This window comes from Formosa algae (genome assembly GCF_001439665.1).
In the GTDB taxonomy this organism is placed as follows: Bacteria; Bacteroidota; Bacteroidia; order Flavobacteriales; family Flavobacteriaceae; genus Formosa; species Formosa algae.
Genome location: NZ_LMAK01000009.1, coordinates 1 through 49,052, shown reverse-complemented (window position 1 = coordinate 49,052; position 49,052 = coordinate 1). Strand labels below are relative to the sequence as shown.

General features: G+C 32.9%; 45 protein-coding genes. 17 read left to right on the top strand and 28 right to left on the bottom strand.

Going from position 1 to position 49,052, the window contains the following annotated elements:
• The 3 genes from AST99_RS03330 to AST99_RS03320 all read left to right on the top strand — a co-directional run.
• Nucleotides 1-1,758: TonB-dependent receptor plug domain-containing protein (locus AST99_RS03330; protein ID WP_057779131.1), on the top strand; the 1,758-nt coding region annotated here is incomplete at its 5' end.
• An 18-nt stretch (nt 1,759-1,776) separates the two neighbouring features.
• On the top strand, nt 1,777-2,913 hold the full coding sequence (locus AST99_RS03325) for a YncE family protein (protein WP_103191227.1): 1,137 nt from the start codon (nt 1,777-1,779) through the stop codon (nt 2,911-2,913).
• Between the two features lie 20 nt (nt 2,914-2,933).
• Nucleotides 2,934-4,061: a hypothetical protein gene (locus AST99_RS03320; RefSeq protein WP_057779127.1), complete on the top strand. Its 1,128-nt coding sequence runs from the start codon at nt 2,934-2,936 to the stop codon at nt 4,059-4,061.
• An 89-nt stretch (nt 4,062-4,150) separates the two neighbouring features.
• On the opposite strand, the gene AST99_RS03315 is transcribed toward AST99_RS03320, so the two are convergent.
• Nucleotides 4,151-4,528 (bottom strand): PH domain-containing protein, encoded by a 378-nt coding sequence (locus AST99_RS03315; RefSeq protein ID WP_057779124.1) that lies wholly within the window; start codon nt 4,526-4,528, stop codon nt 4,151-4,153.
• A 371-nt stretch (nt 4,529-4,899) separates the two neighbouring features.
• On the opposite strand from AST99_RS03315, the gene AST99_RS03310 reads away from it, so the two are divergent.
• On the top strand, nt 4,900-5,262 hold the full coding sequence (locus AST99_RS03310; RefSeq protein ID WP_057779121.1) for a CidA/LrgA family protein: 363 nt from the start codon (nt 4,900-4,902) through the stop codon (nt 5,260-5,262).
• 9 nt (nt 5,263-5,271) lie between these two features.
• A complete protein-coding gene (locus AST99_RS03305) occupies nt 5,272-5,979 on the top strand; it encodes an LrgB family protein (RefSeq protein WP_057779119.1) in 708 nt (235 codons plus the stop codon).
• Nucleotides 5,980-6,068: 89 nt separating this feature from the next.
• On the opposite strand, the gene AST99_RS03300 is transcribed toward AST99_RS03305, so the two are convergent.
• The 5 genes from AST99_RS03300 to AST99_RS03280 all read right to left on the bottom strand — a co-directional run bounded on the left by AST99_RS03300 (nt 6,069) and on the right by AST99_RS03280 (nt 10,527).
• Nucleotides 6,069-6,758: a DUF4369 domain-containing protein gene (locus AST99_RS03300; protein ID WP_057779118.1), complete on the bottom strand. Its 690-nt coding sequence runs from the start codon at nt 6,756-6,758 to the stop codon at nt 6,069-6,071.
• Nucleotides 6,759-6,807: 49 nt separating this feature from the next.
• Nucleotides 6,808-8,073 carry a DUF819 family protein gene (locus AST99_RS03295; RefSeq protein WP_057779116.1) on the bottom strand — a complete coding sequence of 422 codons (1,266 nt, stop codon included), beginning with the start codon at nt 8,071-8,073 and terminating at the stop codon, nt 6,808-6,810.
• Nucleotides 8,074-8,281: 208 nt separating this feature from the next.
• A complete protein-coding gene (locus tag AST99_RS03290; protein WP_057779113.1) occupies nt 8,282-9,211 on the bottom strand; it encodes an alpha/beta hydrolase in 930 nt (309 codons plus the stop codon).
• A gap of 357 nt (nt 9,212-9,568) precedes the next feature.
• On the bottom strand, nt 9,569-10,165 hold the full coding sequence (locus AST99_RS03285) for an alpha-ketoglutarate-dependent dioxygenase AlkB family protein (RefSeq protein ID WP_057779112.1): 597 nt from the start codon (nt 10,163-10,165) through the stop codon (nt 9,569-9,571).
• A gap of 2 nt (nt 10,166-10,167) precedes the next feature.
• Entirely contained in the window at nt 10,168-10,527 is a 360-nt protein-coding gene (locus AST99_RS03280) for a DoxX family protein (RefSeq protein WP_057779110.1), read from the bottom strand.
• Between the two features lie 44 nt (nt 10,528-10,571).
• Between AST99_RS03280 and AST99_RS03275 the strand changes: the two genes are divergently transcribed.
• Nucleotides 10,572-11,237: a M15 family metallopeptidase gene (locus AST99_RS03275; RefSeq protein ID WP_057779108.1), complete on the top strand. Its 666-nt coding sequence runs from the start codon at nt 10,572-10,574 to the stop codon at nt 11,235-11,237.
• Between the two features lie 223 nt (nt 11,238-11,460).
• Here the strand turns inward: AST99_RS03275 and AST99_RS03270 are convergent, their stop codons facing one another.
• The 4 genes from AST99_RS03270 to AST99_RS03255 form a co-directional block, all read right to left on the bottom strand.
• Nucleotides 11,461-12,699: a DEAD/DEAH box helicase gene (locus AST99_RS03270; protein ID WP_057779106.1), complete on the bottom strand. Its 1,239-nt coding sequence runs from the start codon at nt 12,697-12,699 to the stop codon at nt 11,461-11,463.
• 88 nt (nt 12,700-12,787) lie between these two features.
• Entirely contained in the window at nt 12,788-15,037 is a 2,250-nt protein-coding gene (locus AST99_RS03265) for an FUSC family protein (RefSeq protein ID WP_057779104.1), read from the bottom strand.
• Nucleotides 15,038-15,093: 56 nt separating this feature from the next.
• Nucleotides 15,094-15,489 (bottom strand): hypothetical protein, encoded by a 396-nt coding sequence (locus tag AST99_RS03260; RefSeq protein WP_057779103.1) that lies wholly within the window; start codon nt 15,487-15,489, stop codon nt 15,094-15,096.
• Between the two features lie 90 nt (nt 15,490-15,579).
• Nucleotides 15,580-15,948, bottom strand: a complete 369-nt coding sequence (locus AST99_RS03255; protein ID WP_057779101.1) for a hypothetical protein — start codon at nt 15,946-15,948, stop codon at nt 15,580-15,582.
• A gap of 360 nt (nt 15,949-16,308) precedes the next feature.
• Here AST99_RS03255 and lpdA point away from each other — a divergent pair, with 360 nt between their 5' ends.
• Nucleotides 16,309-17,709 (top strand): dihydrolipoyl dehydrogenase, encoded by a 1,401-nt coding sequence (gene lpdA, locus AST99_RS03250; protein ID WP_057779099.1) that lies wholly within the window; start codon nt 16,309-16,311, stop codon nt 17,707-17,709.
• 126 nt (nt 17,710-17,835) lie between these two features.
• On the opposite strand, the gene AST99_RS03245 is transcribed toward lpdA, so the two are convergent.
• Nucleotides 17,836-18,552, bottom strand: coding sequence for a LytR/AlgR family response regulator transcription factor (locus tag AST99_RS03245; RefSeq protein ID WP_057779097.1), 717 nt, complete (start codon nt 18,550-18,552; stop codon nt 17,836-17,838).
• Complete coding sequence (locus tag AST99_RS03240) at nt 18,539-19,627, bottom strand: sensor histidine kinase (RefSeq protein ID WP_232301571.1); 1,089 nt, start codon at nt 19,625-19,627, stop codon at nt 18,539-18,541. The genes AST99_RS03245 and AST99_RS03240 overlap by 14 nt, the downstream gene beginning before the upstream one ends.
• Before the next feature lie 171 nt (nt 19,628-19,798).
• Here AST99_RS03240 and AST99_RS03235 point away from each other — a divergent pair, with 171 nt between their 5' ends.
• Nucleotides 19,799-20,197 carry a MotA/TolQ/ExbB proton channel family protein gene (locus AST99_RS03235; protein WP_057779092.1) on the top strand — a complete coding sequence of 133 codons (399 nt, stop codon included), beginning with the start codon at nt 19,799-19,801 and terminating at the stop codon, nt 20,195-20,197.
• 67 nt (nt 20,198-20,264) lie between these two features.
• Here AST99_RS03235 and AST99_RS03230 read toward each other — a convergent pair whose 3' ends face one another.
• The 6 genes from AST99_RS03230 to AST99_RS03205 form a co-directional block, all read right to left on the bottom strand.
• Nucleotides 20,265-20,747, bottom strand: coding sequence for a threonine/serine exporter family protein (locus AST99_RS03230; protein WP_083495578.1), 483 nt, complete (start codon nt 20,745-20,747; stop codon nt 20,265-20,267).
• A 7-nt stretch (nt 20,748-20,754) separates the two neighbouring features.
• Nucleotides 20,755-21,522 (bottom strand): threonine/serine exporter family protein, encoded by a 768-nt coding sequence (locus AST99_RS03225; RefSeq protein WP_057779091.1) that lies wholly within the window; start codon nt 21,520-21,522, stop codon nt 20,755-20,757.
• A 129-nt stretch (nt 21,523-21,651) separates the two neighbouring features.
• Nucleotides 21,652-22,047, bottom strand: coding sequence for a hypothetical protein (locus tag AST99_RS03220; RefSeq protein ID WP_057779089.1), 396 nt, complete (start codon nt 22,045-22,047; stop codon nt 21,652-21,654).
• Nucleotides 22,048-22,323: 276 nt separating this feature from the next.
• Nucleotides 22,324-23,115: a S1/P1 nuclease gene (locus AST99_RS03215; RefSeq protein ID WP_057779087.1), complete on the bottom strand. Its 792-nt coding sequence runs from the start codon at nt 23,113-23,115 to the stop codon at nt 22,324-22,326.
• 21 nt (nt 23,116-23,136) lie between these two features.
• Nucleotides 23,137-24,489, bottom strand: coding sequence for a DEAD/DEAH box helicase (locus AST99_RS03210; protein WP_057779085.1), 1,353 nt, complete (start codon nt 24,487-24,489; stop codon nt 23,137-23,139).
• 41 nt (nt 24,490-24,530) lie between these two features.
• Nucleotides 24,531-25,421 carry an aldose 1-epimerase family protein gene (locus AST99_RS03205; RefSeq protein ID WP_057779083.1) on the bottom strand — a complete coding sequence of 297 codons (891 nt, stop codon included), beginning with the start codon at nt 25,419-25,421 and terminating at the stop codon, nt 24,531-24,533.
• 219 nt (nt 25,422-25,640) lie between these two features.
• On the opposite strand from AST99_RS03205, the gene AST99_RS03200 reads away from it, so the two are divergent.
• The 9 genes from AST99_RS03200 (at nt 25,641) to AST99_RS03160 (ending at nt 34,542) form a co-directional block, all read left to right on the top strand.
• A complete protein-coding gene (locus tag AST99_RS03200) occupies nt 25,641-26,933 on the top strand; it encodes an anthranilate synthase component I family protein (protein ID WP_057779081.1) in 1,293 nt (430 codons plus the stop codon).
• Nucleotides 26,934-27,006: 73 nt separating this feature from the next.
• Nucleotides 27,007-28,329: a tRNA lysidine(34) synthetase TilS gene (tilS, locus tag AST99_RS03195; protein ID WP_057779079.1), complete on the top strand. Its 1,323-nt coding sequence runs from the start codon at nt 27,007-27,009 to the stop codon at nt 28,327-28,329.
• A gap of 81 nt (nt 28,330-28,410) precedes the next feature.
• Nucleotides 28,411-29,949, top strand: coding sequence for a YifB family Mg chelatase-like AAA ATPase (locus AST99_RS03190; RefSeq protein ID WP_057779077.1), 1,539 nt, complete (start codon nt 28,411-28,413; stop codon nt 29,947-29,949).
• A 154-nt stretch (nt 29,950-30,103) separates the two neighbouring features.
• Complete coding sequence (locus tag AST99_RS03185) at nt 30,104-30,529, top strand: hypothetical protein (RefSeq protein WP_057779075.1); 426 nt, start codon at nt 30,104-30,106, stop codon at nt 30,527-30,529.
• Between the two features lie 8 nt (nt 30,530-30,537).
• Entirely contained in the window at nt 30,538-31,239 is a 702-nt protein-coding gene (locus AST99_RS03180; protein ID WP_057779073.1) for a hypothetical protein, read from the top strand.
• Complete coding sequence (locus tag AST99_RS03175) at nt 31,215-32,027, top strand: sensor histidine kinase (RefSeq protein ID WP_057779070.1); 813 nt, start codon at nt 31,215-31,217, stop codon at nt 32,025-32,027. Before AST99_RS03180 ends, AST99_RS03175 begins: the two co-directional genes overlap by 25 nt.
• Nucleotides 32,028-32,404: 377 nt before the next feature.
• Nucleotides 32,405-32,974 carry a hypothetical protein gene (locus AST99_RS03170; RefSeq protein WP_057779068.1) on the top strand — a complete coding sequence of 190 codons (570 nt, stop codon included), beginning with the start codon at nt 32,405-32,407 and terminating at the stop codon, nt 32,972-32,974.
• Nucleotides 32,975-32,992: 18 nt separating this feature from the next.
• The gene (locus AST99_RS03165) at nt 32,993-33,718 is read left to right on the top strand and encodes a hypothetical protein (RefSeq protein WP_057779065.1); all 726 of its coding nucleotides are present in this window, start codon (nt 32,993-32,995) and stop codon (nt 33,716-33,718) included.
• Nucleotides 33,715-34,542 carry a sensor histidine kinase gene (locus tag AST99_RS03160; RefSeq protein ID WP_232301570.1) on the top strand — a complete coding sequence of 276 codons (828 nt, stop codon included), beginning with the start codon at nt 33,715-33,717 and terminating at the stop codon, nt 34,540-34,542. Before AST99_RS03165 ends, AST99_RS03160 begins: the two co-directional genes overlap by 4 nt.
• Nucleotide 34,543: 1 nt before the next feature.
• Here AST99_RS03160 and AST99_RS03155 read toward each other — a convergent pair whose 3' ends face one another.
• The 10 genes from AST99_RS03155 to AST99_RS03110 form a co-directional block, all read right to left on the bottom strand.
• Nucleotides 34,544-35,242 (bottom strand): RluA family pseudouridine synthase, encoded by a 699-nt coding sequence (locus tag AST99_RS03155; protein WP_232301569.1) that lies wholly within the window; start codon nt 35,240-35,242, stop codon nt 34,544-34,546.
• Between the two features lie 71 nt (nt 35,243-35,313).
• A complete protein-coding gene (gene panB, locus AST99_RS03150) occupies nt 35,314-36,132 on the bottom strand; it encodes a 3-methyl-2-oxobutanoate hydroxymethyltransferase (RefSeq protein WP_057779063.1) in 819 nt (272 codons plus the stop codon).
• A 121-nt stretch (nt 36,133-36,253) separates the two neighbouring features.
• Nucleotides 36,254-37,912 (bottom strand): MBOAT family O-acyltransferase, encoded by a 1,659-nt coding sequence (locus tag AST99_RS03145; RefSeq protein WP_057779061.1) that lies wholly within the window; start codon nt 37,910-37,912, stop codon nt 36,254-36,256.
• Nucleotides 37,905-39,200 carry a GDSL-type esterase/lipase family protein gene (locus AST99_RS03140; RefSeq protein WP_057779059.1) on the bottom strand — a complete coding sequence of 432 codons (1,296 nt, stop codon included), beginning with the start codon at nt 39,198-39,200 and terminating at the stop codon, nt 37,905-37,907. Before AST99_RS03140 ends, AST99_RS03145 begins: the two co-directional genes overlap by 8 nt.
• Nucleotides 39,200-40,642 carry an SGNH/GDSL hydrolase family protein gene (locus tag AST99_RS03135; RefSeq protein WP_057779056.1) on the bottom strand — a complete coding sequence of 481 codons (1,443 nt, stop codon included), beginning with the start codon at nt 40,640-40,642 and terminating at the stop codon, nt 39,200-39,202. Before AST99_RS03135 ends, AST99_RS03140 begins: the two co-directional genes overlap by 1 nt.
• Before the next feature lie 136 nt (nt 40,643-40,778).
• Nucleotides 40,779-42,203, bottom strand: coding sequence for an L-serine ammonia-lyase (locus AST99_RS03130; protein ID WP_057779054.1), 1,425 nt, complete (start codon nt 42,201-42,203; stop codon nt 40,779-40,781).
• Between the two features lie 156 nt (nt 42,204-42,359).
• The gene (locus AST99_RS03125; protein WP_057779053.1) at nt 42,360-44,981 is read right to left on the bottom strand and encodes an MGH1-like glycoside hydrolase domain-containing protein; all 2,622 of its coding nucleotides are present in this window, start codon (nt 44,979-44,981) and stop codon (nt 42,360-42,362) included.
• A 316-nt stretch (nt 44,982-45,297) separates the two neighbouring features.
• Nucleotides 45,298-46,377 (bottom strand): BamA/TamA family outer membrane protein, encoded by a 1,080-nt coding sequence (locus AST99_RS03120; RefSeq protein WP_057779051.1) that lies wholly within the window; start codon nt 46,375-46,377, stop codon nt 45,298-45,300.
• Nucleotides 46,378-46,486: 109 nt separating this feature from the next.
• Nucleotides 46,487-47,818, bottom strand: coding sequence for a TolC family protein (locus tag AST99_RS03115; protein WP_083495577.1), 1,332 nt, complete (start codon nt 47,816-47,818; stop codon nt 46,487-46,489).
• Between the two features lie 4 nt (nt 47,819-47,822).
• The coding region (locus AST99_RS03110) for an efflux RND transporter permease subunit (RefSeq protein ID WP_157486289.1) at nt 47,823-49,052 on the bottom strand (1,230 nt) is incomplete at its 5' end.

The following is a 49,052-nucleotide window of genomic DNA, read 5'->3' as shown; positions in this document are numbered from 1 at the left end:
CAGCTTAAAGATTATGGCGGTGTTGGCGGTTTAAAAACGGTTAACATTAGGAGTATGGGCTCGCAACATACTGCTGTGTTTTATGACGGTGTGCGCTTAGGAAATGCGCAAAACGGCCAAGTAGATTTAGGGAAATATTCCTTAAATAATATGGAGGAAATAAGTCTGTACCAAGGGCAACGTACAGATTTAGACCAGTCTGCTAACGGTTATGCTTCGGCCAATACAATGTATTTAAAGTCTAAAACACCAAAGTTTTCCAATCTTAAAAATTATGAAGCAGAAGCTACTGTTAAAACAGGATCTTTCGGCTTATTTAATCCGTCACTCGCTGTAGACTATAAACTTAACGATAATATTGCAGCCCGAGTAAGTGCAGAGATGGTATCTGCAGATGGTGAATATGAATTTCAATACACCAACGGAAGTTACGATACAACTGCGGTTCGCGAAAATGCAGACATTAAATCGTATCGCGTAGAGGCCGCTTTATATGGCAACCCATCAGGTAAAAGCAGTTGGCATATAAAATATTACCATTTCGATTCAGAACGCGGACTGCCCGGAGCTATAGTGGCTAATGTGTTTAGTAGACCACAACGGCTTTGGGATCAGAATAATTTTATACAAGGCGAGTTTAAACACAAAGTGAACGACTCCTATTTCTTTGTTATTCGAGGAAAATATGCTAGCGATCACTCACGTTATGTCGATCCCGAAATTGTGTCTTTAGATGGGATATTGGATAATAAATATTTTCAGAAGACGTATTATGCTTCTGTTGTAAATACCTTAAAAATAAAACCATTTTGGGAGATCTCATTAGCATCAGATTTTGAGGAAAATACATTAGATGCTAATTTGTATCGTTTTGCTTACCCTAAGCGTTTTTCTATGCTAAATGCCTTGGCGAGTAATCTTTATTTTAAAGGTTTAAACGTGCAGTTAAGTGTGTTAAGTACTACTGTAAATGAAACGGTAGAGGCTTACGATACAGCAGACGATCTCCAGGAATTTACACCTTCTGTAATGGTAAATGTACAACCTTTAAAAACTCCCGATCTAAGACTGCGTGCTTTTTATAAAAACAGTTTTAGAATGCCCACTTTTAATGATTTGTATTACACTTTTGTAGGAAATACGTATTTAAAACCAGAATATTCAGAGCAAATAAATTTTGGGTTTTCATACCAACATGCTAAACAACAGTCTTTTTTTGAAGTTCAAGCAGATGTGTATAAAATCTGGATTACAGATAAAATAGTCGCCGTACCAGGAACAAATTTGTTTAGGTGGACCATGCTAAATTTAGATACTGTTGAAACCACTGGGCTAGAAGTTGGTTTAAAATCGTCTTTCAAATTATCCAATCAATTCAACCTAACTTCAAAGGTAAACTACACTTACCAAGAAGCTATAGATGTTACGCCAGACAGTAATACGTACGGCGACCAAATTCCATACATTCCATTACATAGCGGAAGTGCCACGGTTATGGCCATGTTTAAAGATTTTAAATTCAACTATAGTTTTATTTATACAGGTGGACGCTATAGCCAGAAAGCCAATATAAATTCTAATTATTTAGAGCCTTGGTATACACACGATTTATCTGCAAACTATAACCTGCGTTTATTTAAAAAATCACTCCAATTTGGTCTAGAAGTTAATAATGTTTTAGATCAGCAATACGCTGTGATCAAGAATTTTCCCATGCCAGGTCGCTCATATCGATTTACACTCAATTATAAACTTTAAATTTTTTAATGCATACTTATGAAAAAACAAGTACTTATTCTAGCGTCACTTTTATTCTTTTTTTCCTGCAGGTCTGACGATCCAATTACAGTAGATGAGGATACACAACAACCTGCAGAACCCGATACAGAGAATGTTTTAAAAGGATTTTATCTTTTAAATGAAGGGAATATGTCTATGAACAAAGCATCCCTAGATTATATGGATTTTGAAACTGGAGAATATACTCACGATCGTTTTACATCAGCAAATCCTTTAGAAGTTGGTGGTTTAGGCGATGTCGGAAATGATATTGGTATATATGGATCCAAAATGTATGTGGTTGTAAATGCATCTAATAAAGTTGAGGTTTTAGATGCCGAAACCGGCGTTAAACTAAAGCAAATAGACGTTAATAATTGCCGCTATATTACGTTTTATAATGGCAAAGCGTATTTAAGTACTTACTTGGGAGAAATTGGAGATTATAGTGCAACCGAAGGTCAGGTACACGAAATAGATACCACAAGCTTAAGCATAACTCGTAGAGTAGATGTGGGACGCCAACCCGAAGAATTAGTGGCTTATAATAATAAAATATATGTGGCCAATTCAGGTGGTTATAGTCCGCCAGATTACGAATCTACCATCTCGGTTATCGATATCGAAAGTTTTACAGAAACCAATCGTATAGAGGTTGCCATAAATCTACACCGATTAAAGATTGATAGTGAAGGCGATTTATATGTGTCTTCTCGAGGAGATTATTTTGAAACACCTTCAAAACTATACGTTATAGATACAGCTACAGAAACAGTTAAAAAAGAATTCGATTTGGCTGTTAGTAATATGACTATTCATAATGATATCGCCTATATCTACAGTACCGCTTTTAATTATTTTACAGGAGAAAATGTAATCTCTTACAATAAGCTAGATACCACAACAGAAACTATTTTAGACGACTCTTTTATAGCCGAAGGGAACGAAGATCTTATTCAAATTCCTTATGGTATTGCCATAAATCCAGATACCGAAGATATTTATATCACCGATGCTAAAGATTACGTGTCGCCAGGCGATTTGTATTGTTTCGATTCAGACGGAGAGTTTAAGTGGAAGGTGGTAACAGGCGATATTCCTGCCAAAATTCAATTTGTATATCAACCAGAATAAATTAAAAATAGAAGAAGACAATGAAAACATTACATTACTTAACAACAAACAAAGTAGCTTTATTAATTGGCTGTAGCGTGCTATCTCTATCGTGTTCTAATGACGATGATGCATTACAAGCTCCAGAAATAGAACTTTCTGTAACTAATCAAGCGATAGAAATGACTATGGGAGACACCAAGTCTTTTGAATCTTATAATTTAAACGACGACGATTATATTACAGAATGGAGCCTTGGAGACAGCTTAGTGTCTTCAGAAACGATTTACAGTTTTGTTCCAGAAACTTCTGGAGCATATCAATTAACATATCACGCTTATAATGCAAGTGGCGATTTTACCTTCAATTACGATATTACTGTTGATGCTTACATTCGTCCAACCACTACTACTAGTACGGCATACATTTCAGAGTTAATAGATTATGTGCCAGGTCCTGGTCAATTTATTAATACAAATTTAGGAAATGATATTGGTGCAGCAACTGTAGTAGGAGGTAGTAGTGGTTTGGTGAGTTTAGGCGCTTGGGGTGGTTCTATAACTTTAAGTTTTGATCATACAGTTTTAAATGCTGCAGATGATACAGATTTTATAGTGTATGGAAATGCATTTTCTAGTGCCGCTGAACCAGGAATTATTTGGGTGATGCAAGATGAAAATGCGAATGGAATTGCCGACGACACTTGGTATGAAATTAAAGGAAGTGGTCACGATTTAGAAGGCACAAGTCGTAATTATAGTATAACATATTTTAAACCCGCAACAGATGACGATGATGTGTCTTGGGAAGATAGTGAAGGTGCTACTGGCATAGTAAAAAAGAATGCATTCCATAGTCAAGCTTATTTTCCAGCATGGATAACAGAAGATTCTTATAGCGTTTCAGGAACACTTTTATCTGACGAGAACGTAGATTTAAGTAATCCTTCTTTTGTAAAAAGTTTAGCATTTGATTATGGGTATGCCGACAATACTAGTGGCGGAGATGCTATAGATATTGCAGATGCTATTAATGAAGCAGGTGAAGCCGTTGATTTAAGCGGAATCGATTTTATTAAAATTCAAACTGGAGTGCAAGCAGATTTAGGTTGGTTAGGCGAATTATCAACTGAAATTAAAGGTGCAGCAGATATTAGTTTATTAGAATAATTAAAGTCTGAACAGTACAATAAAGGCATCAAAAAACTTAAGTTTTTGATGCCTTTGTTATTTCTTAATAAATTGAATTATTTAGATGTTTACATCACTTTCTGCGCTAAATATTTTTGAACTTCGTATACATTTATACTTTTGTTAAACTTTTTACTCACAGAAGGTAAGTTCTCGCTAGATATCCAAATTTTTAATTCGGCATCTAAATCAAATGTTCCTGCTGTTTCTAAGGAAAATCTGGAAATGCTCTTGTAAGGCATAGATCTGTACTCTTGTTTACTTCCAGTTAATCCTTGGACATCTATTAAAATTAATCGCTTATTTGTAAACATAAAAGTGTCTCGTAAGAGCTTAAATCCTAATTCTACATGTTCACCATCAATAAGTAATCTGCTGTATTTTTGGTTTAATTGTTCAGGAGATACCTCAGAAGCATTTCCTAATATTTTATTGAATATTCCCATAGCACTCGTTTCTGTTTAATTATCTATACTTGATAATGTATTGTTCTTACAAAGATATTTTTTTATCTAACAGAAACTATGAAAATTAAATACGATTACAGTACAAATTGTTTTAAAATTTAGAGAAAAATAAAATTGAAAGTCCTTTAAATTGAAGATAATTAAAATTTAGAATCATTTGTAAATGCATTGTAAAATCAAGGTAAATCAATTGGGTTTCTCTCTATTTTTAGTCAATTAATCGGTATTTTTGAGGTGTAAAATCATCACTCATAAATGATAATTTTAGGTGATGATAAAAGTTTAATTAAGAATGGTTAGCACGCTTATCTATTGATTATGCTTACTGCTTAATATAATTTAAATAATATATGAAACAAGTTGTAATAATAATGGGGTGTTTGCTTTTTGGCGAATTCGTGGTATATCTCACCGGAATTAAAATGCCTTCTAGTATAATTGGCATGTTACTTTTAACCTTGTCTTTAGAAATGGGCTGGATAAAATTAGAGTGGGTTAAAGGGATTAGTAACTTTTTAACTAAAAATATGGCTTTCTTCTTTGTACCTCCCGGTGTGGCTATTATGCTATATTTAGATCTTATTAAAGCTTCGTTTTGGCCAATAATTGTAGCCTCTACTTTAGGGACAGTTATTGTTTTTGCATGTACAGGTTGGACTCATCAATTGTTTATAAAGCATAAGAAAACCTTTAAAAAAAATAAGCCATCTTAATTTTAGATTATGAATGCTATATTACACTCAGAAATTTTTATTCTCAGCTTAACGTTTGCCGCTTATTTTGTCGCGCAAAGTTTACAACGAAAAACTAAGATGCTTTTTCTTAATCCCGTATTGGTTGCAATTGTTTTAATTATTGGTTTTCTAACCGTGTTTAAAATAGATTTTGAATCTTATAAACAAGGAAGTAAAATGATAGAATTTTTACTTAAACCAGCGATTATTGCATTGGGCGTACCATTATATCAGCAATTAGGAAAAATTAAAAAACAAGCTATTCCTATTATTGTATCGCAATTGGTAGGTTGTATTGCAGGTGTGGTGTCTGTTGTACTAATCGCAAAATTAATGGGAGCACCAAAAGAAATTATTTTTTCTATAGCCCCTAAATCTGTAACCACACCAATAGCTATGGAAGTCTCTAAAACTTTAGGTGGTATTCCACCATTAACAGCATCTGTTGTTGTTTTATTTGGTATTATAGGGTCTATCTTTGGCTATGAAATCATGAAAATATCACGCATAAAAAGTACTATAGCACAAGGTATTTCTATGGGAACGGCAGCTCACGTCTTGGGAGCATCAAAATCTATGGAAATTAGTGGGAATTTTGGAGCGTTATCTAGTATTGGATTAATTGTGAACGGTATTTTTACCGCCTTCTTAGCACCTTATATAATTTCCTTTTTAGGTATTTGGATCGATTTTTAGAATAGACCAGATTTGAATTTAAAATATACTTTCACAAAAAAAGCTTCACCAATTGGTGAAGCTTTTTTTATAATAGAAAAAGAATAGGTTTATTTCTTTATATCTTCAATATAAGATTGTAATTGTTTTCCGTATTTAGAGGCTTTAACTTCTGGAGTTAGTGAAACGTTTATAGTATCTAACCATTTAATGTTTGCATCATAAATTTCAGATAATGCTAAATATGGAGCAACTTCAGAGTCTTTATGGTTTATAGCATAATTTACAGTGAATAAATATTTACGTTTAATTAAGCTTTCATCTACTTTGTTTATACTATCTATTTTAATTGAATCTTTAGCTTTTGCAGCTTCAAAATTTTCTTTGATTAAATCTAAACGTGCATTTTTAATTCTTGTATTTAACACATTATATTCATCTAAAAGGGTCTGATTTTTAGACCCTGTAATGTCTGCATCGACTACGAAATGCTTCAGAGTGGTTTTAATATCAATCAATCCTGCTTCAGCAAAGAATGGAATACGTTCGTAAGATTTGTCATGTTTATTTAATACCAAGTAAAAAATTTCTGGTGAATCTACTTGTGCATGTAATTCAAAATTTTCATTTCCATTCACTTTTATAGAATCTAAAGACACTAAAAGTGAATCGTCTATTTTCTGAAGGTACACCATTCCTTTTTTTAAGCCTTTAACATGTGCATTTACTGTTAAGTTTCCTTGATCTGTTCCGCAAGACACTACGATTAATAAAAGGAATAAAATAGATAAGTTTTTCATTTATAATTAAATTTTGGAGGGCAAATATCTTATAATTATTTGTTAAATACTAGTCTACAGCTACGATTTTCATAAGCTCTGTACAAAGAATAGCGCCATAGGTTCCTACCACATAGCCAAACACTGCTAAAAGAGCTCCTACAGTGGCTAAAGACGGATGAAATGCTGCGGCGACAACAGGAGCAGAGGCTGCACCTCCTACATTGGCCTGACTTCCTACAGCTAAGAAAAAATAAGGAGCTTTAATAAGTTTAGCGACTAGAATAAGTAGTAAGGCATGAATAGTCATCCAAACTAACCCAATTAATATTAACCCTGGATTTTCGAATAGTTTTGTTAAGTCCATTTTCATACCAATAGTGGCTACTAATATGTAAATAAAAATGCTACCAATTTTACTTGCTCCAGCACCTTCATATGTTTTGGCTTTAGTAAAAGATAATAAGATACCTATAATAGTTGCTAAAGTAATTAACCAAAAGAAACCACTCCCGAAAGAAGATAGCGGACTTTTAGGATCACTCACAGCATCAAAATGAGACGTTAAAAACGATGAGATATATTCTGAACCCAGATGTGCGCATCCCACAGCTACAAAAGCAAATGTTAGAATCATCATATAATCCGTAAGTGTTGGAATTCTAGTGATCTTTTCGCTAAAGCTTTGTACTTTTTTCTGTAATTCTTCTATCGCAGTATTATCTGCCTTTAACCAATTATCTATGCTTTGGCGTCTACCTATACCTAGTAAAATTAAAGCCATCCATATATTGGCGACTACAATGTCTATTAAAACCATACCACCATATAATTCTTGATTGAATTGATAAATTTCTAACATGGCCGCCTGATTTGGTCCACCACCAATCCAACTTCCTGCAAGAGTAGACAGTCCACGCCACACAGCATCGAACCCAGCACCGCCAACTGTTTCTGGAGAAAACGTCGCGATAATTAATATGGCTAATGGTCCGCCAATTACTATTCCTATAGTTCCTGTAAAGAACATAATTAATGCTTTCCAACCCAAATTAAAAATGGCTTTTAAGTCTATACTAATAGTCATTAATACTAAAGCGGCTGGTAAAAAATAGCGACTCGCCACAAAATAGGTTTGAGAAGTGTCTGCAGAGATAATTCCTAAAGAATTAAAAATGGCAGGAATTAAATAACACATTAACAGTCCAGGAATGTATTTATAAAATGTTTTCCAAAACTTGTTTTTTAAAGCTTCTGTATAAAATACAAAGCCTAATGCAAGCATTAAAATACCAAATACAATGGCATCATTAGTAATCAGGGGTGTGTTTTCCATAAAAAATTGTTAAAGTCGCAAATTAGCAATTTTGAGCATTAAAAAAAAGGGTGCGAACTTAAAGTTTGGCACGATGATTGCTTTTTATAACTCAATTATTATAATGATAAATATTAGAGTGTGGTTACTTTAATATTTTAGTAATAATTTTTCATATTGGTTGGTTAGTTAGTGAAAAAGCATCCCTAGAGGATGCTTTTTTTTTGACTTAATTTGTCTGTATAAAATCTACAATACTTGTTGTTAGTTCTGGAGCAATCTCACGAGCAGATTCGTTGTAAGACTTGGTGTTTTCTAAGCGATCTCCGGTAATAGGTACAAAGATATGATTCATGTTTTCTATTAATTGTAACTTGGCTTTAGGCGCTATCGTTTTTAAAGTTTCTGCAGCTTTTACCGAAACTTGTAAATCTTTCGTACCGTTTATAATTAAAATAGGAATGTCTAGCTTTTTAAGTTCGTCTTGCGGATTGTAAGTCATCCAATTTGCGATAAAGGGTTGTACATCTAAATTGAAGATCGACTCTAAAGCAGCAGGATAATCTGTTGTTGTTTTTCCTGTTTTTAAAATTGCGAATACCGATTTAGAATCTTCTAAATAGATTGGAGCATTTGTAGTAAGTTGCTCTATAATTACGGTGTCTATTGTTTCTGCAGGACCAGCGATTGAAATGAAACCATCTGCTTTATCTTTAGAAATAATCATTCCTATTAAACTGCCTTGACTGTGGCCAATCACATAAATTTTATTGAAAGTGTTTTTGGCTTTAAAATAATCCAACACATCTTCAGCATCAGAAATAAAGTCGTCGAATTTAATCGATTTATCTACTTGTTTCATTTTTAATTGCTTCACAATACGCTTATCGTATCTAAAGGTTGCAATATTTTGTAAAGTTAGCTGTTCTGCTAGTTTTTTTAGTGAATTGTTCTTTAAGAAATTCTGATTACCGTTTCTGTCTGTTGGTCCAGATCCTCCAATAATAATTGCAAGATCGAGCTTTTCAATATTTAATGGCGTTAAAAGTGTGCCATCGATAAGTTGTGTAATAGCTAAATCTTCAGAATTAAATTTTTGTTCTTGTGCTTGTGTAATGCCTGTAAGCAGAAATAAAAGTAATATAATAATAGGTCTCATATTCGTTTTATAATTTGTGATGATTAGATGTCGCTATTAGAACCAAATTTAAACTAATAACTGTTCGCTAGATAGTATTCTATAAATTATATCTGTAAATTATTAGGTGTATAAACTGATCTTCTCAGGGAAATAATGTCGTTATGTGTTAAAAAAATATGTATTTCATCGATTAAATGAGTTGTTTGTCTGTGTTTTTAAAATTAAATTTTAAATTTGAGTGTACTAGAAATATTTAGTAAGGATTAATTAATTAATATTTGCATTATGTTGTTAATACTGGATTCCCAAATCTAACTACATTATATAGATTGCAAATAATAGAAAACCGAGGTTGAGGGACCTTGGTTTTCTTATTTAATAGATTATTCTAAATGTTAAATTTATTCGATTACCGATGTCTTTTTTAGTTTTTGGAAGCTGATGTAACCAATGTTTCTGTGTATCTCCTTTCATTATAAGTAGACTACCATGATTTAAAATTAATTTTTGTTTTAAACTTGAATCTCGTCTATGTTTAAAATGAAAAATGCGTTCTGCACCAAAAGACACAGATGCAATTATAGGGCGTTCTCCAAGTTCCTTTTCGTTATCTGAATGCCAACCATTGCTGTCTTGTCCGTTTCTATATAAATTACACAAGCAACTTGTAAAAGTATGTTCTGTTTCATCTTCAACCTTATTTTTAATTTTTAATAACGTTGGATTAAAATGTTTTGGATACATGTCTATTCCAGAGTACGAATAAGGCTTGTTATTATTGGCATATAATGCCGTTAGTCGAGGTTGAGGAACTGTTTTTCCAAATAGGGTAATGTCGTCCTGCTGCCAAGCTATAGTTTGTAACAGATCTTGGTATAATTGATCTGTTTCCAATTGCGAGAAGAATGAAGGATAGTATATAACCTCTGCATCTGGCATCTGTAAAGGAATGACTTCATTTTTAAATAACATACTTATACATTTAAATAACTATAAGCCCAGTACATTAAAACAAATTGCATAGGAATCCGTAAAATGAGAATCCATTTAGGAATTCCTGCTGCTGTTTTTTCATTTTTCAGCATATAAAAATGAACGAGTAAAAACACCAATAGCATGGCTATTATACCATAAATAGCAACCGTTTTTAATTTAGGAATACAGATGCAAATACCTAATGCCATTTCAAATAAACCACTTAATAGTACAAGTAGTTTGTGGTTAGGTAAGTAATCGGGCATGATTCTTAAGTATGTTTTTGGCTTTACAAAATGTAAAATTCCTGCCACTACATATAAAATAGCCATGAGATATAAATGCCAAGGATACAACATAAGGGAAAATAATTTTATCTAATTTAGCGCTAAATCCCGATGTCATGAAATTTAAAGTTGCCTTTTTATGTTTGCTAATTAGTAGTTCTATCTTTGCTCAATTACCAAAAGGCTTTGTATATATACAAGATGTTATACCAAGTATACAGTTAGAATTAAGATATTGTACAGATTATAATTTTGTTGGCGAATCTATTTATGGTTATCATAATGCCGTGGGCATTGCGACTTCTGAAACGGCAGAGGCTTTAAAAGCGGTACAAGAAGAGCTTGAAACAAAAAACTTATCTCTTAAAATTTACGATGCCTACAGACCGCAAGAAGCCGTAAATCATTTTATAACCTGGGCCAAAGACATAAATGATACTTTGATGAAAACAGATTTTTATCCGAATGTGGATAAACGTTATCTGTTTAGAGATGGTTATATTGCTTCAAAATCTAGACACAGCAGTGGTAGTACAGTCGATTTAACGATTGTAAACACAGAAACAGGTGAGAATTTAGATATGGGATCGCCATTCGATTATTTTGGAGAACCGTCATGGGTGGCTTATTCTAAATTAACCAATAAACAAAAAGAGAATAGAATGTTATTGCAACGTGTGATGCAAAAACACGGATTTAGAAGCTATAGCAAAGAGTGGTGGCATTTTACGCTAAGAAATGAACCTTTTAAAAATCAATATTTCAACTTTCCTGTTGAATAAATTATGACTTGGTGAAGGTGTAATCTTGTATCCAATAAATAGATGTTTTAGAAAATTATAGTGTTTCAGAAATAACGTCTGAGGTTGCATTTCTATACGATTTATATTCTAATCTCGCTTTAGAATGCGTTAAATTAGAATGACCGCAAATCGACTTCTGTTATCATTGTAAAAGAGCACATGCTCATTAAGAATAACAGATGTCGTTTTATTCTAATGGGGTTTAATACCAGCGTTTCTTTTTCTTTTTAGAAGCTTCAGATTTTCTGCCTTTTTTGTGTTTACTGCCACCTTGTTTTTTATGAACTTCTGGTTTTGCTTTAGGATCAAGAAGGTACGGGTGTTCTTCTTCAATAGCAATTTCTTTTTGAATTAATTGCTGAATAGATTTTATATACGTTTTCTCGTCTGCAGAGCAAAACGAATACGACATACCTGATTTTCCTGCACGACCTGTTCTTCCTATACGGTGCACATAAGTTTCCGGAATATTTGGGATATCGAAATTAATAACAGCATCTAAATCATCGATATCAATTCCGCGAGCAGCAACATCTGTAGCGATTAAAATGTTAGCTTCACCATTTTTAAATTGGTTTAAAGCTGCTTGTCTGTCGCTTTGAGTTTTATCGCCATGAAAGCTTTCTACTTTATAACCGTTTTTTAATAACGTCTGTTCTAACTTTTCTACGCCATATTTGGTACGTCTAAAAATTAGCATATTACCTTTAATAGTATTTCTTAAAAGGTGTAAACACAATTCTATCTTTTTAGGTTTTGGTACGTAAAATAATAATTGCGATACGCTTTTTGCTGCAGAAGAAGTCGGTGAAACCTCAATACGTTCAGGGTTTTTTAAAATGGTGTTTGCTAACTGTTCTACTTTAAAAGGCATGGTTGCCGAGAATAATAAGACTTGTTTTTCGTCTGGACAAAGACGTTCAATTTTTTTAACATCGTCTATAAATCCCATATCCAACATCAAGTCGGCTTCATCCAATACTAAAGTTTCAACAAAATCTAAGTTAACAATATCTTGTTTATGTAAATCTAATAAGCGTCCAGGAGTTGCTATTAAAATGTCTACCCCTTTTTTTAAGACTTCAATTTGAGGTTCTATAGACGCGCCACCAAATATAACTGTACTTCTTAAGTTCGTGTATTTACTATACTTTTTAAAATTATCTTCAATCTGAATGGCTAATTCTCTTGTCGGACTTATAATTAACGCTTTAATTTTTTTTCCACGTTTAGGCGCATCTTGATTATCAAAAAATAATTGAAGAATCGGTAACGCAAACGCAGCTGTTTTTCCAGTTCCTGTTTGTGCAGATGTAATTACATCTCTGCCTTCTAAAACAAAAGGAATCGTTTTTTCTTGAACTAAAGTAGGTTCATTATAACCAGATTCTGCAATTGCTCGTAATAGCGGTCTGTTAAGTTGTAAGTCTTTAAACGACATAGATTTAATAAATAAGATTGGGACAAAGATAGTGTAAAAGCCATGAGAAATGGAGACTTTGTACTAATTCCGTGAAAAGTGTACGCATTTAATTAAAAATGGTCACATATTTTTCGGTCGATTTTTTTAAATTTTCAGAGAGCCCTTTTAACCAAAGGAGTTGGTTATAAATTAAATGCGCTTCTTGTAAATCGTTAAGTAAAGATTTATCTATAGTGGTTATGCCTTTTTCAATTTCTTTATTTCGTTTTTTTGATAGCTTTTGAAAGTTGTATAACAATTGATCTTCGGCATCAGAAATGGTAGAATTCTTATCTAAGAGTGGTGGGTTTTGTTTAGTTAGAATAGCAAAAGTATAATCTAAATTTGTTTTAATGTGATTGATGAAGACATCAAATTGTTTTGATGCATCTCGTGTATCATGATGCTGAATAAAACTCCCTAATGAAGCTACGGCTGCTAAAAACGTATGATTTAAAGTGACGATATTGTAAATTAAATCTAACTCTATTTGTTTAGATTTCGGATCTTGAGTCATGCGCTGAAAGGCTGCATTTAAATTGGCTACTGCTAAAAAGGCTTCTTTTCTTGGAACTTTATAATTAATGTTATCTGTGTTTTTGCTGTGATACAGGTTTTTTGTTGCTAACAAATAAATGGTGTTGTTTTTTATGACCGATTCAATAACATCGTTTAATTTTTTATACTCCCAATTAGGCCATAAAAAATAGGTAGCACACAACGAAATTAACGCTCCAATTAGCGTATCCAATACTCTAAATTTAATAACGCTCATGGCGTTGGGGTCTAGTAAGGCATACACAAATATAATGTAGGTGGTAATAAACGTAGCGCCCACTCTGTAGTTTTGCTGGATTAGGGAAAAACCAAACATTAAAGATACCGCTGCTAAAACGGCGTAAACAGCCGGATTTGACGTTAGCATAATAATGGCAATAGCAAATATGGCACCAATAAGTGTCCCTAAAATTCTGTTTTTTGTACGTTCTTTAGTTAAACCATAATTAGGACGCATAATAACGATTACGGTTAAAATAATCCAATAGGCATTTCTAATTTCAAAAAACTGACCCAATAAAAAAGCTACTAAAATTGAAATTGTTAAACGCAGCGTATGTCTAAAAATAGGCGATTTTAAACTGATATTTTCAAAGAAAATATTAATCGAATACTCTTGATGCGTGATAAATTGTGCCGCTTCTGCCGATTTCAATTTTAAATTAGATGCGTTGTTTACATTGGCCATAACACGTCTTATAGAACGTATTTCGTATAACAATTTTTTCTGATAATCGTATAAGTTATGAAGCATCATAGCACCTTCACGGGCTTTTGGCAACTGTACATCATCTACATAATGTTTAATGCCTTTAGAAGCCTTGTTTAATGCTTTAAGTAATTTGTTTTTAGTTGGAATTTTTCCACCTTTTATAACCGATTCGGAAAGCATGATGAGATGATTTCCCATTACAAAATTTAAATTCTTAAAAGGTTTTAAATGCTGTTTGCGCTCGCTAAAATGGGCGTTTATTTTGGTGTAATCTAGATTGTTTGCTAATGCCAATTCAAAAATATCGACTAAAGAGATAAAAATAAGTAATCGCTTTTCATCAAAATGAGATCGTCCCGAACGCTTACGTTCTGTAAGCAACATTTCTCTTAGTGTTTCATGCTTTTCACTAATTTGAGTTTGAAGTGAAAATAATTTGTTTTGGAGCTCTGTTCGTTTCGATTTTTTAGTGATTAGTTTTGCTCTAATTTTAAGGTATTGCCCTGTTAAAAGTAAGGTTTGGGAAATAACTTGATCTTCATCTTTTTTAGGATTTATCCAATGTGAAAACAATGAAAATAGTAAATACCACAATCCTCCACAAGCTGTTAAAGCAGTATGAATCAAAATTTCTGAAGGTGTTTCTTTCTTTACCCCCAATGCAATAACTATAGCTAATAATCCAGAAAACGCAATTAAAGAGCCTCTAAAACCATAGGCAGATATTAACGAAATACATAAGGTTAATATGGTAAGCAGTATAATTAATACGGGTAAAAATGGCTTAGCGAAAAGTACAATCCCTGTAGTGATTGTAGTGATAATTACGCTTAATAAAATACCGTTTATTTTACGTCTTAAACTTCCAGGAATATCACTTGGTGCATTTAAAAACACACCAATAGCTACAGAAGGTGCATAAGCAAAAATGCCAATAGTGTAAAATAATAATAATGGGATAAGGATAGAAAACGTTAAAAGGAGACCTCTATAAAAATTAGATCCTTTAAAGAATAATTCGATTGATTTTAAATAGTCCTTTACCATGTGCGTATTTCATGAGTAAAGATAACTTACAAAACTATTATTTCAACATAATTATGTTAGTTTTTTAGGTATTCAATCTTTCTAAATCTCAGTGCATTCCAACGGTCTAAGAGTTCTATTTTACGAACGGGTTGTAAACTATAATCTTTAATTTCTTCCCAAGCTTCATGATTGTATAATTCTAAAATATAAGATTTGGAAGTTTGTTTAGGGTATGCAATCCAAAGTATAGAATCGTCTGTAAGCTTTGGAAAAAGAGTAATCATTTGATTAAATAAATCTTGTTTTGTCGTTACAAACAAGACAGCGCAAGACACGCTAGAGGTTTTTAAGAGCGATCCAATAATAGAGCAATTTAGATTATTAGTAAGCTCTGCGAATTGTTCTGGTTCGTTTAATACCAGAATTTCGTTTTGTGTATGAAGTTGTAATCTTTGAATAGTCGTTTCCATAACTTTTAAATATCTGATTGTTTTAAAGTTATGAAAAATAAAAGATAAAGCCTAAATTATATGGCGTAGGTTTAATAGACGTTATTTAGATTAACGTTTGTCTATGTGAGGTGATTTTTCAGGTACAACTTCAGTAACAAAATACTTGCTATCTCCCCATATAAAGAAGGTTTTGTAGCGTTCGGTGTATTTTAATTTAACGTATTGACCTTGTAATTCGTTTAGTTTTTCAATTACTTCTTTATCATCATCCATAATAGAAAACGAAAATATTTGTGCACCACTAATACCTTGACTAATTTCGCCTTCCCAAGTTTTAAAAAGCATACCTTTTTGACTGATTTTTATAAGTTCGCCAGCGCGTGTTCCTGTACTATAAGGTACGTAGTAAACAAATGCCATGTATGCAGAACCGATAATTGCTAAGCCTAGTAAGACTAAAAATAAAATTTTTTTCATCAATATATTATAAAGAAATAATGAGGTAAAACTACTATATTTTTTTCATTCAACATATTTTAATTTTTTCAAGCTAAATTTCGTTCATTTTCTACAACTATAATAATATAGGTCTAGTATTGGAGTTTCTTAAACCTAATGCTATTGATTTGATAGTCATTTAATTTAGGTATAAACACACTACCTATACAAACAAGATATGCAATGTTTGATTAAATTATACTTAGATATGATGCGGAAGTAAATATTTGCTAAACATTTAAGAAAAAAAACCTTAAAATTTTAATGATCTTAACTTACTAAAGCCTTCTAAATTTGTATTTTTGTTAACCATTTTAAAAAAGAATCAAAAAAAACTTTATGAATTCATACGATGTAGCCATTATCGGATCAGGACCTGGAGGATATGTAGCAGCGATTCGTTGCGCACAACTAGGCATGAAAACTGCAATTATAGAAAAATATTCAACACTTGGAGGAACTTGTTTAAATGTAGGTTGTATTCCAAGTAAAGCCTTACTAGATTCATCTCACCATTACGATGATGCAATTAAGCATTTTGAAACACATGGGATTGAAATTCCTGGTGAAGTAAAAGTGAACCTAGAAAAAATGATTGCACGTAAGCAATCTGTGGTCGATCAAACTACTGGTGGTATTGACTTCTTAATGAAGAAAAATAACATTGATGTTTATCAAGGGATTGGTGCTTTTAAAGATGCAACACACATTACTATCTCTGGAGAAGAAACTACCGAGATTGAAGCAAAAAATACCATTATCGCTACAGGAAGTAAACCGTCTAGTTTACCATTTATCGATATCGATAAAGAACGCATCATTACGTCTACAGAAGCGTTAAAGCTTAAAGAAGTTCCAAAACACTTAATCGTAATTGGTGGTGGTGTTATTGGTTTAGAATTAGGTCAGGTTTACAAACGTTTAGGAGCAGAAGTTTCTGTGGTAGAATTCATGGATCGCATTATCCCAACGATGGATGCTGGTTTATCTAAAGAATTAAACAAAGTCTTAAAGAAACAAAAATTCAAAATTAATGCCTCTCACAAAGTAAAATCTGTAGAGCGTGTTGGCGATGAAGTTATTGTAAAGGCTGATAATAAAAAAGGCGAAGAAGTAGAATTTAAAGGAGACTATTGTTTAGTGTCTGTGGGACGTCGTCCATATACAGATGGTTTAAATGCAGAAGCTGCTGGAGTGAAACTTACAGATCGCGGACAAATTGAAGTGAACGAGCATTTACAAACAAGTGCATCAAACATTTACGCTATTGGAGATGTTGTTAAAGGTGCTATGTTAGCTCATAAAGCAGAAGAAGAAGGTACATTTGTAGCTGAAACTATTGCTGGACAAAAACCACATATCGATTATAACTTAATCCCAGGTGTAGTTTACACATGGCCAGAAGTGGCAACTGTTGGTAAAACAGAAGAGCAATTAAAAGAAGCTGGAGTAGAATATAAAGTAGGATCTTTCCCTATGCGTGCTTTAGGTAGAAGTAGAGCAAGTATGGATTTAGATGGATTTGTAAAAGTTCTTGCAGATAAATCTACAGATGAGATTTTAGGTGTACATATGGTTGGTGCTCGTGCTGCCGATATGATTGCAGAAGCAGTTGTAGCAATGGAATACCGTGCTAGTGCAGAAGACGTGTCTAGAATGTCTCATGCACACCCAACATTTACAGAAGCGATTAAAGAAGCGGCTTTAGCAGCGACTGGAGATCGAGCTTTACATATTTAAGACTGTATTTTAAAATATATTAAAAAGGCTTTCCATAGTATTGGGAAGCCTTTTCTATTTTAATATCTAGTATAACGAGTCATTCAGTGAGGAGTGAAGCAGCTTTATAATGGAGCGATGAAAACTTTAATAATGCTCTAATTTCTCTAAAACCTCCTTTTTATAACTTCTGCTAATAGGCAACGCTTTATCTAAAATGGTAACGTGTTCATTAGTAAACGAGATGATGTTTTTTACAGAAATGATATAAGACCGGTGAATTCTTAAAAATTGTTTTGGAGGAAGTTTGACTTCTATAGCACTAATGGTTTCTCTAGTTACTATGGTAGAATCTTGCAAATGAATTTTTATATAGTCGCTATAACTTTCAATATACACAATAGCTTCAAAATCTACTTTTATCATTTTACGATCTGCACGAACAAACATGAAGTCTGAAATTTCTGAAGTTGTTAGGGTATCATGATGCGAATCGGTATAAACTTCAAAATAATTATTTACAGCTTTTAAAAGACGTTCAAAAGGGATGGGTTTTAGTAAATAGTCTACGGCTTGAAGTTCAAATCCTTCAACAGCATAATCGCGATAGGCGGTTGTGAAAATTATTTTTATGCTTGGGTTTATGGATTTAGCAAAAGAAATACCAGACATTTCGGGCATGTTAATATCTAAAAACACTAAATCTATATCGTGATTACTTATTTGGTTAAATGCTTCTATGGCCGAACCGCAGCTTGCAACCACTGTAATATTATTAATTTTAGATAAGTGTGTCGCAATAACCTCTCTTGCAATTAATTCATCGTCTACAATTAGACACGATATGTTTTTATTGGTTTGCAAAGGCTTCTTTTGTATTTAAAGTTAAATGGACTTTAAAAGTCTCTGAATTATTTAAAATAGACAGTGTATAGGCGTTAGGATATAAAATGTCTAAACGTTTTTTTATGTTTTCTAATCCAATTCCAGTTTGACTTTTACTGTTTGGTACACTTGAGTTTTCAATATCAAAATAAACAATATGGTCTTTAAAAGCTAGATTAATTTTAATAGTTAATTGTCCTTGTTTTAAAACGCCATGTTTAAAGCTATTTTCTATAAATGGCAGAAACAACATGGGAGCAACTTTAGTATGTTCAGAACTGTTTTCTGTATTAAAATCTATTTTTAAGGTGTTGTTAAATCGCAATGTTTCAAGAGCAATATAGTCTTCGATATGATTAATTTCATCTTTCAACAATACAAAAGGTTTGTCTATTTGATAGAGTAAATAATCCAATAAATTAGAAAGTTTTAAAATCATTTCGGGCGTTTCATCTGCTTTTTTTAATGAAAAACCATACATGGTATTTAAGGTGTTAAAAAGAAAATGCGGATGAATCTGCATCTTTAAATACTGTAATTCTTGTTCTTTTAACTTCAGTTGGGTCTCAAGAATTTTATGCTCTAATTTACTCGTGTTTTCAACCTGTTTTAAATTCAACTTTAATAATTTAAAAGCACTCACTATGGTGGTTACCAAATACACACCAATCATAACAAATAATAAATTCTGACTTACAGGCGCCATATTATTGTATTCAAAATGCGATAAATAAATCAGCCCGTAAAAAATGGAAAGTATAATAAGGTAAGACGAAATGATAAAGGTATACAGACTATACAAACCAAATAATGCATATTTTTTCAGCATTAAATAATCAGGTATGAGTTTGTAAATAAAAACGTAAGTTGTTGCAATGGTGATGGGCATTAAAAAGATGGAGAAGGAGAGAACGTAACTCATATTATCACTTCCAGATCCAAAAAAGTAAGTATAAAACAGTAAAACACCGCTCCAAAAAAGGAGATGTAAACCTAGTCGGCCTAACTGTTTTAAAATAGTATGTGGTGTCACCATAATTTCAATGCTATACAATAATACTATATTTTTGAACTGCTAAGGTGTTTTATAGACGAATTACAGATTTAGCAACCGATTTAACAGGTCGGTTAAAAAAAGACTTAAATTGGTAATCTGTCGCATTAAATATAATGATGCGCTATTTGAAAGTAGTTTTGAAGTCTACTAACAATAATACTATTTACTATGCATATTTTATTGATTCAACAACAAGGATTTTTTACACAATTGTCTAATCGTTTTAGTGAAGGCGGGACGTTTATGTCTTTAATCTTAATTTGTTTTATACTTTCTGTATTCTTTTTAATTAGTGGTTTCTACCTTGTCCATAAGAATGAGATAAAATCTAGAAAAATGATTAGCCTCGTGTCTGAGTCTAGCTTATTAGGACTTGTTATAGGTTTTTTAGGATCAATTATCGGATTAATAACAGCCTTTGATGCGATTGAAGGTATGAATTCTATTTCTTCAGGAATGTTAGCTGGCGGATTAAAAGTGTCTTTTTTAACGACCTTGTTTGGAACCTTAACTTTTGTAATCTCCAGAATAGGAATTTTAATTTATAAATGGATGTATAAATTTTAAAACTGTTGTTCTTGTCCAAACTAAAAAAAGATCTCAATATTAGCACTGAGATCTTTTTTTATAGATATTACACTTTTTTTACTGTGCTTTTCCGTAATAGTATTAAGGGTAATGAAATTCCAATGGCAATAGAAATTAATATAAAAACCATAGTGAAGCCGTTTGAAACCATATCGATTATTAGAGCGGCTTTTTTTGAAGCGTCTTCTTCTAGAATAAGAAAGTTCATTATCGCTAAAATGGTTTCGTAAGCAAAATATCCTGGAATCATGGGAATACATGGCGGAATGCAAAACACGACTGGCGGATGATGAATTCTATGAGCTATTGGGATACCCAAACACCCAACAAGAAGCACACCTAAAAAAGTGGCTAAAATAATACTGACTCCAAAATGAATTAAAGTAAACTTTATTATACCTGCTAGAAACCCTAATGCGAATACGGTAATAATTGTTGTTTTAGGGATGTTAAATAATATACCAAATCCTAGTGCTGCAATTCCAGACCAAATAGAGACTTCTAGTAGTTTTAATAGTATGTCGGTCATAATTAATTTATATTAAATTAAAGATTAACATTGAAATAAATAAACCTAGCGCAATTGCAAGTACCATCATAGATCCGGTAGTAAACCGAACTAATCCGTTTATAATATTATTATCGAGAAAATCTGTAAATGAATTGATTAGAGGCACCCCAGGAACCAAATATAATACAGAGGTTGCTAAGGCAGTTGCTGGTTTTTCTCCAATGTTTAATTTAACACCTATAGCTGCAAGAGACGAAGCAATTAACGACCCAATAAAAATTCTAAGATATACATTATAGTTTCTTCTATGCGACCATTGTACAACGAGTAAACCAATAAACGTACTGACAAAAGCGACAAGCATATTTAAATAATCACCTTTAAAAATATTACAAAATCCTGCGCCTGCTAGACTTACCGCAATGGTAACTAGTATTTGCGGATACCGCTTTACCTGTTTAATACGAGTTATTTCTTCAGAAATCTGATTGTAGTCCCAATTGTTGGCAAGAGCCTTCCAACTAGCTTTACTAATTGCTGAAATTATAGTAAAATTAAGTGCTAGTCCAGGTATATTTTTAACCCGCGTACAACTCACAGCCGAATCTTCTTTGTATAACGTCATAATTAAACTTTTCTGACTGATAAAAAAGGAAGCGTTGTAACCAATACTATCTGCGAAGCGTTTAATGCTGAGGTTTACGCGATTTGTGTTTGCTCCTGAAACCATTAAAAGTGAAGCAATGTCTAAAAGAAGGTTGGTTTCGTTTATTAATTCTTTTGAAGCATCCATATGCAGTTAGAATTCGAATATATCTGCGAATTTAACCATTTGTAGGAAGTAATTGAAAAATTATAATTATAAAATACAGAAGATAGATTTAGTCTAAATATATAAATTTTTTAGAAGATCTTAATGGTGTTAGATGGCATGCTTTTTTGCTTTTTTATATTTCTTTACGATAAAATTAGCCCAAATTTTAGCTTCAGAAATAACCTCAAAAGTCTTATGAAGTTTTTTAGAAAATAAGCGTTCAATCTTGGTGTTATTGATTGCAGTAGGAATATTTGTAACAATAGCAAATCCGATTAAGTTTTCTATTTTACTAGCTTCTATATAAACTGCAGGGTCTACTGCGTAAGAATATTTTCTGTAAGAGATATACGCAAAAGGTCTACCTTCATAATAATTTTCGGCAACATTAACTAAAATCGCATTATCTTTAACAGTAATTGTTGCGCCTTCATTTATCTCAGCTAAAACATAATTTCCGTATAGTTTTAAGGAGCCAAAATCGTATGTAAGTAAACGTTTCATCTTAATATATCTAAAGTAATATTTCCTGTTTTATTCGAAAAAATAGTCGGCAAAGATACTAAGTTTAAATTATAATTATATAGTGTAAAGTGTTAAGTATTAAATTTTTACATTATTACGAATTAAATTGTCTTTTTTATGTTCGCCTACGTTAAGTTAAGTAATTTATTTGTTAAATGCTTAATAAGAGGGGGTTATCTTTTGTAAATTGTCAAAAAAAACGTCGATGTAAGAATTACATCGACGTACTGTTAATTTTATAGGTTTTTATGGGATCTAAAAGATATCATTCAATAATTTTGCTAAACGAATTCCTCCTTTTTGCAGTTGAGAACGTGCTAAGGTAAGATTCTCGTAAGCGTATTTGTAACCCAAGTCATCTCCGGTTTTTACATCTTTATAAACAGTATTAGCTAGCGTATGTGTTTCGTTTACCCAATCTGTAATTGTTCCAGCTTCAATAACTTTAATTTGTGCTTTAGACAAGGCATCTGCATTATCTGCTAATTCTGTATAGCTCATGTCAAAACCATTAATCATGTCACTATCCCAAACACGGTGTAAATTGGTGCTTTTACCCATCCATTTTACTTTAATATCGTTTCCACCTTTATCTTCTGCTAAACCAGCATGCATAGGTTGGTGAATATCTCCTATAATATGAATTAATAATTTCAAATAAAATGCTTTATCCTCATCGCTTGCATTTTTGTCTTTTAGCACTTGAACGCAATATTCTGCTCCAGTTACTGCATCTCCTTTAGGATTTTTTTCCGAATCTTCATAAGATTGATTCGCTTCCATATTTACATAATGCCATGTCCCAAATTTTCTGTAACGGTCATCAGATTTTATCTCATCTCCATAAGTCGATACGAATGCTAATGAATGTCTTTTTAATAATTTTTGAATGGCACGTTTGGTACTTCCTTTTAAATAGGTGTCTGCAATTTTACCAACCGTACGGTGTCCTGTCGGGCCCCATTCTGGAGCAGGTACTGTAGAAGCTTGTGTAGGTTGTAAAAAAAATAGACTAAAACAAAAGAGTAATATGAATTTTAGTTTCATAGGGGGAATTAAAAATTTGAGTTATTTTTTCTTGTTTCGTTTATTGTAATTCTTATCGCCTCGAGTTTTTGGCTTTTTATATTTTTTTGCAATTTCTCTGCGGTAAGAACCTCCTAAATTTTCTTTAGTATTTTTTTCTTTCTTTTCGTGGAAAGCAGGTCCAGGAGCATCTTCATCACTACGTTTTAACGGATTGTAATGCTCTTTAATTTTATCGCGTTCTTCTTCTAATAATTCGGTAGAGATTTCAATATCTTCTGGAATTTCGGTTAACGGAATTTCCATCTTCATTAATGTTTCAATGCGTTCTAAAGCATCTAACTCTTTCTTTGTAGAAAATAAAATGGCATGACCTTCGCGTTCTGCACGTCCGGTTCTACCAATTCTATGCATGTAGTTTTCAGGATAATCTGGCGTATCAAAATTAATAACATGAGATATATTATCAATATCTAAACCACGAGCCATAACATCTGTAGCAATTAAAATACGGTTATCTCCATTTCTAAATTGCTCGATGCTTCGTAAACGATAGTTTTGTGTTTTATTAGAGTGAATCACACAACTTTCGTCGTTAAAGGTTTCGTCTAAGGCTTCAAAAAGTCTATCGGCCATTCTCTTAAAACCTACAAAAATAAGTACTTTATTATAGCGTTCTTTATCTTGAAGAATCGCATTTAGCAAGTTTACTTTAGTATGAAAATTGGGAACATTATAGCGTTCTTGTGCAATATTTTCTAAAGGCGTTCCAGAAATCGCTATAGAAACACGTTCTGGAGTAACAAAGAAATCATTAATTAATTCGTCTACATCTTGCGTCATGGTTGCCGAAAACATAATGTTTTGTCGGCGTTCAGGAAGTATATCAAAAATATTAATAAGCTGATGTCTGAATCCTAAATCTAACATCACATCTACTTCATCGATTACTAATTTCTGAATCGATTTTAATTGCAGTACGCGGCTCACGGCTAAATCGTATAAACGTCCTGGTGTGGCAACTAAAATGTCTACACCTTGAGCGATTTGCTGTTTCTGGGTATTAATGTTAGTTCCTCCATACACACCAAGTACTCGCGTGTTAATGTATTTTGAAAGCTTTTCAACTTCATCAACCACTTGTACAACCAGTTCTCTGGTAGGAACCAAAACTAGGATTCTAGGGTTTTCTTGATTAGAAAATTTAAGATTTTTAAGAATAGGAAGCATGTAGGCAAAGGTTTTTCCTGTACCTGTTTGTGCTATACCTACAACATCTTTTCCAGAGCTAACAACACTAAATGCTTCTGCTTGAATTGGAGTTGGTGTTGTAAAGCCTAGATCGTCTAGAGCGTTGTATAATGGGGTATTTAAATTTAAATCTTGAAAAGTCACGTATTGTAATTTAGTCTGCAAAGTTAGTGCTATTATTCCTTTTAAACTAAATGCTTTTTGTCTATTTCAATGGTATAAGTGGCTTTAAATGTTTGTTTTGCTGCTAAAGTTTGTATTCCTTCTTTGGTTTTAAAGTCTTGATTATGATTTTCATGATCTGCAATGCCTAACCAAGGTTCTATACATACATAATTTGCATGTGGTTTTGCCCAAATGCCTAAATAGGGAAAACCAGGATAGTCTACAGTTAAAATTGTCCCGTTGTTTTTACTTTTTAAAGCAACCTTTGTAGATTTTAAATCTTTAAAAATCAATGCGTCTTCATTAAATAAATCGTAATGTAACGGTATGGTACTGTCTTTGGTTATTACAGGAAAAGTATGGTCTGAAACTAATCCTAAATCCATATTTAAGGCGTAAGATTCTGAGGTTTCTTTTTGGTCGAATTCTAAATAATAATCGGTATACGCTTCGTCTTTATATACAGGACATTTAAACGCTGGATGACCACCAACAGAGAAATATAAGGTGTTATCATCTAAATTTTCTACAGTATGCGTTACTGCAATTTTATTTTCAATCAATTCATATTGAATAGTAAACTTAAATTTAAAAGGATATTTTTTTAAAGTTTCTTCACTATATAATAAGGAGAACGCTAATGTGTTAGCAGTTTGTTTCTCTAATTTTATATTGGTGTTATGACGGATAATTCCGTGCTTGGTCATCTTAAAATGTTCACCTTCAAAATGCATCGTATCATCTTTCAAAGCTCCAATGATAGGAAATAAATTAGGTGCAAAATTTTCCCATATATCTGGATTTGCATCCCACATAAACTGATTTGTATTGTTTATTGCATTTATAGCACAAAGTTCAGCTCCAGCTTGTTTTACGGCTATTTTTAATAATTCATTTTCTAAAGTGTACATGGAAAAAAGAGTATTGATAATATGGTTATGTCTAATTATTTTATTTGTATGGTATTGATATTAAAAACAAAACGACTTATAATATAAATTCTGAAATGTGGTTAAAGTAACAACTTCTTAAAACTAATTAGTATTATTGGTTAAAAGGTTCAAACAAAAATACAAATCTGATTCTATTTTAAAGAAACTAACTAACTTTACGCTGAAAATTTTTATAGTTTGCGCCATATAACCTCTACATATATTGAAAATTTAGTTGTGTTTAAACAACAACTATTACAATGGAGTCAGCAGTTTGATGATGTCGTTTGGATGGATTCAAACCAATATGATGCTCGTTATTCTAGCTACGATGCCATTTTAGCTGTAGATGCGTTTATGAGTATTAAAACCGATTATGTTCATGCTTTCGAGAAGTTACAAGAATTTCAAGAATCTACTAAAGATTGGATTTTTGGTTATCTAACTTACGATGTAAAGAATGGTTTAGAAAAATTAAAATCGTCAAATTTTGACGGCTTAGAGTTTTCTGATGTATGCTTCTTTCAACCCAAAAGGCTTTTTTTAATAAAAGGGAACCAGCTTGAAATTCAGTATTTAAAAATGGTTGATGATGAGGTTGAATCTGATTTGGCAGAGATTGCATCGCTTCAGCGTTTAGACTCAGTATCTAAAACTCATCCCGTTAAAATAAAACTACGCATTCATAAAGATGCCTATTTTGAAAAAGTGAATAGCATGCTCGCTCATATTCATAGAGGGGATATTTATGAGGCTAATTTTTGCCAAGAGTTCTATGCTGAAGATGCAGAAATTAATCCGCTAGACACGTTTGAAAATCTAAATTCAGTATCAAAACCGCCATTTGCTACGTTTTTAAAACACTACGATAAATTTTTAATGTCTGCTTCTCCAGAACGGTATATAAAAAAAGAAGGACAAACTATTATTTCACAACCTATAAAAGGTACTGCCAAACGTGCTGCAGATGTAATTGAAGATGAACAATTAAAACACGATTTGCAACATAATGAAAAAGAGCGTAGTGAAAATATAATGATAGTCGATTTGGTTCGAAACGATTTATCTAAAACGGCCATTAAGGGCTCGGTAAATGTAGAAGAGTTGTGTAAAGTGTATAGCTTTCCGCAAGTGCATCAAATGATTTCTACAGTCACTTCTAAAATTCTCGATACACTATCTCCAATAGACGTTTTAAAAACAACATTTCCTATGGGTAGCATGACGGGAGCGCCTAAACTTTCTGCCATGAAAATTATTGAAGATTTAGAAGAAAGTAAACGTGGTTTGTATTCGGGTACCGTTGGATATTTTACTCCAGAAGGCGATTTCGATTTTAATGTTGTTATTAGAAGTATCCTTTACAATCAATCTAAAAAATATGTGTCTTATTCCGTGGGTAGTGCCATTACCTCTAAAAGTAATCCGGCAAGTGAGTATGAGGAATGTTTAATTAAAGCCAAAGCTATGCGCGATGTTTTAGAGGGGTAAAAACTCAGCGTTATTCAGATATTTAATCGCCTATAAATAAAAAGACGTTTTTTTTAAAGTGTATCTTTGTGCTATGGTGAATACATTTAAAAAGCATATAAACGAACAGCTTCCGTTTCTTAAAAACAAGAAATTAATACTTACAATTTCTGGCGGCATAGACAGTGTTGTTTTAGCATATTTATGTCACGATTTAAAATTAAATGTTGCCTTAGCACATTGTAATTTTAATTTAAGAGGCGAGGAAAGCGATGCAGATGAAGCTTTTCTAGTAGATCTCGCAAATAATTTAGACCTAGAACTTTTTATTGAAAGTTTCGATACCAAGCAGTACGCCGAAGATGCTAAGCTTTCCATACAAATGGCAGCACGCGAATTGCGTTACCGTTGGTTCGAAGAATTGGTAGATTTATTACATTTCGACTATGTGTTAACGGCACATCATGCAGACGATAATTTAGAAACATTTTTAATTAATTTATCTCGTGGTACTGGAATTGAAGGATTAACTGGAATTCCAGAAATTAACGATTATATTGTGCGTCCGTTATTGCCATTTTCTAGAAACGAAATTATAGATTATGCTCAAGCAAATGATATAAAGTGGAGAGAAGATAGTAGTAATAGTTCTACTAAATATCTAAGAAACAAATTGCGCCATGATGTTATTCCGGTACTAAAAGAGATTAATCCGCAATGGCTTCAGAACTTTAAAATGACTCAAGAACATTTACAAGATTCTAAAGTTTTGATTGATGATTATATGACGCAAGTTTATAAAGATGTTGTGGTTTTTGAAGATGATGTTATGAAATTTAATGTCTCTAAACTATTAAAATATCCAAACCCCAAACCGTATTTATATGCCTTACTAAAATCGTATAAGTTTACAGCTTGGGATGATATTTATAGCCTATTGACAGCACAGTCTGGGAAACAAGTGTTTTCTGCAACACACAGATTACTTAAAAATAGAGACTTTTTAATTTTAAGTATAAATGATGATCAGGAAGAGGTTTTGGAATCTCATTTTGAAATTTATGAAGATTTAAATCCTATAAAAACAACGTTTGGAACGCTTATATTCGAAACTGTTTCAGAATTAGAAAACGCACCTAACAATACTATTTTTATAGATAAAGATGTCTTGAAGTTTCCTTTAATTATTAGGAAATGGGAGCAAGGCGATTATTTTTTTCCGTTAGGTATGCGCGGTAAAAAGAAATTGAGCAAATATTTTAAAGACGAAAAATTATCGCTTTTAGAAAAAGAGCAAGTTTGGGTAGTCTGTTCTAACAACCAAATTGTTTGGGTTATTAATAGACGTAGCGATAATCGGTTTAAGGTAACAGCAGATACAACACAGATTTTAAAAATTACATGTAAATCATTTTAAAGGTGTAAATTTTAATTTTTAATATGTTTTAATTCAGGTAGTTAGTTTGTTTTTAGTATTTTTAAATAAACGAACTAATTTATGCTTAAAAAAGTATTTGGAAGCGCAGTCTTTGGTGTAGATGCAACAACCATTATGGTTGAAGTGAATGTCGATTCAGGAATTGGATATCATTTGGTTGGATTGCCAGACAACGCCATTAAAGAAAGTAACTTTAGGATAGCCGCGGCCCTTCAAAATAATGGCTATAAAATTCCAGGGAAGAAAATTATAATAAATATGTCGCCTGCAGATTTACGTAAGGAAGGTTCTGCATACGATTTAACTTTAGCATTAGGAATTCTTGCTGCGACCAAACAAATTCCAGCAGAAGATTTAGAAGACTATATAATTATGGGCGAATTGTCTTTAGATGGTACACTTCAGCCCATAAAAGGTGCTTTGCCTATTGCTTTAAAAGCAAGAGAAGAAGGTTTTAAAGGTTTTATTTTACCAGCTCAAAATGCAAAAGAAGCCGCTATTGTGAACGATTTAAAGGTGTTTGGCATAGAGTCTATTAAAGAAGTGATCGATTTTTTTAAAGAAGGAAAAGCATTAGAGCAAACCATAATCAATACTCGAGAAGAGTTTTATAAAAATTTAGATTTTCCTGAGTTTGATTTTGCAGATGTAAAAGGACAAGAAAGCATTAAACGCTGTATGGAAATTGCCGCAGCTGGCGGACATAATATTATTTTAATTGGCCCGCCTGGATCAGGAAAAACCATGCTAGCAAAACGTTTACCTTCTATTTTACCACCAATGACCTTGCATGAAGCTTTAGAAACCACAAAAATTCATTCAGTTGTTGGACGCGTAAAAGCCCATTTAGGATTAATGTCTCAACGTCCGTTTAGAAGTCCGCACCATACGATTTCCAATGTAGCACTTGTTGGTGGCGGAAGTTATCCGCAGCCTGGTGAGATTTCTCTATCACATAACGGTGTCTTATTTTTAGACGAACTACCAGAGTTTAAACGCGATGTTTTAGAAGTGATGCGGCAACCGTTAGAAGATCGGGAAGTGACCATTTCTAGAGCAAAATTCACAGTTACTTATCCAAGTAGTTTTATGTTAGTCGCTAGCATGAATCCGAGTCCGAGTGGTTTTTTTAACGATCCTAATGCGCCAATTACGTCTTCACCTGCAGAAATGCAACGGTATTTAGGAAAAATTTCAGGCCCACTGTTAGATCGTATCGATATTCATATAGAGGTTACACCTGTACCTTTCGAGAAACTTTCTGAAGATCGAAAAGGGGAGTCTTCGGTAACTATTCGTGAGCGCGTTACTAAAGCAAGATCGCATCAAACCACACGTTTCAAAGATTTTGAAAATGTACATTATAATGCCCAAATGAATACCAAACACATTCGGACTTATTGTAAGTTAGATGAGGCATCTAAACTGTTATTAAAAACAGCGATGGAACGTTTAAATTTATCGGCTAGAGCCTACGATAGGATTTTAAAAGTAGCAAGAACTATCGCCGATTTAGAAAATTCTGAAGCTGTTAAAGGTGCACATATTAGTGAAGCCATTCAATATAGAAGTCTAGATCGTGACGGCTGGTTAGGCTAATTATAAGGTAAATCCGGACCTTATAATTCCACAACTAAATCTAATCTTAGTTATAAACTTTCGTACTATTCTAAAATTAAAGTATATTTAAACAGCCATTTCACGTTTAAACAATGAATGTTGTAACCTACTTTAATCTTTAAAAGAATATATAATGAGTAAAGAGATTTCTAAAGTACAGGCACCTAAAGGATTAATAACTCCAGAACAAGCTAAAAACCTAGATCAAGCGTTCGACTCTAGGCATAAATTAATTAGTAGTTCTATTTTAAAAAGAGCAGATAACCGTTCTACATGGTATGCTTTGGAAGAGATTGAAACATTTTTAGCTTATGCTAAACAACAAGCAAGTGATTTAGGATATACATTAGATGGCATCCGAATTTATGAAGGCGCTTACCCAGAAATTAACGGAGAAGCTGGTTATACTACCATGTTTATTATGCCTACAGGTAGATCTGTAAAGCGTTCAACAAAACGTTTAATATCGACTTCGGAAGAAAGTGAAGATATACCCGATGGTGAAGGTCTTAATATGGGGAATACAGGTAATCCTCCAGAGGCAAACTACCCACAATAGATTAGAATATGCAAGAGTTTTTAAGAAACTACTATTGGATTTTAAGCTTAATGGTAGAAGCTGTTGCAGCTATAACAGCATTAGTTTGTTATAAAAAATACAAAAATACTACGGCAAAATATTTCATTTATTTTTTACTATATATATTTATTTGCGAAACGATTTCGCTTTATCCTTATTTGATTAAAAATGGTGTTTTAGGTTTTTTAGATGATACAGTTCTTAGAAGAAATTTTTGGTGGAGTACCTTATTTTGGTGTGTTGGAAGCCCTTTGTTTTATATGTTTTTTTATTTGAAATTAATAAGATCGACTAAAATAAAAAGCTTTATAAAAATTTTAGCTGTAGTGTTTATCGTATTTTCTCTATTGACAATTGCCTTAAATTTAGATGAATTCTTTTCTAGTTTTACAAACTCAATCTTAATTTTTGGAGAATTTATTATTTTATTCTTAGCGAGTGTGTATTTTTATGAAATGTTGCAGTCAGAAGATATTATAAATTTTTATAAATGCTCTTTATTTTTCATTAGTGCCACTGTATTTATGTGGCTGTTAATTACTACGCCTTTAATATTTTATGACATATATTTTACCCTTTCAGATTGGAATTTTATTATTTTAAAATGGCAAATATTTTTGTTAGCCAATATATTCATGTATTTAACTTTTAGTTTTTCTTTATTATGGTGCAACCCGGAGAACCGTTAGTAAGCACAGCTGCCGAAAGGTATTTATTAATTTACATGATAGGTGTTCTCTTTATAGTGTGTACACTCATTATTGTGTTCTTTATTGTATTTCAAAAACGTAAAAACAAACTGTTATTAGACAAAATTGAGCAGCGCCAAGCCTTTGAAGAAGAACTAGCGAAAACACAAATTGAAATTCAAGAACAGACATTAAAAAATATTGGTCAGGATTTACACGATAACGTAGGGCAGTTATTATCTGTAGCTAATATGCAACTTAGTATGTTAGCGCGTCAGGTTAGTTCAGATTTACAAGATACTTTTACCGAAAGTAAAGATTTGGTTAAAGAAAGTCTACAAGAATTGCGATCACTTTCTAAATCTTTAAATAGTGATGTTATTGTATACAGAGGTTTACAAGAATCTGTAAATTCAGAAATTGAACGTTTTAATAAATTGGGATTAATTAATGCTAAATTAAACATAACTGGAGACGAAAATTTATTTCAGAAAGGGAAAGACAGCATCATCTTGTTTAGAATATTACAAGAATTTTTCTCGAACACCATTAAATATTCGGAAGCTTCACTTCTAGAAGTGCATATTAATTATACTCCAGATTTTGTGATTATCACTGCTGAAGATGATGGTGTTGGATTTGATGACGCTCAAATAGAACGTGGTTCGGGCTTAATAAATATGAAAAGTAGAGCAGAACTAATTGATGCAAATTTTAAAATAACATCTCAACTCAAAGAAGGTGTAAAGCTAGAAATTAAATATTACTACCGTACAAACTCCAATTAAGTACGATCAGAACTTCAACATATCTTTTAAGTATCGCATATATTAGACGATAAAGATTAATATTTCCAATATTTAAATGTTTTTTATTTAATAAAACATAAGTTGTCTTATTTTTTATTTTTGTAATCATTTTAAAATCATATATTTATGAGGTAATGATGACTTAATATGTCTAGTGAACTCTTTTTTGTCAGCTATTTCTAACTTATGTATATCGTTATTTCTATTCCAACCCAGATGTATTAAATCTATACCTACCGTTAAGTACTTTCTTATTTATAAGAAGGAAGATTAATAAAACCTGTTATTACTCTAATAATAGAGTAATAACTATGTGCAGAAGCTTGCTAACACTTAACAACTAATAATTAACCACAATGAAAAAATTAGCGTATGTATTATTCGGGATACTAATGGGGGTTCTGGGCTCGCATTTAATGCAGTTAAACGAAATGAACTCGGAAAAAGAGGAACTAAAAAACAAAATGACGCCAGAACAAGGTGTTACTAAAGGAGAAGAAATACCAGAAAAACCTAAAGGATTAATTTCTGAGTCTCGTGGCATAGAACTATCAGATAATTACACGCCTCGATACGAGCTAATTAGTAAGTCTATTCAAATGGAAGACAACCGTTCGGTTTGGTTCTCTCTAGATACTTTAGAGAAGTATATTAAATATGCCAAGTATGAAACAGATCAAATCTTAAAAGGAAAAGATCAAATGAATGGTATTCGTCTGTATTTAGGAGCTTACTCTAAAACAGAGACCTTAAAAAGTAAGGCCAATTATACAACGGTGTTTTTAGTTCCTACCTATAATACTACAAAGTCTAAGGCAAGTGTGTTGCCTTCTACTGTTGTTTTAGAATCGTCTGATGTTCCAGGAGGCTCACCTTTAAATGAAGGCGATTTAGGTGAACCGCCAGGAAGTAAATATCCTAATTAATACACACAATTATAATTTATGATAGATTTTTTACTTGCGCATCGTCCAAATATTACAAAAGGTGTAGAGTTATTGGCTCTTGCAATGGGGCTTATATCTTTTAAAAAGTTTAAAAACACACCCATACAATATTTTATCTTATTTCTGCTATACTCTGTTTTGGTTGAATTAGGTGGTTCGACCTTAAAAAATTTACATCCAGGAGGTGCTTTAGAAGAATATCAATACCTACTAAAGTATCGCTTTTTTTATTCTAACTATTGGTGGTATGGTTTATTCTGGACTATTGGTAGTGTGCTGTTTTGGTCGTTTTTCTTCCAAAAAATCATCAGTAATAAAACATATCGGAATATTTTAAATATTAGTACGTATGCCTTTATTATTTGTGTTAGTATTTATACCTTAATTTATATAGATGAATTTTTCTACACCGTATCTACGTTTAATAAACTGTTTGGTTCTGTAATTATTCTCTTGGCAATTGTGCTCTATTTTATCGATGTATTGCAGAGCGATGTCATATTAACATTTTACAAATCTATATACTTCTATATTAGTATGAGCTTATTCTTTTGGTGGATTGTTACCATGCCACTTTATTTCTATCAAAAGTTTGTGTTAATAGAGAATTTAGAATATATCAAGTTATTAAGACTAACCCGGCTATTTTCAAATATTCTCATGTACGGGGCTTATGCTTGTGCATTGGTATTTTGTAAACCAGAAAAACCATTACGCACATGATACTAATTTTGCTAAGCGATCCGCAGATTGAAACCAATGTTATGGTTATCGATGCTCAACAGAATTTTTTTTTATACATGATTGGTGTTTTAGTCGTATTAGTAAGCTTACTTATTTTGTTTTTTTTAGTGTTTCAAAAACGGAAAAATAAATTATTAGTTGAAAAATTAAAACAGCAGCAAATTTTTGAAGAAGAAATAGCGAAAACACAAATAGAAATTCAAGAACAAACACTAATGAATATTGGTCAGGATTTACACGATAATGTTGGCCAATTATTATCTGTAGCCAATATGCAACTTAGTATGTTAGCACATCAAGTACGTCCAGATTTACAGGATTCTTTTGCCGAAAGCAAAAATTTGGTAAAGGAAAGTTTACAAGAATTACGATCGCTGTCCAAATCTTTAAATAGTGATGTAATTGTATACAGAGGATTGCAAGAATCTGTTAATTCTGAAATAGAACGTTTTAATAAACTAGGATTAATTAATGCCAGTTTAAAAGTAACAGGAAATGAAGCATTATTACAGAAAGGGAAGGACAGTATCATTTTGTTTAGAATTTTACAAGAGTTTTTCTCAAACACTATTAAATATTCTCAGGCCTCGCTGTTAGACGTTCAAATTAATTATACTCCCGATTTTGTAATTATAACAGCAGAAGATGATGGCATTGGATTTGACGAAGCTGAAATTGAACGCGGTTCTGGGTTAATAAACATGAAGAGTAGAGCAGCCCTTATAGATGCCGATTTTAAAATGACTTCACAACTTAAAGAAGGAGTTAAGCTTGAAATTAAATACCGTTACCGTTTTAATTAAATTATAGACACGCTTCCCAAAGAGGATCTTTAGGTAACGGAGCAGTGATAAGAATATCTGCTTTGGTTACCGGATGCAAAAACTGAATATGTCTGGCATGTAAATGTATACTCGCATCTTTATTGCTGCGATCTGCACCATATTTTAAATCGCCTTTTATAATACAACCTATATTGGAAAGCTGACATCTAATTTGATGATGCCGTCCAGTCTCTAAAGCAATTTCTAGTAAGACGTAGCGCTCTAATTTCTTGATAAGCGTATAATGTAATATTGCTTTTTTGCTATCTTTTATTTCTTTATTGTAGGCTGTAGACTTGTTGTTTTTCGGGTTTTTCTTAAGCCAATTTATTAAAGTGTCTTGCTGTTTTGGAGGCGTATTATTTACAACGGCCCAATAGGTTTTAGTGACATCTTTTTTTACAAACATGGCATTTAAACGCGTTAATGCTTTACTTGTCTTTGCAAAAATAACCAGACCTGTAGTGGGACGATCTAAACGATGTACTACACCTAAATATACATTGCCAGGCTTGTTGTAGGTATCCTTAATATATTCCTTTACAATATCGCTTAAGGGTTTGTCTCCAGTTCTATCACCTTGAACAATATCACCAGCACGTTTATTAACGACAATAATATGGTTGTCTTCAAATAAAATCTGAAGATTGTTTTTATTAGATAGTATTTTTTCGGCCACTAATTTAAGATGGTGTTAAGTATTGTGTTATGAGTTTAAATTCAATTGGTTTACATGAAATCGTAATTAAATTAATACTGCTCGTCTTCGTTAGGGAAATCTACAGCCTTAACATCTGTAACGTATTGAGATAATGCTTTAGTCATATCTTCGTATAAATTTAAATAACGACGTAAAAAACGCGGGTGAAATTCCTTTGTCATTCCAATCATATCATGAAGAACTAAAACTTGTCCGTCTACACCATTTCCTGCTCCAATACCAATAACTGGAATACTAACACTTTCGGCAACTTCTTTAGCAAGTTTTGCTGGAATTTTTTCAAGCACAATAGCGAAACAACCTGCTTTTTCTAACATTAATGCATCTTGTTTTAATTTTTTAGCTTCTTCTTCTTCTTTAGCACGCACTGTAAAAGTTCCGAATTTATAGATAGATTGTGGTGTTAAACCTAAATGGCCCATTACAGGAATTCCCGCATTTAAAATGCGCTTAATAGATTCTTTAATTTCTTTACCACCTTCTACTTTTATAGAATGCGCTCCACTTTCTTTCATAATTCGTATGGCAGAACGTAACGCTTCTTTAGGGTCACTCTGGTAACTACCAAAAGGAAGATCGACCACAATTAAGGCACGACTTACACCACGAACCACAGACGATGCATGATAAATCATTTGGTCTAATGTAATAGGTAAAGTGGTTTGGTAACCCGCCATAACGTTACTGGCAGAATCGCCAACAAGAATAACATCTATGCCTGCACCGTCAACAATTGTAGCCATAGTATAATCGTAAGCTGTAAGCATGGAAATTTTCTCTCCATGGGCTTTCATATCACTTAATGTTTTTACTGTGACCTTTTTATAATCTTTTTGTGCTGCAGACATCTTATATAATTTTAGGATGTAAAAATACTGAGTTTTTAAAAACTAATGAAGAATATTCCTATTAATTCCTTAAAATCGGTGTAAAAAAATAGGGGTAATTAAAGAATAATTAAATTTAAATTTAGAATTGAAAATAGATAAATGGCTGAAAATCGCTAGAAAAAGCTTGATAACAAATAATTCCTATACCCGCAGCTAATATAACTTTCAGAGCTACAGGGCTTTTACTGTATAGATCTTCAATAGTTTGTTTTAAGTGTTGTGGTAACCAATGGCTAATATAACCAACCAACATAACCCAAAAAACGGCTTGATAATGTATTAATAAATCCAGAGCATTGGCCCAATCCATGTTATGTGCAACTTGTTTGTACCAACGAGAAATATGGCCCATGCTTTCTCCTCTAAAATAGATACGAGTAAAGGTGATAAATATAAAGGTGATTAAAATTTTCCATGCCTTGGCATACCATTGGTTATTGAGCTCGTAAGGACTTATTTTTCGCCAGTATTTGTATACCACAATACCTAATCCGTTTAATCCGCCCCAAATAACAAATTTCCAAGATGCACCATGCCATAATCCGCCAATTAACATAGTGAGCATTAAATTTATATTTGTATTAATGTGGTTTCTAAGTTTGTAATTGTAGAGTGATATAATGAATAAAGTAAGTGAAATAAGGAGAATACTATATACAATAATCATATTTCTAAAGGCAATCATTACGCCAAGAAAAATGATGCTTAATATAATATAAGATGCATAACTACCCGTTCTATTACCTCCTAACGGAATGTATAAATAATCGCGTAACCATGTGGATAGAGAAATGTGCCAGCGTTTCCAAAAATCGCCAGCATTTATGGCTTTATAAGGCGAATTAAAATTGACAGGTAACTGAAATCCCATAAGTAATGCAAGTCCGATAGCAATATCTGTATAACCAGAAAAATCGCCATAAATTTGAAGCGAATATCCAATCATGGCCATAATGTTTGCAAAACCAGAAAACATTTCTGGCGTATCGAATACACGATCTAAAAAATGCATGGCAATAAAATCTGCAAACAGCATTTTTTTAATCAGTCCTTTTAATATTAAAAATGTTCCAGTATTAAAATGTTGTTTGCTTAATACGGTTGGTTTCGCTATCTGAGGCACAAAACTTTCTGCTCTTACAATGGGACCAGCAACTAATTGCGGAAAAAAGCTAACGTAAAACCCAAAGTCTAAAATAGATGCTAAAGGTTTTAATTTTTTTCTATAAATATCTACACTATAACTTATGGTCTGAAAGGTGTAAAATGAAATCCCCACAGGAAGAATAATTTTATCTATGGTAAAGTAGTTCTGATCACTAAAACTATTTCCCCAATGTGCTAAAATATTAAAGACTTCGTATCGGGTATTAAATAGGGTATTGAAAGCTTCAGTAAAAAAGTAAGCGTATTTAAAATAGCAGAGTACAAATAGATTAATACAGACACTTAAAGAAACTAATATTAGGCGTTTATTTTTGCTCTCACTTTTGTAAATGGTTCGTCCGATAATAAAATCGACTAGCGTACTAAAAATTAAAATCCCTATAAAGAGTCCACTTGTTTTATAGTAGAAGAATAATGAGATTAGAAATAAATACGCATTTCTTAACGGCACTTTTTTATACACTAAAGCGAATATAAAATAAGCCACAGCAAAGAATATCCAAAAATTTACTTGGGTAAAAATTAAAGGAAAATCTTCAGAAAAGGTAAATATGTCGTATAACCTATTCATTTAAATGTTTAAAATGATTTAATAAAAGTGTTTTGTCTTTCCCTGTAGATTCTGCCCAAGCGTCCACCATGGCTTTTAAAAATAAATCGGCTTTTATACTGTATCCCAATTGAGTGAAATGAATACGATCCCGTGGCATGAGTTTGGCGTTATACCAATCGTTAGACGATCCTAGTCCGCCCATAACACTATATAAATCCCAAACGGCCATTCTGTATTTTTTTGTCAGTTCTATTATAATACGTTGTTGGACAGCTGTATTCGGATTTGCATAAGATTTCTTATAATAATCGTCGTTAGGTACAGTTAATAAAATAGCACATTGCGGATTGGCACGCTGAATCATTTGTATAAAACTTTCGTAATAGGCTCTAAACTCTTCAGCTTTAAAATCGGCTTTAGGCATATAAGCATCGTTAGTTCCTATAGAAATAATAAACATATCGGGTTTATAAAGTTGCAATTGCTTTTCAAAATAAGCAGCACGTTCGTACCACGCATAACTTGCGCCATTAACCCCTATACTGGTATATTCAATCCCCGGATCATCATTCATAAATTCCATACCCATCAGTAAAAACTCTGGAGATACACAATTCGGATCTTTAATTTTAAGATTTAAAGCAACAGAATCTATCGTTTTATTTAAGCGGAATTCTGTATACATACCATCATAATTAGTAGTGTCTGATTTAATTAGTGTCGCATCAGCAATAGTTAAATCGTAGTCTTCCATCCAGGTATTGTAAAATACGCGCAACGTGTTAAATGTATACGGTTTTTTGGTGTAGTTTTTATAATTAGCTTTAACGTAAATTTGATCTTCAGTGCCTCTAAAAGCAGCACTAACTCCTGCTAAACCCCAAGCTACGCTATCTTTTCTTACAGAACATCTGTACCCTTGCCATTGGTCGTTATCAGCTTCAATTCTATAGTTAGTAGGATTGTTGGTATGTGCCAAATGAAAAGGAAAAACAAAACCGCGTTGTCCTAAAGACACTTCGTTCATGTTCTGTAAATAAGTTCTTATTTTATTAGAATAAATATCGGCTTGAATGTGAGATCCACCAATATGAAACACGTGTAACTTCTTCTTTTTGCCTGCATAAATACTATCAAAATCGCTAAATAATTTTTTAAAATAGGGTGATTCTGAAGCGTATTGAAAGGTGTTCGCTTTAAAATTTATAAGGTGTCCATATTTAAGTGTTATACTATCTAAAATATAATCTTGTGCAAAAATGGGCGTCGATATTAAAATAGAAAGTAGTAAAAGTTTAAATTTCATTATTTATTTGTTAAGTCCATATATAACGAGAGGAAGAATAGTTCTGAAATTATTCGTGTTCCCGAAAGTGAAAAATGTGTATAATCGCTTGCTGCTAATTTCTGATCGACCCAATACTGCATAGAATTTTCTCCACCCATGGCATTAAATGTGTTCCAATAGGCAATGTCATTCTCTTTGCACATAAGCTGTAATCTGTCTATTAAATAGGGTAGTAGCGGATAGGTTTTTAGTTGTCCGTTTTCTGTGGTTGTCATATCTGCAGGGCCAATATAAAGCACGCTTGCATTGTCTGTTTTTCGCCTTAACCAGTTAATGTGGTTTTTTAAATAACCTACATAGTTTTCAACCTCTAAAGAATCTTTAACGTAAGGCACAGAATTTCCTCCATATTGAAATATAATAACCTTCGGATCTAAAGCCGTATACATTTGGGAGAAATTTTTACTGTTTAATCCTGCAAAAATTGTCCCTGCAGAACCTCGCATAGCCACATTGTCTAATTGAATACCTTCGTCTCCATCTAGTGTTAATCCGTAAAAATCGGGACTCATTTTACCTTCTATTTCAAAAATAAGTTCGTCTGGTGTTACGGTTAGAGGTATTTTAAAATCGTGATAATTACCATCTGTAATTAAGTCACCTGCTTTTATAAGCGTACCATCTGCAAAAACTTTTACAGCCGTTGGAAGTTGGGCATTACCATAATGAAAGCCAATGTTGGTGTATTTGCGCATTCGTAAATACGTCATTTTTGAAGGCTTAACCGTAATTTTAGCTTTTACAAGTTGCAATGTATCTGTGTTAATGCTATCTGCAACTATATCTAGATAAGGTGTAAAACGGGAAAACGTAGTATATGCACCATACATTTTATGATCAAACTTTTTTGTAGTACGATCAAAAACCGCATGACGCGTCCAATTTTCTGAAGCTATTACCACCGCACTAATATTATCGTAAACTTGTGCGATAGGCGTAAAGCCTGGTCCGTTTCCGCTATAAAGATTTTGTAATTTATTTCTGATGTAACCAGACATACGGTCGCCTTCAATTTGAGAATCGCCATAATGAATAATCCGGCATTGATCTGCTGTAAGCTGAGATTTTAACTGTGTTAGAAAGGCTTCTTTATTTTTCGGGTATTGTATACGCTCAATCTTAGAGGTGTCAATTTTAGAAAGATTTGGAATTTTTGGAACAGCTTTTTTTTGTTCTACAATATCTTGTACATTCTCATCTTCTTCATCAATAATCACTTCAATATTTTGTACAATACTATCTACCGCTTTTACCTTTATTTTTGAAGTTTCCGACTTCTCTGTTCCTAAAAAAGATGCTGTTGTAGGGTATTTTATGGTCCTTCCTAAAAGAGTAATTCCTTCTTCTGTTTTTCCGTTTGGTAGGGTGTTAGAAGTGCTAAAGTATGTGGCCCCAAACATAATTAATAAGGTGATGCAGATGCTTAAGCAAATTTTTAAGGGGCTATAATTCATATATACTTTAAGCAGTGAGTGTTGTTGCTAAATATTATAAATATATAGTCTCTATATAATATATACAACACTAAAGCTTAGTTTAACAGTCAGATAAATTTACCCCTACAGCTAAACCGCCTTCCGAAGTTTCTTTGTATTTGGAATTCATGTCTTTAGCGGTTTCCCACATGGTAGAAATCACTTTGTCTAAAGGTACTTTAACATTGTTTGGATCTGTTTCTAAGGCTAATTCGGCTGCATTGATCGCTTTAATCGCACCCATAGAATTACGTTCAATACATGGAATTTGTACCAAACCACCAATAGGATCGCAGGTTAATCCCAAGTGATGTTCCATGGCTATTTCGGCAGCCATTAAAACCTGCTCGGGAGTTCCGCCTAAAAGTTCTGTTAATGCACCTGCAGCCATAGCTGAAGAGACTCCAATTTCGGCTTGACATCCTCCCATAGCCGCAGAGATTGTTGCACCTTTTTTAAACAAACTTCCTATTTCACCAGCAACGAGTAAGAACTTTTTAATATGTTCGAAATTGGCATCGTGATTTTCAATAACCAAATAATACATTAATACCGAAGGAATCACGCCTGCACTTCCGTTAGTAGGTGCTGTAACTACACGTCCAAGAGCCGCATTCACTTCGTTTACAGCTAAAGCAAAACAACTTACCCATTTTAAGATTTGTCTAAACTTAACTTCTGTGCCTCTAATAGTTTCTAACCAGGCTTCAGGAGAATTATAAGGCATATCTCCAATTAGTTTTTTGTGCATATCAAAAGCACGTCTGCGAACATTAAGTCCGCCAGGTAAATTACCTTCTGTATGGCAGCCTATGTACATGCATTCTAACATGGTAGCCCAAATACGCTTTAATTCGGAATCTATAACATCTGGTTCACGAAGCGACTTTTCATTTTCTAGGACCACACCGGAAATAGGTAACTCTAATTGGTGACAAACTTCTAGTAGTTTTACACCATTATCAATAGGATATGGAAGCGTGCAATAAAAAATAATTTTATTGGCTTTTGCATTCTTGCGTTCTTCTTTTACCACAAAACCTCCACCAATAGAATAAAAGGTAGATTTATATTTACGTCCGTTTATGCTGGCAGAAAACGCTAAGCCGTTAGAATGAAAAGGAAGGAACTTTTTATTGAAAACAATAGCCGTTTCTGGGTTAAAATCTATCGTCTTTTCATTGTTAAATTGAAGTTTCTTTTCAGTTTTAATAGCGGTAATAATAGAATCTATAGAATCTGTAGGAATGTATTCTGGATCTGCACCACTTAGTCCTAACATAATCGCTAAATCTGTAGCATGACCTTTTCCTGTTAAAGACAAAGACCCATAAAGATCGATTGTTATGCTTTCCACCTTATTAAATTTATTGTCTGCTTTTAATTCTTTAATCCAACGTTCGGCAGCACGCCATGGTCCTAAAGTATGAGAACTAGACGGGCCAACGCCAATCTTTAACATATCAAAAACTGAAATAATTTCCATTTACGAAATAGGTTAGAATAGGGTCAAATATACAAGAACTTTTTTTTGATTTTGACCTAATTCAATGTTGAAAAATGATAAATATTTTTAAAAGAAAAAAGCTTGAACACACAGAAGAATTAACTTCTGTTTATTCAAGCCTTTATAAGATTGTGATTATTTGTTCTCTTCGAGTTCCATAATTAAATTTGCAATTAAAGCTGTCCAACCGGTTTGGTGAGATGCTCCAAGGCCTTTACCATTATCGCCATCAAAAAACTCATAAAATAAATGTTGCTCCTTAAATTCATCATTTGTAGAAAACACATGATTCGGATCGTCTGAATGATACTGATATTTTCCGTCTTCATTGACTTCAAAAAGTTTAATTAAACGTTTTGAAAGTTCGTTTGCAATCTCATTTAAATTTATTTTATTGCCTGATCCTGTAGGGAATTCGTATAAATATTTGTTACCGTAAAAAGTATAATATTTACGTAAAGATTGGATAATCATATAATTTAAAGGCATCCAAATTGGGCCTCTCCAATTCGAATTTCCTCCAAACATATTAGATCTACTTTCGCCTGGTTCGTATTGAATCTGGTGGTGACCGTGATATTCAAAAACAAAGGGATGCTTTTCGTGATATTTAGAAAGTGAACGGATACCGTATTCAGATAAAAATTCGTCTTCGTCTAATAAGCGTTTAAGTAAGTGCTCCAATCTGAAACCACGCATGATAGAAAATAGGTAATTTCCATCAGCATTGGCTTCTTCAATTCTAGATATTAATGATGCTAAATCTGGACGAGTTCGTACAATTTCTGCGACTTTACTTTTAAATCCTTTTAACGAATCGAAAAGTTCTTTATTAATTATCTCAACAGCAAAAAGCGGAATAATTCCAACAAGCGATCTTACTTTTAAACGGTCTGTTAACCCAGACGACATTTCTACAACATCGTAATAAAAATTATCTTCATTGTCCCACAGCGAAATATTGTTTTTACCAATATGGTGCATGGCCCAAGCAATATTTAAGAAGTGTCTAAAGAATTTAGCTGCAAAGTCTTCGTAATTTTTGTTTGTCTTAGATAACTCTAAAGACATGCGAAGTAAATTTAGCGTAAACATGGCCATCCAACTAGTTGCATCGGCCTGTTGCATTCTTGTAATACCTTCTGGCATGTGGTTTCTATCGAATACTCCAATATTATCTAATCCTAGGAATCCGCCTTCAAAAAGGTCGGTACCGTTAGAATCTTTTTGGTTTACCCACCACGTAAAATTCACTAAGAGTTTTTGGAAAGATTTTTCTAAAAACACAAGATCTCCAGTGCCATTTCGTTCTTTGTCTTTTTCATAAACATTCCAAACAGCCCATGAGTGTACTGGCGGATTTACATCACTAAAATTCCATTCGTATGCAGGAATTTGTCCGTTGGGATGCATGTAATTTTCTTGTAATAATAAGACAAGTTGTTCTTTAGCAAAGTAAGGATCTATTTCGGCAAAGGATGCCATATGAAACGCCAAATCCCAAGCAGCATACCAAGGGTATTCCCATTTATCTGGCATGGAAATAACATGCCTGTTAGTTAAATGTTGCCAGTTATAATTTCTGCCATCAGCACGATGCGGTGGGGTTTCTTTAGGGCCTCCAAATAACCATTTAAAGACATCGTAATAGTAAAATTGTTTAGTCCATAATAAGCCAGAGAATGCTTTTTTTGCAATGTTTTGATGAGCTTCAGGAATATCTTTTTTGATGATATCGCTGTAAAACTCTTCACAATCTGCAATACGAGCATCAAATATGGCATTAAAATTAGACCATGGATCTTGAACAGGTTTTTTACTAAGACGTATTCTTACACTCTTTTCTTCGCCTGCTTTTAATTTAAACTTATGCCAGACTGCCATTTTAGATCCTTTTTTATCAGGATTAATAGTAGGTTTATCATCTACAACGTAATCGTTTATACCATCTTTAACATAGTCTACAATATTAGGTACATCGTAAATACGTTCATTATTGGTTTCGTTTTCACAGAACAGTTGTTCTCCTTTTTCGTGATATAAAAAATAGCGTCCGTTTCTACCACTTTTAGTTTCTACACATTCTTCCGAGATTGCATCTATACTTGGGCGGGTAAAACGTTTGTTGTGTTTCCAGAAGTTTCTATACCATAGATGAGGTAATACATGAATATCTGCTGCTTTTTTTCCTCTGTTTACAATGGTTACTTTCATTAAAACATCGTCTACATCGGCTTTTGCATATTCTATAAAACAGTCAAAATACGCATTGTCTTTAAAACTTTCTGTATCTAGTAATTCGTATTCAGGTTCATTTCTGTTCCGTTTTGTATTTACTAAATCGTCATAAGGATATTCGTTATGCGGATATTTATAGAGGTATTTGCAATAGGAGTGCGTTGGAGTTGAGACTTGATGGAAATAGAGTTCTTTAACATCTTCACCATGATTTCCTTGGTTATTTGTAAGTCCAAATAAGCGTTCTTTTAAAATAGGATCTTTCCCATTCCAAAAGGCAGGAGCTAGACAAAGTATTTCTCTAGAATCGCAAAAACCGGCAATGCCTTCTTCTCCCCATCTGTAGGCATTACTTCGTGCTTTTTCATGATTTACAAAATCCCATGCATGTCCATGAACACTATAATCTTCTCGTACGGTTCCCCATTGTCTTTCTGCAAGATATGGTCCCCATTTTTTCCAATTTTTATAAGTGTCAGAAATTGCTAATCTTTCTGCTTCCTGAGTTTTTTTACTCATATATACTTTAATGTTTTGGAATTAATACTTTATAGACCAGATCACTTTAATTTTATGTAATTGTAGTGATTGGTAATAAGTAAAAATAAGATTTATTTAAATACGCGTTAAGGCTGTACTTAAGTATTGTTTATTTAATATTCTAAGTGTTATTTTTTTTCATTTTCTCAAAAAGCGATATTATAAATAATAAAACTACTAGTATTAATGAAAAATAATAACAAAGTTAAATTTGTACCACTGAATTTAAACGCATTCTAAGTCTCTATATGTACTTTTAAGACGAAAAAAAACTTAAAAAATAACGTTTAAGTCTTTAAAATGATTCTCCGATTCTGAAGTATATTCCCCAATCTCCTTTACCTACAGCTGCGTCTAAACCGATATTAAATTTAACCGCTTCAAAAGCTCTGTATCGATAACCAACACCAATACCTGGATAGGCTTTCCAATCGAAACGTTCTGTATCTGAACCATAAATTGTTGCTACACCAGCAAAACCTACTACACCCATTTTTTCGCCAAAATTATAACGATATTCTCCTTGAAGAGCCATTTTCCCATCTCCACGATATTTACCTTCAGAATACCCACGAATATCTTTGCTCCCTATAGTTACTTGTTGTTGAAAAGCAATATCGCCTAGACCAAACTGACCAGAAAATCTTGCAGCAATAACATCTTTACCATTTTTCATCGGGAAATAGGTGTTGTATTCAGAGAGCACTTTTTCTGCTTTAACATCGTTTCCAAACCAAGTAGGATAAGACAAATAGCGCAATAGAGCTTTAACTCCTTTTGTAGGGTAATATACACTATTTCTAGTGTCGTATAAACTGTTTATCTCTATAGCATTTGTTTGTGTAACATCTTCAGGCTGAATTTCGTCTTCGTAAATGGTATCGTAATGCGCATAGGTATAAGTTAATCCTCCATATAAATGATCAATAATTTTTCTTTGCACACCAACACTAACTACAGTAATATCTGTACCGTAATCATAAAATCCAGGAAGTTCATTATCTGTCATATAAAACTGAGAATTTTTGTCGCCAGTCATAAGAAAGAATTTACCACGCCATGTATCTTCTTTAAGATACCATTTATTGAAAAAGGAGATAAAATAAGACCCATTTGTGGTGTACACACCAGCCATTCCTGATAAGGATTTAGGTGAAATTGTGTCCTTCTGATTAACCTTGTACATTAACATTGGAATTGCACCAAACATGAATTCTAAATTTCTGTTATAGCTTAAAAACGGCATAACCGTTAGATCAAATTTCTTCTGTTTTACACTGTCAACGTCTTTAGTCTTATCGTTTTGTAGTTGTTGCGAATAGCCATTAATGCAGTGACTTAGCGCAATGAAAACAATGAATAAAAATTTTTTCATGAAAAGGTATTGTCAATTTATTTGTCAATATACTATGATTTTAACGAATTGAATACTTTTTATTCTTATAAATTAAAAGGGTGTATTGGTATGGTTTATGTTTCCTAAATTATTGTCCGATTAAGGTATTTAAATCTAGAATAGCGATATTAAAATTTAAACGGGAAGAGAAAGCATCTTGTTTGGCTTTATCTAAAACATATTTAGTTTCTAGAAGTTCTTTTTGTGTGAGTAATCCCGTTTCAAAACCGTCTTTTTTTATGCGGTATTCTTCTTCTCGGAATGCGTAAGCTTCCTCTGCAACGTCCATAAGTTTTTGTGCTTGAATGGCGTTACGATAGGCTTTTTCAATCTTGGCATGTATGGTAGATGATGTATGTTCTGCGTAGGCTTCTGCTTGATGTTGTTTAGACAAACTTTGACCTAACTGAGCTCTATGCTTTACAAATCCTAAAACATCCCAAGTTAAATTTACACCTAGGTATGAGTTTGTGCTAGGAAGTTCTGAGATTACATCTTGATATGTGAAACCACCTATAAGTCCTAAATCTGGTAAATACGCATTTTTAGAAGCTTTAACACTGTAGTTTGCTGCTTCGATTTGTTTTTTTGCACCCAATAATTCGTTATTGTTATTGGCCTGATTTAAATAATATGTTTTAGAGTTTAAAGTATAGGTTTTTATGGGTTGCTCTGCTAGTTTAAGAGTAACGCTATCGGGAAGCATAAGTGTAGTTTTTAAATCTATAATATAATTCTCTAAGGCATTTTCTTCTAAAAGGTATTCGTGTTTTTTATCTGCGAGATCTGCTTTTAGTCCAATGACATTTACTTCTTGTGTTTCTTCAGCTAATAAAGCGCTTTCTGCATCGTAAAGTTTAGCCTTAACCCAATCTATATTAATTTGTGCGGTTTCAAGTTTTTTCTCTTGTATTTTTACCGCATAATAGAGCTTTTCAATACTGTTTTTAATTTCAGATTCTGCAGCTTTTAGTTTAAAATCTTCCACTTCTGCTTGAGCTTCAATCGCTTTTACGCCATTATTAACACGTAATAATTGAGTTAAAGGTTGATAAGCGAGTACACCTGCAATAAACATGTTTTGTTTTCCTTCGTAAACCGTTAAGTTTTCTCCAGGAATGTAGTAATCTCCAATAGTACCTAAAGCACCTTGAGGAATGACTATGTTTTCGCTATTAAAGTTATGGGCATAATTTCCTGTAAGATATAGCATGGGTAAGCTATTGGCTCCAACTTCATTTTTTTTGAATTGTAACTCGTTGACTTTTTCTTGCTGAATTTCGAGTAATTTATTTTGAGACAATGCCATTGTTTTAGCATCTTCTAAAGATAAAATTTCCGCTGTTTGTGCACTCACAACAAATGAAGAGCCTAACACTATAAATAGGAAACAAATGTAAAATGTTGAATTCTTAATCATAATATTAAGATGCTGTATTTAGATGAGACAAATCTTTAGGTTTTATAAACCATATATAAAGAACAGGAATACAAAGTAGTGCCAAAAACATAGACCAAATTACGCCAACAGCTAATACACTTGCTAGCGGGCTCCACATAGGCGATCCTGACAATATCATAGGTAATACACCAATTGCAGCAGCCATTGCAGTTAAGAAAATTGGCCGCAGTCGGCGTTTACCAGCTTCTATAGCAGCTTCCCGAATATTTTCTCCTTTTTTAATTAATTCGTTAGTATAATCTATTAAAATAATAGCATTTCTAACCACAACTCCAGAGAGACTAATAAGGCCTACAAATGCTGTAAAACCGAAATCGTTTCCTGTAATAACTAATCCTAAGAAGGCCCCAAATAGGCTAAGCGGAATGGTAAGCATGACTAATAATGTTTCTTTTATGTTTTTAAACTGAAACAATAGAATAAGGAATATGAGCACGATACTTATACTTAGAGCTAGAATCATTTGATTAAATGTTTCTTTCTTGTTCTCGTATTCACCGCCGTATTTAATGCTATAACCTTTTGGTAATTTTAAATTTTCAATATCTTTTTTAGAGGCTTTTAAAATGGTGTTAGGTAAATAGTTGTTCTGTACGTCGCTTAAAACAGACATTGTTCTAATACCGTTTCTGCGTATAATCCGGCCAGTATGCCATTCTGGTGTTAATGTTGCGATTTGTCTTAGAGGAACAGAAGCTCCTGTAACTGGAGAAGGCAAATATGTATTGGCTAGATTATCGAAATTTTTACGGTTATCTTCACTTAGTCTAAACACTAAACTCACTGGTGTGCTCCCTTCATAAATGGTACTAATAGGAGCGCCAGAAAAACCAACATATAAGGTTTTAGCAATACTTTCTGTAGTAAAGCCTAATCTGCTTGCTTCAGGTTTTAATTTAATATCGATACCGTAATAGTTCTCATGAAAATTATTTCGCACGTTTAAACTTCCGCTAGTCTGTTTTAATATATCGGCAACCTGAGACCCTATTTTTTCAATCGTATTAATATCATCACCAGAAACTCTAATTTCTACAGGAGCTAAATACGGTGTTCCTTGTTGCATGAGTTGAACAAGCGTTTTTCCGTTAGGGATTAAATGTTTGGTTCTTTCCGTTAAATCATCTGCCAAAGATTCTGCCGTATTCTCATCTGTAGTATTAATTAAAATCTGAGCAAAATTAGTGGCAGG

What these genes read in the sequence shown, in the direction of transcription:
- AST99_RS03145 (WP_057779061.1), bottom strand. Translation starts at nt 37,912, where the DNA reads ATGAATAGGTTATACGACATATTTACCTTTTCTGAAGATTTTCCTTTA.
- AST99_RS03265 (WP_057779104.1), bottom strand. Translation starts at nt 15,037, where the DNA reads ATGGTAAAGGACTATTTAAAATCAATCGAATTATTCTTTAAAGGATCT.
- AST99_RS03260 (WP_057779103.1), bottom strand. Translation starts at nt 15,489, where the DNA reads ATGGAAACGACTATTCAAAGATTACAACTTCATACACAAAACGAAATT.
- AST99_RS03125 (WP_057779053.1), bottom strand. Translation starts at nt 44,981, where the DNA reads ATGAGTAAAAAAACTCAGGAAGCAGAAAGATTAGCAATTTCTGACACT.
- AST99_RS03160 (WP_232301570.1), top strand. Translation starts at nt 33,715, where the DNA reads ATGATACTAATTTTGCTAAGCGATCCGCAGATTGAAACCAATGTTATG.
- AST99_RS03120 (WP_057779051.1), bottom strand. Translation starts at nt 46,377, where the DNA reads ATGAAAAAATTTTTATTCATTGTTTTCATTGCGCTAAGTCACTGCATT.
- AST99_RS03285 (WP_057779112.1), bottom strand. Translation starts at nt 10,165, where the DNA reads ATGTTATTTAAAAATGAAGTCATTCCTTTACAGATGCCAGATGCAGAG.
- AST99_RS03255 (WP_057779101.1), bottom strand. Translation starts at nt 15,948, where the DNA reads ATGAAAAAAATTTTATTTTTAGTCTTACTAGGCTTAGCAATTATCGGT.
- AST99_RS03305 (WP_057779119.1), top strand. Translation starts at nt 5,272, where the DNA reads ATGAATGCTATATTACACTCAGAAATTTTTATTCTCAGCTTAACGTTT.
- AST99_RS03205 (WP_057779083.1), bottom strand. Translation starts at nt 25,421, where the DNA reads ATGTACACTTTAGAAAATGAATTATTAAAAATAGCCGTAAAACAAGCT.
- AST99_RS03140 (WP_057779059.1), bottom strand. Translation starts at nt 39,200, where the DNA reads ATGAAATTTAAACTTTTACTACTTTCTATTTTAATATCGACGCCCATT.
- lpdA (WP_057779099.1), top strand. Translation starts at nt 16,309, where the DNA reads ATGAATTCATACGATGTAGCCATTATCGGATCAGGACCTGGAGGATAT.
- AST99_RS03170 (WP_057779068.1), top strand. Translation starts at nt 32,405, where the DNA reads ATGAAAAAATTAGCGTATGTATTATTCGGGATACTAATGGGGGTTCTG.
- AST99_RS03135 (WP_057779056.1), bottom strand. Translation starts at nt 40,642, where the DNA reads ATGTTTGGGGCCACATACTTTAGCACTTCTAACACCCTACCAAACGGA.
- AST99_RS03320 (WP_057779127.1), top strand. Translation starts at nt 2,934, where the DNA reads ATGAAAACATTACATTACTTAACAACAAACAAAGTAGCTTTATTAATT.
- AST99_RS03310 (WP_057779121.1), top strand. Translation starts at nt 4,900, where the DNA reads ATGAAACAAGTTGTAATAATAATGGGGTGTTTGCTTTTTGGCGAATTC.
- AST99_RS03225 (WP_057779091.1), bottom strand. Translation starts at nt 21,522, where the DNA reads ATGGATGCTTCAAAAGAATTAATAAACGAAACCAACCTTCTTTTAGAC.
- AST99_RS03215 (WP_057779087.1), bottom strand. Translation starts at nt 23,115, where the DNA reads ATGAAACTAAAATTCATATTACTCTTTTGTTTTAGTCTATTTTTTTTA.
- AST99_RS03300 (WP_057779118.1), bottom strand. Translation starts at nt 6,758, where the DNA reads ATGAAAAACTTATCTATTTTATTCCTTTTATTAATCGTAGTGTCTTGC.
- AST99_RS03325 (WP_103191227.1), top strand. Translation starts at nt 1,777, where the DNA reads ATGAAAAAACAAGTACTTATTCTAGCGTCACTTTTATTCTTTTTTTCC.
- tilS (WP_057779079.1), top strand. Translation starts at nt 27,007, where the DNA reads ATGGTGAATACATTTAAAAAGCATATAAACGAACAGCTTCCGTTTCTT.
- AST99_RS03165 (WP_057779065.1), top strand. Translation starts at nt 32,993, where the DNA reads ATGATAGATTTTTTACTTGCGCATCGTCCAAATATTACAAAAGGTGTA.
- AST99_RS03190 (WP_057779077.1), top strand. Translation starts at nt 28,411, where the DNA reads ATGCTTAAAAAAGTATTTGGAAGCGCAGTCTTTGGTGTAGATGCAACA.
- AST99_RS03275 (WP_057779108.1), top strand. Translation starts at nt 10,572, where the DNA reads ATGAAATTTAAAGTTGCCTTTTTATGTTTGCTAATTAGTAGTTCTATC.
- AST99_RS03175 (WP_057779070.1), top strand. Translation starts at nt 31,215, where the DNA reads ATGGTGCAACCCGGAGAACCGTTAGTAAGCACAGCTGCCGAAAGGTAT.
- AST99_RS03315 (WP_057779124.1), bottom strand. Translation starts at nt 4,528, where the DNA reads ATGGGAATATTCAATAAAATATTAGGAAATGCTTCTGAGGTATCTCCT.
- panB (WP_057779063.1), bottom strand. Translation starts at nt 36,132, where the DNA reads ATGTCTGCAGCACAAAAAGATTATAAAAAGGTCACAGTAAAAACATTA.
- AST99_RS03130 (WP_057779054.1), bottom strand. Translation starts at nt 42,203, where the DNA reads ATGGAAATTATTTCAGTTTTTGATATGTTAAAGATTGGCGTTGGCCCG.
- AST99_RS03230 (WP_083495578.1), bottom strand. Translation starts at nt 20,747, where the DNA reads ATGACCGACATACTATTAAAACTACTAGAAGTCTCTATTTGGTCTGGA.
- AST99_RS03235 (WP_057779092.1), top strand. Translation starts at nt 19,799, where the DNA reads ATGCATATTTTATTGATTCAACAACAAGGATTTTTTACACAATTGTCT.
- AST99_RS03270 (WP_057779106.1), bottom strand. Translation starts at nt 12,699, where the DNA reads ATGTCGTTTAAAGACTTACAACTTAACAGACCGCTATTACGAGCAATT.
- AST99_RS03280 (WP_057779110.1), bottom strand. Translation starts at nt 10,527, where the DNA reads ATGTTGTATCCTTGGCATTTATATCTCATGGCTATTTTATATGTAGTG.
- AST99_RS03295 (WP_057779116.1), bottom strand. Translation starts at nt 8,073, where the DNA reads ATGGAAAACACACCCCTGATTACTAATGATGCCATTGTATTTGGTATT.
- AST99_RS03180 (WP_057779073.1), top strand. Translation starts at nt 30,538, where the DNA reads ATGCAAGAGTTTTTAAGAAACTACTATTGGATTTTAAGCTTAATGGTA.
- AST99_RS03220 (WP_057779089.1), bottom strand. Translation starts at nt 22,047, where the DNA reads ATGAAACGTTTACTTACATACGATTTTGGCTCCTTAAAACTATACGGA.
- AST99_RS03290 (WP_057779113.1), bottom strand. Translation starts at nt 9,211, where the DNA reads ATGAGACCTATTATTATATTACTTTTATTTCTGCTTACAGGCATTACA.
- AST99_RS03185 (WP_057779075.1), top strand. Translation starts at nt 30,104, where the DNA reads ATGAGTAAAGAGATTTCTAAAGTACAGGCACCTAAAGGATTAATAACT.
- AST99_RS03115 (WP_083495577.1), bottom strand. Translation starts at nt 47,818, where the DNA reads ATGATTAAGAATTCAACATTTTACATTTGTTTCCTATTTATAGTGTTA.